The 54,495-nt window shown below is 64.1% G+C and carries 51 protein-coding genes and 1 pseudogene (1 of these 52 only partly in view); 34 read left to right on the plus strand and 18 right to left on the minus strand.

Annotated features, from left to right (window positions below):
• The 3 genes from VGR99_RS10980 to VGR99_RS10990 form a co-directional block, all read left to right on the plus strand.
• Nucleotides 1–774 carry the 3' portion of an NAD-dependent epimerase/dehydratase family protein gene (locus VGR99_RS10980; RefSeq protein ID WP_326898360.1) on the plus strand. 54 nt of this gene lie to the left of the window's left edge, so only the last 774 of its 828 coding nucleotides appear in the window; the start codon falls outside the window, past its left edge; the stop codon is at nucleotides 772–774.
• A gap of 84 nt (nucleotides 775–858) precedes the next feature.
• Nucleotides 859–1,869 carry a glycosyltransferase family 2 protein gene (locus VGR99_RS10985; protein WP_326898361.1) on the plus strand — a complete coding sequence of 337 codons (1,011 nt, stop codon included), beginning with the start codon at nucleotides 859–861 and terminating at the stop codon, nucleotides 1,867–1,869.
• A 49-nt stretch (nucleotides 1,870–1,918) separates the two neighbouring features.
• A complete protein-coding gene (locus VGR99_RS10990; protein WP_326898362.1) occupies nucleotides 1,919–2,797 on the plus strand; it encodes a glycosyltransferase family 2 protein in 879 nt (292 codons plus the stop codon).
• Between the two features lie 68 nt (nucleotides 2,798–2,865).
• Here VGR99_RS10990 and VGR99_RS10995 read toward each other — a convergent pair whose 3' ends face one another.
• Together VGR99_RS10995 and VGR99_RS11000 are read right to left on the minus strand one after the other, a co-directional pair.
• Nucleotides 2,866–3,738 carry a sulfotransferase gene (locus tag VGR99_RS10995; RefSeq protein ID WP_326898363.1) on the minus strand — a complete coding sequence of 291 codons (873 nt, stop codon included), beginning with the start codon at nucleotides 3,736–3,738 and terminating at the stop codon, nucleotides 2,866–2,868.
• Nucleotides 3,739–3,781: 43 nt separating this feature from the next.
• Nucleotides 3,782–5,110 carry an oligosaccharide flippase family protein gene (locus tag VGR99_RS11000; RefSeq protein WP_326898364.1) on the minus strand — a complete coding sequence of 443 codons (1,329 nt, stop codon included), beginning with the start codon at nucleotides 5,108–5,110 and terminating at the stop codon, nucleotides 3,782–3,784.
• 1,047 nt (nucleotides 5,111–6,157) lie between these two features.
• On the opposite strand from VGR99_RS11000, the gene VGR99_RS11005 reads away from it, so the two are divergent.
• The 10 genes from VGR99_RS11005 to VGR99_RS11050 all read left to right on the plus strand — a co-directional run bounded on the left by VGR99_RS11005 (nucleotide 6,158) and on the right by VGR99_RS11050 (nucleotide 15,744).
• Nucleotides 6,158–7,039 (plus strand): N-acetyl sugar amidotransferase, encoded by an 882-nt coding sequence (locus tag VGR99_RS11005; RefSeq protein WP_326898365.1) that lies wholly within the window; start codon nucleotides 6,158–6,160, stop codon nucleotides 7,037–7,039.
• Entirely contained in the window at nucleotides 7,036–7,650 is a 615-nt protein-coding gene (gene hisH, locus VGR99_RS11010; RefSeq protein WP_326898366.1) for an imidazole glycerol phosphate synthase subunit HisH, read from the plus strand. Before VGR99_RS11005 ends, hisH begins: the two co-directional genes overlap by 4 nt.
• A gap of 3 nt (nucleotides 7,651–7,653) precedes the next feature.
• Nucleotides 7,654–8,436 (plus strand): AglZ/HisF2 family acetamidino modification protein, encoded by a 783-nt coding sequence (locus VGR99_RS11015; RefSeq protein WP_326898367.1) that lies wholly within the window; start codon nucleotides 7,654–7,656, stop codon nucleotides 8,434–8,436.
• A gap of 25 nt (nucleotides 8,437–8,461) precedes the next feature.
• Nucleotides 8,462–9,340, plus strand: coding sequence for an SDR family oxidoreductase (locus VGR99_RS11020; RefSeq protein ID WP_326898368.1), 879 nt, complete (start codon nucleotides 8,462–8,464; stop codon nucleotides 9,338–9,340).
• Nucleotides 9,327–10,361, plus strand: a complete 1,035-nt coding sequence (locus tag VGR99_RS11025) for a polysaccharide biosynthesis protein (RefSeq protein ID WP_326898369.1) — start codon at nucleotides 9,327–9,329, stop codon at nucleotides 10,359–10,361. The genes VGR99_RS11020 and VGR99_RS11025 overlap by 14 nt, the downstream gene beginning before the upstream one ends.
• A gap of 109 nt (nucleotides 10,362–10,470) precedes the next feature.
• Nucleotides 10,471–11,739 (plus strand): class I SAM-dependent methyltransferase, encoded by a 1,269-nt coding sequence (locus VGR99_RS11030; protein WP_326898370.1) that lies wholly within the window; start codon nucleotides 10,471–10,473, stop codon nucleotides 11,737–11,739.
• A gap of 49 nt (nucleotides 11,740–11,788) precedes the next feature.
• Nucleotides 11,789–12,871, plus strand: a complete 1,083-nt coding sequence (gene wecB, locus VGR99_RS11035) for a non-hydrolyzing UDP-N-acetylglucosamine 2-epimerase (RefSeq protein ID WP_326898371.1) — start codon at nucleotides 11,789–11,791, stop codon at nucleotides 12,869–12,871.
• Nucleotides 12,872–12,924: 53 nt separating this feature from the next.
• The gene (locus VGR99_RS11040) at nucleotides 12,925–14,151 is read left to right on the plus strand and encodes a glycosyltransferase family 4 protein (protein ID WP_326898372.1); all 1,227 of its coding nucleotides are present in this window, start codon (nucleotides 12,925–12,927) and stop codon (nucleotides 14,149–14,151) included.
• A 37-nt stretch (nucleotides 14,152–14,188) separates the two neighbouring features.
• Nucleotides 14,189–15,187: an NAD-dependent epimerase/dehydratase family protein gene (locus VGR99_RS11045; protein WP_326898374.1), complete on the plus strand. Its 999-nt coding sequence runs from the start codon at nucleotides 14,189–14,191 to the stop codon at nucleotides 15,185–15,187.
• Complete coding sequence (locus tag VGR99_RS11050; protein ID WP_326898375.1) at nucleotides 15,184–15,744, plus strand: sugar transferase; 561 nt, start codon at nucleotides 15,184–15,186, stop codon at nucleotides 15,742–15,744. The genes VGR99_RS11045 and VGR99_RS11050 overlap by 4 nt, the downstream gene beginning before the upstream one ends.
• Nucleotides 15,745–15,787: 43 nt before the next feature.
• Here VGR99_RS11050 and VGR99_RS11055 read toward each other — a convergent pair whose 3' ends face one another.
• Nucleotides 15,788–16,789 carry an NAD(P)-dependent oxidoreductase gene (locus VGR99_RS11055; protein WP_326898377.1) on the minus strand — a complete coding sequence of 334 codons (1,002 nt, stop codon included), beginning with the start codon at nucleotides 16,787–16,789 and terminating at the stop codon, nucleotides 15,788–15,790.
• Nucleotides 16,690–16,962 carry a hypothetical protein gene (locus VGR99_RS11060; protein WP_326898378.1) on the minus strand — a complete coding sequence of 91 codons (273 nt, stop codon included), beginning with the start codon at nucleotides 16,960–16,962 and terminating at the stop codon, nucleotides 16,690–16,692. Before VGR99_RS11060 ends, VGR99_RS11055 begins: the two co-directional genes overlap by 100 nt.
• A gap of 529 nt (nucleotides 16,963–17,491) precedes the next feature.
• Between VGR99_RS11060 and VGR99_RS11065 the strand changes: the two genes are divergently transcribed.
• The 6 genes from VGR99_RS11065 to VGR99_RS11090 all read left to right on the plus strand — a co-directional run bounded on the left by VGR99_RS11065 (nucleotide 17,492) and on the right by VGR99_RS11090 (nucleotide 23,370).
• Complete coding sequence (locus tag VGR99_RS11065; RefSeq protein WP_326898379.1) at nucleotides 17,492–18,670, plus strand: ABC transporter substrate-binding protein; 1,179 nt, start codon at nucleotides 17,492–17,494, stop codon at nucleotides 18,668–18,670.
• Nucleotides 18,671–18,863: 193 nt separating this feature from the next.
• Nucleotides 18,864–19,733 (plus strand): branched-chain amino acid ABC transporter permease, encoded by an 870-nt coding sequence (locus VGR99_RS11070; RefSeq protein WP_326898380.1) that lies wholly within the window; start codon nucleotides 18,864–18,866, stop codon nucleotides 19,731–19,733.
• 8 nt (nucleotides 19,734–19,741) lie between these two features.
• Nucleotides 19,742–20,770 carry a branched-chain amino acid ABC transporter permease gene (locus tag VGR99_RS11075; protein ID WP_326898381.1) on the plus strand — a complete coding sequence of 343 codons (1,029 nt, stop codon included), beginning with the start codon at nucleotides 19,742–19,744 and terminating at the stop codon, nucleotides 20,768–20,770.
• Nucleotides 20,767–21,522 carry an ABC transporter ATP-binding protein gene (locus VGR99_RS11080; protein ID WP_326898382.1) on the plus strand — a complete coding sequence of 252 codons (756 nt, stop codon included), beginning with the start codon at nucleotides 20,767–20,769 and terminating at the stop codon, nucleotides 21,520–21,522. The genes VGR99_RS11075 and VGR99_RS11080 overlap by 4 nt, the downstream gene beginning before the upstream one ends.
• Nucleotides 21,515–22,231, plus strand: coding sequence for an ABC transporter ATP-binding protein (locus VGR99_RS11085; protein WP_326898383.1), 717 nt, complete (start codon nucleotides 21,515–21,517; stop codon nucleotides 22,229–22,231). Before VGR99_RS11080 ends, VGR99_RS11085 begins: the two co-directional genes overlap by 8 nt.
• 20 nt (nucleotides 22,232–22,251) lie before the next feature.
• Nucleotides 22,252–23,370, plus strand: coding sequence for a cobalamin-independent methionine synthase II family protein (locus tag VGR99_RS11090; protein WP_326898384.1), 1,119 nt, complete (start codon nucleotides 22,252–22,254; stop codon nucleotides 23,368–23,370).
• A 165-nt stretch (nucleotides 23,371–23,535) separates the two neighbouring features.
• Here the strand turns inward: VGR99_RS11090 and VGR99_RS11095 are convergent, their stop codons facing one another.
• Both VGR99_RS11095 and VGR99_RS11100 read right to left on the minus strand, forming a co-directional pair.
• Nucleotides 23,536–25,257, minus strand: coding sequence for a caspase family protein (locus tag VGR99_RS11095; protein WP_326898385.1), 1,722 nt, complete (start codon nucleotides 25,255–25,257; stop codon nucleotides 23,536–23,538).
• 92 nt (nucleotides 25,258–25,349) lie between these two features.
• Nucleotides 25,350–26,441, minus strand: a complete 1,092-nt coding sequence (locus VGR99_RS11100) for an aspartyl protease family protein (protein WP_326898386.1) — start codon at nucleotides 26,439–26,441, stop codon at nucleotides 25,350–25,352.
• A 140-nt stretch (nucleotides 26,442–26,581) separates the two neighbouring features.
• On the opposite strand from VGR99_RS11100, the gene VGR99_RS11105 reads away from it, so the two are divergent.
• The 4 genes from VGR99_RS11105 (at nucleotide 26,582) to VGR99_RS11120 (ending at nucleotide 32,362) form a co-directional block, all read left to right on the plus strand.
• Nucleotides 26,582–27,937, plus strand: coding sequence for a hypothetical protein (locus tag VGR99_RS11105; protein ID WP_326898387.1), 1,356 nt, complete (start codon nucleotides 26,582–26,584; stop codon nucleotides 27,935–27,937).
• 62 nt (nucleotides 27,938–27,999) lie between these two features.
• Complete coding sequence (metK, locus tag VGR99_RS11110; protein WP_326898388.1) at nucleotides 28,000–29,196, plus strand: methionine adenosyltransferase; 1,197 nt, start codon at nucleotides 28,000–28,002, stop codon at nucleotides 29,194–29,196.
• 123 nt (nucleotides 29,197–29,319) lie between these two features.
• Nucleotides 29,320–30,741, plus strand: coding sequence for an adenosylhomocysteinase (gene ahcY, locus VGR99_RS11115; protein WP_326898390.1), 1,422 nt, complete (start codon nucleotides 29,320–29,322; stop codon nucleotides 30,739–30,741).
• Nucleotides 30,742–30,901: 160 nt separating this feature from the next.
• A complete protein-coding gene (locus VGR99_RS11120) occupies nucleotides 30,902–32,362 on the plus strand; it encodes an NAD(P)/FAD-dependent oxidoreductase (RefSeq protein ID WP_326898391.1) in 1,461 nt (486 codons plus the stop codon).
• Between the two features lie 18 nt (nucleotides 32,363–32,380).
• Here the strand turns inward: VGR99_RS11120 and VGR99_RS11125 are convergent, their stop codons facing one another.
• The 3 genes from VGR99_RS11125 to VGR99_RS11135 are packed head-to-tail and all read right to left on the minus strand — an operon-like array spanning nucleotide 32,381 to nucleotide 34,604.
• On the minus strand, nucleotides 32,381–33,610 hold the full coding sequence (locus VGR99_RS11125; protein WP_326898392.1) for a YbfB/YjiJ family MFS transporter: 1,230 nt from the start codon (nucleotides 33,608–33,610) through the stop codon (nucleotides 32,381–32,383).
• Between the two features lie 31 nt (nucleotides 33,611–33,641).
• Nucleotides 33,642–33,878: a 4-oxalocrotonate tautomerase family protein gene (locus tag VGR99_RS11130; RefSeq protein ID WP_326898393.1), complete on the minus strand. Its 237-nt coding sequence runs from the start codon at nucleotides 33,876–33,878 to the stop codon at nucleotides 33,642–33,644.
• Between the two features lie 15 nt (nucleotides 33,879–33,893).
• Nucleotides 33,894–34,604 (minus strand): SDR family NAD(P)-dependent oxidoreductase, encoded by a 711-nt coding sequence (locus tag VGR99_RS11135; protein WP_326898394.1) that lies wholly within the window; start codon nucleotides 34,602–34,604, stop codon nucleotides 33,894–33,896.
• Nucleotides 34,605–34,814: 210 nt separating this feature from the next.
• Here VGR99_RS11135 and VGR99_RS11140 point away from each other — a divergent pair, with 210 nt between their 5' ends.
• The 3 genes from VGR99_RS11140 (at nucleotide 34,815) to VGR99_RS11150 (ending at nucleotide 37,376) form a co-directional block, all read left to right on the plus strand.
• Nucleotides 34,815–35,738, plus strand: a complete 924-nt coding sequence (locus tag VGR99_RS11140) for a LysR family transcriptional regulator (protein WP_326898395.1) — start codon at nucleotides 34,815–34,817, stop codon at nucleotides 35,736–35,738.
• A gap of 146 nt (nucleotides 35,739–35,884) precedes the next feature.
• Nucleotides 35,885–36,040, plus strand: coding sequence for a hypothetical protein (locus VGR99_RS11145; RefSeq protein ID WP_326898396.1), 156 nt, complete (start codon nucleotides 35,885–35,887; stop codon nucleotides 36,038–36,040).
• A 406-nt stretch (nucleotides 36,041–36,446) separates the two neighbouring features.
• A complete protein-coding gene (locus VGR99_RS11150) occupies nucleotides 36,447–37,376 on the plus strand; it encodes an aspartyl/asparaginyl beta-hydroxylase domain-containing protein (RefSeq protein ID WP_326898397.1) in 930 nt (309 codons plus the stop codon).
• Between the two features lie 150 nt (nucleotides 37,377–37,526).
• Here the strand turns inward: VGR99_RS11150 and VGR99_RS11155 are convergent, their stop codons facing one another.
• Together VGR99_RS11155 and VGR99_RS11160 are read right to left on the minus strand one after the other, a co-directional pair.
• Nucleotides 37,527–38,354: a molybdenum storage protein subunit alpha gene (locus VGR99_RS11155; protein WP_326898398.1), complete on the minus strand. Its 828-nt coding sequence runs from the start codon at nucleotides 38,352–38,354 to the stop codon at nucleotides 37,527–37,529.
• A gap of 12 nt (nucleotides 38,355–38,366) precedes the next feature.
• A complete protein-coding gene (locus tag VGR99_RS11160; RefSeq protein WP_326898399.1) occupies nucleotides 38,367–39,179 on the minus strand; it encodes a uridine kinase in 813 nt (270 codons plus the stop codon).
• A gap of 115 nt (nucleotides 39,180–39,294) precedes the next feature.
• Here VGR99_RS11160 and VGR99_RS11165 point away from each other — a divergent pair, with 115 nt between their 5' ends.
• Entirely contained in the window at nucleotides 39,295–39,753 is a 459-nt protein-coding gene (locus VGR99_RS11165; protein ID WP_326898400.1) for a YybH family protein, read from the plus strand.
• Nucleotides 39,754–39,819: 66 nt separating this feature from the next.
• Here the strand turns inward: VGR99_RS11165 and VGR99_RS11170 are convergent, their stop codons facing one another.
• From VGR99_RS11170 to galE, 3 genes are all read right to left on the minus strand, one after another.
• Nucleotides 39,820–40,521 (minus strand): fumarylacetoacetate hydrolase family protein, encoded by a 702-nt coding sequence (locus VGR99_RS11170; RefSeq protein WP_326898401.1) that lies wholly within the window; start codon nucleotides 40,519–40,521, stop codon nucleotides 39,820–39,822.
• A 38-nt stretch (nucleotides 40,522–40,559) separates the two neighbouring features.
• On the minus strand, nucleotides 40,560–42,362 hold the full coding sequence (locus VGR99_RS11175; RefSeq protein WP_326898402.1) for an ABC transporter ATP-binding protein: 1,803 nt from the start codon (nucleotides 42,360–42,362) through the stop codon (nucleotides 40,560–40,562).
• A 119-nt stretch (nucleotides 42,363–42,481) separates the two neighbouring features.
• Nucleotides 42,482–43,495, minus strand: coding sequence for a UDP-glucose 4-epimerase GalE (galE, locus tag VGR99_RS11180; protein ID WP_326898403.1), 1,014 nt, complete (start codon nucleotides 43,493–43,495; stop codon nucleotides 42,482–42,484).
• A 126-nt stretch (nucleotides 43,496–43,621) separates the two neighbouring features.
• On the opposite strand from galE, the gene VGR99_RS11185 reads away from it, so the two are divergent.
• Nucleotides 43,622–44,659, plus strand: a complete 1,038-nt coding sequence (locus VGR99_RS11185; protein ID WP_326898404.1) for a glycosyltransferase family 4 protein — start codon at nucleotides 43,622–43,624, stop codon at nucleotides 44,657–44,659.
• 253 nt (nucleotides 44,660–44,912) lie between these two features.
• Here the strand turns inward: VGR99_RS11185 and VGR99_RS11190 are convergent, their stop codons facing one another.
• Together VGR99_RS11190 and waaF are read right to left on the minus strand one after the other, a co-directional pair.
• Nucleotides 44,913–45,443: an HAD family hydrolase gene (locus VGR99_RS11190; RefSeq protein WP_326898405.1), complete on the minus strand. Its 531-nt coding sequence runs from the start codon at nucleotides 45,441–45,443 to the stop codon at nucleotides 44,913–44,915.
• Nucleotides 45,436–46,506 (minus strand): lipopolysaccharide heptosyltransferase II, encoded by a 1,071-nt coding sequence (gene waaF / locus VGR99_RS11195; RefSeq protein WP_326898406.1) that lies wholly within the window; start codon nucleotides 46,504–46,506, stop codon nucleotides 45,436–45,438. The genes VGR99_RS11190 and waaF overlap by 8 nt, the downstream gene beginning before the upstream one ends.
• A 161-nt stretch (nucleotides 46,507–46,667) precedes the next feature.
• Between waaF and rfaD the strand changes: the two genes are divergently transcribed.
• The 4 genes from rfaD (at nucleotide 46,668) to VGR99_RS11215 (ending at nucleotide 52,453) form a co-directional block, all read left to right on the plus strand.
• On the plus strand, nucleotides 46,668–47,648 hold the full coding sequence (gene rfaD, locus VGR99_RS11200) for an ADP-glyceromanno-heptose 6-epimerase (protein WP_326898407.1): 981 nt from the start codon (nucleotides 46,668–46,670) through the stop codon (nucleotides 47,646–47,648).
• A gap of 28 nt (nucleotides 47,649–47,676) precedes the next feature.
• Nucleotides 47,677–49,161 (plus strand): D-glycero-beta-D-manno-heptose-7-phosphate kinase, encoded by a 1,485-nt coding sequence (gene rfaE1 / locus VGR99_RS11205; protein ID WP_326898422.1) that lies wholly within the window; start codon nucleotides 47,677–47,679, stop codon nucleotides 49,159–49,161.
• Nucleotides 49,158–50,447 carry an O-antigen ligase family protein gene (locus VGR99_RS11210; RefSeq protein WP_326898408.1) on the plus strand — a complete coding sequence of 430 codons (1,290 nt, stop codon included), beginning with the start codon at nucleotides 49,158–49,160 and terminating at the stop codon, nucleotides 50,445–50,447. Before rfaE1 ends, VGR99_RS11210 begins: the two co-directional genes overlap by 4 nt.
• An 83-nt stretch (nucleotides 50,448–50,530) precedes the next feature.
• Nucleotides 50,531–52,453, plus strand: a complete 1,923-nt coding sequence (locus VGR99_RS11215) for an SDR family NAD(P)-dependent oxidoreductase (protein ID WP_326898409.1) — start codon at nucleotides 50,531–50,533, stop codon at nucleotides 52,451–52,453.
• On the opposite strand, the gene VGR99_RS11220 is transcribed toward VGR99_RS11215, so the two are convergent.
• Nucleotides 52,431–52,646, minus strand: a complete 216-nt coding sequence (locus VGR99_RS11220; RefSeq protein WP_326898410.1) for a hypothetical protein — start codon at nucleotides 52,644–52,646, stop codon at nucleotides 52,431–52,433. The genes VGR99_RS11215 and VGR99_RS11220 overlap by 23 nt on opposite strands.
• A 276-nt stretch (nucleotides 52,647–52,922) precedes the next feature.
• A complete protein-coding gene (locus tag VGR99_RS11225) occupies nucleotides 52,923–53,882 on the minus strand; it encodes a lysylphosphatidylglycerol synthase transmembrane domain-containing protein (RefSeq protein ID WP_326898411.1) in 960 nt (319 codons plus the stop codon).
• Nucleotides 53,883–54,090: 208 nt separating this feature from the next.
• Between VGR99_RS11225 and VGR99_RS11230 the strand changes: the two are divergent.
• Together VGR99_RS11230 and VGR99_RS11240 are read left to right on the plus strand one after the other, a co-directional pair.
• Nucleotides 54,091–54,204: pseudogene (locus tag VGR99_RS11230) on the plus strand (NAD-dependent epimerase/dehydratase family protein); the annotation flags it as partial.
• Nucleotides 54,205–54,342: 138 nt separating this feature from the next.
• The coding region (locus tag VGR99_RS11240) for a sugar phosphate nucleotidyltransferase (RefSeq protein ID WP_326898424.1) at nucleotides 54,343–54,495 on the plus strand (153 nt) is incomplete at its 3' end.

Genomic DNA, 54,495 nt, shown 5'->3' on the forward strand with positions numbered 1-54,495 from the left:
GAGCTTGCCCGTCACGATGTCGAAGTCGTCGCCAGCGGACGGCCCGGAGGCGCGTTGGCGGGATCGGGGACGGCAAAGCTTCGGTGGCTGCCGCTCGATCTTGCCGATCCGCCGGCTGATTGTTTTGCGGCGCTCGATCGCGCGGACGTGTGGCTGCATCTCGCCTGGGGCGGCTTGCCCAACTATCGCTCGCAATATCACGTCGAGACCGAGTTGCCCCGCCACGTTGCCCTGCTCGAGAACGCCGTCCGCAATGGCCTATCCACGCTCGTGGTTGCCGGCACCTGTCTCGAATATGGCTTGCAGTCGGGAGCGCTTGCGGCCGCAGCCGAGACACGCCCGACCACGCCTTACGGGGCGGCCAAGGACACTCTCCGCCGGCGATTGCAGGCCCTGCAAGCCGACTGCCCCTTCCGCCTGACCTGGGCCCGGCTGTTCTACATGTATGGTGACGACCAGCCTGCAACATCGCTGTGGCCGTCCCTGAAAGCCGCCGCCCTCGCGGGCCGGGCGGAGTTTCCGATGTCCGGCGGCGAGCAACTGCGCGACTATCTGCCCGTCGAGGAGGTCGCGCGCCGCCTGGTGGCGCTTGCGCTCGCGCCGGCCGAGCGTGGACCGGTGAACGTCTGCTCGGGCCAGCCGATTTCGGTCCGCGAGTTCGTCGAAACCAAAATAAGGCAAAACGGCTGGAGCATCAGGCCCCGATATGGCGAACTGCCCTATACGGACTACGAGCCCATGGCATTCTGGGGGGAGGCTCCGGCGTCCGTGTAAGTCGATCGGCTGGCATCGGGCTGGCATTCTCAGTCGATCATCTGCTATGGCCACCTGCGGTGTGGGCAGGGGTCGGAGCAAATCTTGATCAGGTTTAGCGTTATATTGCCTGTCCGGAACGGGTGGCCTTACGTCGAGGAGTGCGTCAACAGCATCCTTGCGCAGACCTATCCACATTTCGACCTGATCGCGCTCGACAATTGTAGCACGGACGCGACCGTCGAATGGCTCAGGAGCAGGAATGATCCGCGCATTCGCATCTGCACCTCGACGGTGTCGTTGTCGATCGTCGATAGCTGGGCCCGCGCCATGCATGTCGAACGGCACGAGTACATGACGCTGATCGGTCACGACGACAAATTCGATCCGGATTTTCTCGAGACGATCAAGAACCTGATCGAGCGTCATCCGGAGAGCTCGCTCTACCAGACGGGCGGCCGCTTGATCAATTCGCAGGGAAGGACGGTTCGTTCCTGCGTGCCTGTGCCTGAGATCGAGACTGCAGCTCAATACCTCAAGGCCCGCTTTACGTTCAATCGCGACAACTTTGGTACGGGCTTCGTCATGCGATCGGCAGACTATGATCGCGTCGGCGGAATACCGCCGTTCGAACGGTTGTCTTTCGCGGATGACGCGTTGTGGCTCGCGCTGGTCGGCTCCGGAAGCAAGGCATGCGATCCAGGCGAACACTTTTCGATACGGGTGCATGCCGGGAGCGAGTCGGCGTCGCTACCCTCGTTCTGGCGCCTGATCATTTCGGGCCTCGCCTCGCTGACGGAGTTTCTGAGCGGCTTCGTCCGGACCAATGCCGAGGCGCACGAGATCTATCGAGACTATGGTCCAGACTTCATGCTGACCTATCATCGCAACGCGATGATCATGGCGCTGGTCGAGGCCTCGGAGGCGGGCCAGCGTATTGATAGCACCACGATCGATCGCATCCGCGCCTCACTGATGAAGAGTGCACCCGATCAGGTCGGGAAGCTCTTCCGTTCCCCGAAGGTTGCCGTCATTGCCGCGCTGAATGCGTCGCCGCTGCGATCCGTGCTACCGGTGCTTTGGAGCCTGTATTCCCGCCTCAAGACTCGCTCTTGAGCTGGTGACCTGAGTGGCCGGAAAGCGCCTTCGAGACGATCCGCGAACCATGGCAAGCTGCTTCTGCATCATCGTGAGCTATCGACCGGACGTCACGCGGTTGGCCGAGCTGTGTAGGACTCTTGTTGCCGGGGGCGCCGCTGTCATCGTCGTTGACAATACCGAGCAGCCGTCATTCGAGCCGAGCCGCATGCCCGAGGGGTGCACACTGGTTCAGCTTGGCTACAACTCTGGCATCGCGCATGCCCAGAATGTGGGCGTGAGAGCCGCGCTCGAGGCGGGGGCTGAAATCCTTCTGTTCCTCGATCAGGACTCGAAGGTCGAGGCGGGATTTGCCGCATCGCTGATCAGTTCGCTCGACCCGTCGGTCGCCGAGGTCGTCTCGCCGCTTTGTGTGGACGAGGCCACCGGAATGCCCCTGGCGGCCGAGGATCTTGGCCGATTTGGATGGTCGAAGGGGGTCTATCAATCCGGGGCCGTGACGCGCTATCCCGTTGATATATCAATCTCTTCCGGGATGGCTGTGACGCGCCGGGCGGTCGAGAGCGTGGGGCCGTTCGATGAAGAATATTTCATCGATTTTGTCGACACCGATTGGTGCCTCCGCTGCCGGGAAAAGCGGATTCCGATCTACGTGGATCCCAGCGTGGTCATGAAGCACACCATCGGCAGCCGCCATTTCAATGTGGGCCCCCTTGGCATCGCGGTCCACGGGCCGCGGCGCTGCTACTATCAGATCAGGAATTGCTTTCTTCTCTTTCGGAAGCGTCACGTTCCGTTCTTGTACTCGCTCAAGCAATTGCTGGGGACGCTGGTGAGCCGGGCCATTCTGATGCTCTTCGTCGAGGGGCGCCTTGCCTATCTGAAGGCATACCTCTCCGGCATCAGGGACGGCCTCATGGGGCGCACCGGGGCCGGGCCAGCCTGATCGCGGGTTTGCCTGGATGCAAACCACGACCCGAAGCGCAACGACGATTTATCCCAATCCCATCGCGCCTAGATCGAGGCAGTCGAGGTGGAGTAGCCCCGGGCTGCCAACGCCTCGGCGTGAGCTTCCGCGAACCTCTTGAGCTCGGTATCCGATTCGTAGGCCTGAGCGCGGTCCGCCCGAATGCTCTTGACCGCCTCCTCGATCCGGGAGCTGGATGCATTCAACTCGCAGAACGCGGCGGCTTCAGTGAGCCACCTGACGGGATCGCTCAACACCTCTTCGTAGCGCAGCGTCAGCGTGCGTTCACGCGGAAGGGCCGCAATCGCAATGTCGGCTGCGGCTGTGTACTCCTGCCAGAGCGAGAACGCATTCTCGAGCGACAGGCAGCGGGGCGAACTCGCAAAGCCGGCGCGGCGCGGGCGGACGAAAAAGAGCGCTCGATAGCGTTCATAGTATTGTTGCGCATCCCCGAGGATTTTGATCTCCCGGGTGCGCAGCGATTGGGCGACGTCGACGCCGTTTCTCTCGATCGACACGACCTTCGCGTCTGGAAAGAGCTTCAGCCACATTCCGAGTGTGAACGTGGTGCGTGGATCCTTCCAGCCCCAAGGCTCGTCGAGGTTCGCTATCCCACCCGACAGCAATCGCCGCGCCCCTAGAAACTGAATGGCTCGCGGGCTTGCCAGCATGTTTCGAAGATAGGTCTCGGTCCATCTGACTGCCTCGTCGCTATGCCAGAAGAAGTCCTTGAAGGGACCCGGATTGTCCCAGCGTCCACCGCACTGAGTCAGCAGCCAATCGTTGAGTTCCTGGAAGAACAATGCCTCGTTGTTCTCGTCCTTCCTTGTGCCGAAGAACATGCCGAGTTCTTCCAGCAGGCGTCCAAGCATGCTGGTTCCAGAACGATGCATTCCGATGAAGATCACGGGGGTGCGCATATGTGTCTCTGCCGCCTTTGCCTGCCCTCTGCGACCGTCGGTGTCACGTCGGTGAAAAGAGTTTCAGATAGTCGACGGTGTTGATCCGAAGTTTTTGCCTGACGATCCACCAGGAAATGATCTTCATCACCGATACCGCGAAGGCGGTGCTCATCGCCGAGCCTAGCGAACCGAACAGTGGCACCATCAAGACATTGCCTACCAGATTCAGTGCTGCCGAGAACATCATGTTGTTGCGCAGCAGCTTCTCGTGGCCGGTCATAATCAACAGGGATGTGACCTGTCCGGTCGAAACGTGGATCAATTGGGAGAGAGCAAGCAGCCGGAGTGACCAAGCGCCACCGACGAACTGCTCGCCGAACAGGCCGAGAATCTGTGCAGGAAATGCGAGGAAGATCAGGATCAGGGGGGACGTAATGACCAGCGTCCAGAACGAGCTCCGGCGGGCGAGGGCGTCGAGCTCGGCATGGTTGCCGCTGGCATGAAGAGCTGCGAATTGTGGCGCGACGACGCTGCCGATCGCGATCAGCACGAATGAGGCGGTGGCTGATATGCGAAGCGCTATGCCATAGATGCCAACCTGGTCGGTCGTGGACAGCATGCCGAGTACGATCGTGTCGGTCCAGGCCATGACGAGATTGAGGCTCATGACGATCAGGATCGGCAGGCTGGTGCGCAGCAGGACCGCAGTCGAGAACTTTGCCTTTTGCCAGACGTTCTCGATACTCATCCTCCAGCGAAGGAAGGCCAAAACAACTGCAGCGAGGAATGCGCAGGTATAGGCAGCGAGAATGGAGTGAATCGTTGCGATGCCGTTCCAGGCAAGGAACAGCGACAGCAGTAGAATGATCGACTGTGGAAGCACGGTCTGGGTAAAAACGGCAGTCCCGGGTCGTCCGATGGCTTTGAAGGACTCGGTTTGTACCGCCAGCATCGTGACCGGGATCAGGGCCACCATCAAAACGGGCAGGAGCGCGACAAATTCGTCATGCTGGCTCGTTCCGATCGGCGCGTAACTCAGGATCAACCAGGCCGGCAGGATCATGACGGTCGCCGATGAAGCCGCGATTCCCACGCATCTGCGATATACTGTCGCAACAGTCGCGGGCTCGGCGGAGTTGTGCGCGATCGAGATGAACTTCAGCGCCGCATTTTCCAGCCCTAGCCGCGATACCGTCGAAAAAATCTCGATGCTTGTCACGCAGAGAAAATACAGGCCGAGATCCGAAGCCCCAACCAGCTTCGCGAGCAGGAAGCTTACCAGCAACGACAGCGCGGCGCCGGCGATCTGCATCGAAAGAGCGAGAACGGCTCCGATCGAGTAGCGGTTCGCATACTTAAGGAAGCGGGTCGACGGGGGGCGCGCGTTCATCTTTGGAGCATGTGTCAAAAACGGGTTCGATAGCCGGACTTTGCTCGGCCAACAATGGGCTTATCATCCACTGGTTGCCAGCGGTCGGGGCGCGGCGCAACCCCCGTTTCGGGGACCAGCTTTGGCACGATCGCAGGGCGGTCTGGGCTCGAAAGGGCACTCGGGCTGCCTGCGGCGCAATGGGCGGTCAGGGCCAAGGTCGATGCTCACTGGCAGATGCTTGTTGACCATATTGAGACGGATCGGGTAGAGCCGCCAAAGTGGGAGTTGGGGTGGGCCAAGGGGGTCGCGCCCTTTCCTGCGCATTTTTACGCGTCTAGGCTGTAATCGAGAAAAGTAGCCTGAATCCAGCGGGATATGGTTTTTCGCGCCGCCAGGATTTGGCTTGATCTAATGTTTATCGTTATTGGAGCAGGCTTGGGCCCGGCGAGGCGCAGGATTTTCAAGAACGTCGTTTTGCTCACCCTGCATCTGGGCGAGCGACTTCTACTCGCTTTTGTCACTTTTGGGCGTGGCGGTGACACTGTTCCATCGGTTGCTGCTTTCGACACCCGTGTCATTCCACAGGTTCTCGCGGGGGGCCGAGCGGCTCGACCGCCGAGGGGCCGCGCTGGCCAAGTCTGACCGCCAAGTCCCGGGCTTCCGGAGAAAAAATAGGGCGCGACTTTGTGTCAATAGGTGTTTATCTGCTACGCGAGACCGATTAAACGGGTCCCGTGCCCCATCCCAACCAAGGTCCAATCCGCGTTGTCGTCCAGGGCGTTGGCTTTGAAAGCGTGTCCGTGAAAATGAGCCCGAGGCCCTACCAGATCTGCGCAAACTGCGTCATGGACACCAGCGACTCGACGCTCCAGTTCGACGGACGTGGCTGGTGCCAGTACTGCTGCAACTTTCATGAGAATATCAAGCCGAACTGGCATCCGAATGAGCGTGGCACCCAGGAGATCATGCCGCTCATCGAGAAGATCAAGGAAGAGGGCAAGGGCCGCGACCACGACTGCATCATCGGGCATCAGTGGCGGCCTCGACAGCTCCTATGTCACCTACGTGGCCAAGGAAAAGTTCGGCCTGCGGCCTCTGATGTTTCATTGCGACACCGGTTGGAACTCCGATCTCGGCGTCAGCAATATCCAGAAGATCATTGAAGGCCTGAACCTCGACCTCGTGACCGAAGTGGTCAATTGGGAGGAGATGAAGGACCTGCAGCGCGCCTTCTTCCTGTCCCAGGTCGCCTTCCAGGACCAGCCGCAGGATCTGGCGCTGTTCTCGGCGATGTACAATTTCGCCGCCAAGAACGGCTTCAAATACGTCATCACGGGCGGCAACAACTCGACCGAGTGCGTGCGCGAATCGATCGAGTGGACCTATTTCTCGACCGACATGGTGCACGTGCACGACATCCACAAGAAGTTCGGCACGCGCCAGCTCAAGACGTTTCCGACCTGCGATATCCTGAAGTACCGGCTGTATTATCGCCTGGTGAAGGGCATGCGGGTCATCAAGCTGCTGGACAGCGTTCCCTTCATCAAGAAGGACGCGATCCGCGAACTGACCGAGAAATTCGGCTGGCAGCCCTATCCGCAGAAGCACTACGAGTCGCGCTTCACCCGCTTCTACGAGGCCTATTGGACCCCGCGGAAGTTCGGCTATGATAAGCGCCGCGCCTATTTCTCGAGCGAGATCCTGACCGGTCAGATGACGCGCGACGAAGCGCTCAAGCGCCTCGAAAAGCCTGAGCTCGACGAGGAGACGCTGCGCCACGAATTCGAGTACGTGGCGACCAAGCTCGGCTGGACCGTCGCCGAGTTCCAGGAAATCTTCGACGGCCCGAACAAGTCGTTCCACGACTACAAGAACAACCTGTTCATGATCACCCTCGGTGCCAAGATCTCGAACGTGCTCGGATTGGACAACCGGATATTCCGATGATCACCATCATCAATTACGGGCTCGGCAACGTTCAGGCCTTCGCCAATCTCTACAAGCGGATGAACGTCCCGGCGAAGATCGCGACCGGCGCCACCGATCTTGATGGTGCGACCAAACTGATCCTGCCGGGGGTCGGCGCCTTCGACCACGCCATCGAGTTGCTCGACGCCTCGGGCATGCGCGAGGTGGTCGACGATCTCGTGATGAACCGGAAGGTCCCTGTGCTCGGCGTCTGCGTCGGCATGCAGATTCTTGCCGGTTCGAGCGACGAAGGAAAGCTCGCCGGACTCGGCTGGATCGAGGGGCGGGTGCGGCGTTTCGACGAAAGCCGGCTGCCGCGTCCGGCGCGCCTGCCGCACATGGGCTGGAACGACGTGGTGCCGAAGAACGGCGTGCGGCTGTTCGAAGGTCTCGAGCAGGACTCCCGCTTCTATTTCCTGCATTCCTACTATTTCGATTGCGCCTCCAACGACAACGTCCTGGCCACGTCCGAATACGGCATGGCCTTCAATTGTGCCGTGGGCTCGAACAACATCTACGGCGTCCAGTTCCATCCCGAGAAGAGCCACAATTACGGCATGCGGCTCCTCAAGAACTTCGCCGAGCTTTGATCCGTGCTGCGCCCCCGCATCATCCCCTCGCTGCTCGTCCAGGACAAGGGCCTCGTCAAGACGGTCGGGTTCTCCAATCCGAAATATGTCGGCGATCCCATCAATGTCGTCCGTATCTTCAACGAGAAGCTGGTCGACGAGCTGGCGATCTATGACATCGATGCGACCGTGCGCGGCCATGAGCCCGACTATCGCATGCTCGAGAACCTCGCCGTCGAGTCGCGAATGCCGCTCTGCTACGGCGGTGGCGTGAAGACGGTGGAGCAGGTCAAGACCATCATCGGTCTCGGCATCGAGAAGGTCGCGATCAGCTCGGCTGCGGTCTCCAATCCGAACCTGATCGCCGACGCCGCCGAGGCGGTCGGCAGCCAGAGCGTCGTCGTCGTGCTCGACGTCAAGCCGCGTCCGCGCAGCAGCGTCTACGAGGTCTGGACGCATAACGGCAAGGTCAACACCAAGCGGACCATGCTCGAAGTCGCAGCCGAAGCCGAGAAGCTCGGGGCCGGAGAGATCGTGGTCAACGCGATCGAGAAGGACGGCCAGATGAAGGGCTACGATCTCGAGCTGGCGCGGCAGATCAATGCGGCCTCGAAGGTGCCGGTCACCATCCTGGGCGGCGCCGGCTCGCTCGCCCATATCGAGGAGCTGATCCGCAATTTCGGCGTCATCGGCATCGCGGCCGGCAGTCTCTTCGTCTTCAAGGGCGTCTACCGCGCGGTGCTGGTGAATTACCCCACCATCAAGGAACGCGACCAGTTGCTCCAGGGCCTGGTCCAGCTCGCATGATGTCCGGGCCTCGATGGAGCGTGCCGTGAAGGTGCTCGTGCTCGGAGCCACCGGTCTGCTGGGCAATGCGATGTTTCGCAGCCTGTCGAAGATGCCTGGCGCGCAGGTGACGGGGACGGTTCGGCAGGACGCGAGCCGCAAGCTGTTCGATCCCGCAGATGCGGGGCGTCTCGCCGTGGTGGGCAACGTTGAGGACCCAGGGCAGCAGGCGGAGCTGTTCGAGACGGTTCGCCCCGATGTCGTCGTCAACTGCATCGCGGTTGGCCGGCCTGCACCTGCCGATCCCATGCGGTCGGTTGCGGTCTACGCGGTGCTGCCGCAACGCCTGTCGTATCTGTGCAGGCGCGCCGGGGCCCGTTTCATCCAGATCAGCTCGGATGGCGTGTTCGCGGGCCACCGGGGCGCCTATACCGAGGCCGACGTGCCGGATGCCGATGACGTCTACGGGACATCGAAGTTCCTCGGCGAGGTCGATGCGCCGCATGCGGTTACCTTGCGGACGTCGATCATTGGCCACGAATTGCAGCCCGGAAGCGGATTGCTGGAATGGTTTCTGTCGCAGCAGGACGAATGCCGCGCCTTTACGCGGGCGATCTTCTCCGGCTTCCCGACCATCGTGCTGGCGGATATGATCCGGGACGTCGTGATCCCGCGGCCGGAGCTTTGCGGCATTTATCACGTTGCGACCCGGCCGATCTCGAAGTTCGATCTGCTATTGCTGGTTGCCGAGCGATACGGCAAAAGGATCAAATTGGTTGCGGACGACCGGCAGGCGCCGGATCGCTCGCTGGTTGCAGATCGTTTCGAGCGGGCGACCGGGTACAAGCCGCCGGAATGGCCGGCGCTGGTTGATGCAATGTACCGCGACAAATTCAGTTCGGTGGGACGCGATGTTCAAGGATAAGGTTGTAGTCATCACGGGCGGAACGGGATCGTTCGGCCAGCACATCCTCAGGGGCTTCCTGTCGACTGACGTTGCCGAGATACGCATCTTCAGTCGCGACGAGAAGAAGCAGGAGGAGATGCGCACGACGTTCAACAACGGCCGCCTGAAATTCTACATCGGCGACGTGCGCGCCTACGATTCCATTCATCAGGCGCTGAAGGGCGCGCATTACGTGTTTCACGCCGCGGCGCTGAAGCAGGTGCCGTCTTGCGAATTCTATCCGCTGGAGGCGGTCCGCACCAACGTTCTCGGCACCGAGAACGTCATGAGTGCGGCGATCGCCAACAATGTCGAGAAGGTCGTTGTGCTCTCGACCGACAAGGCGGTCTATCCGATCAACGCCATGGGACAGACCAAGGCGCTGATGGAGAAGGTGATGGTCGCGAAGGCACGCCAGCAGTCGCCGTCCGAGACGCTGTTGTGCGCGACCCGTTACGGCAACGTCATGGTGTCGCGCGGCTCGGTGATCCCGCTGTTCGTTCAGCAGATCAAGGCCGGCAAGCCGCTGACCGTGACCGATCCGAACATGACGCGCTTCCTGATGTCGCTCGATGATTCCGTCGAACTGGTCCTGCACGCCTATGAACACGGCCAGCAGGGCGACATCTTCGTGCAGAAGGCGCCCGCAGCCACGATCGCCGACCTCGTTCAGGCGCTCAAGGAGCTCTTCAACGCCGACAATCCGGTCCAGATCGTCGGCACGCGTCACGGTGAAAAACTGTACGAATCGCTCGTTTCGCGCGAGGAAATGGCCCGCGTCCAGGACATGGACCGCTACTACCGGATCCCGGCCGACAATCGCGATCTCAACTATGCGATGTATTTCACCGACGGCCAGCGGGAGATTTCGACCCTCGACGACTATACGTCTCATAATACCGAACGTTTGACAGTTGATGGCGTCAAGGCGCTGCTGCTCAAGCTGGATTTCATCCAGCGGCATCTGCGGGGCGCGGACGGCGAAATTGCAGAAATCTAGTTTTTCCCGGGTTATCGACCTGACGAAATGATTATGCTACCTCGCACCTCCGTTACCGACGGTTGTGCCAAGGTCACTGCCGGAGGCAGGGAACAGGGGACTTTTCGCGATGGAACCGGGTGATTCCGCCCAGCCTTGCTGCGCGTTCTGCGACAGCCGGCGGCTCGGACTGGTGATGGATTTCGGCAGGGTCGGCCTCGCGGGCGGCTTCCTGAAGCCTGAGCAGTTTGCGACCGAGCCCACCTTTCCGATGCGCCTGCATTTCTGCAAGGACTGCTACGCCGTGCAGGTCACCGACAAGGTGCCGGCCGATGTGATGTTCAAGGACTATTTCTACTTCTCGTCGTCGATCGGCACCCTGCGCGATCATTTCCGCGACTACGCGGGCGAGGTCACCAGGCGCTTTCTCGATCCGGCCAAGGCGACGGTTCTCGAGTTCGGCTGCAATGACGGCGTGCTGCTGCGTCCGCTCGCGGACCAGGGCATTCGCACCGTGATCGGCGTCGATCCGGCTTCCAACGTGGTCGCGACCATCAACGATCCGCGTATCAAGGTGGTCAACGACTACTTCACCGAGAGCGTGGCGCGCAGCGTCGCCGCCGAGCACGGCGGCGTCGATCTGATCATGGCCAACAACGTCTATGCGCACATTCCAGACATCCAGGGCACGACGCGCGCAGTTGCCGCGGCGCTCGGTCCGGACGGCGTGTTCGCCTTCGAGGTGCACTATCTCGGCAAGGTGATCGACGAGCTGCAATACGACATGGTCTATCACGAGCACCTCTACTACTACTCGCTGCTGTCGGTGATGAACCATCTCGCCCGCTACGACATGATGGTGTTCGACATCAAGCCGATCCCGATCCACGCCGGCTCGATCCGTTTCTACACCTGCAAGAAGGGCAGCAAGCACAGCGCCTCCGTTTCGCCCGCGGTCAAGGCGCTCGAGGCGGAGGAGCGCGCGCGCGGGTTCGATCGCTTCGAGACCTTCCAGGCGTTTTCAGCGACCGTCGCAGCTCATCGCGACGAGCTGATCGCGCTGCTGAACCGTCTGCGGGCCGAGGGCAAGCGCATCGCCGGCTACGGTGCGTCAGGTCGCGCCAACACCATGATCCAGTGGTGCGGCATCAGCCACGATCACCTCGACTACATGATCGACGATGCGCCGGCGAAGGCGGGGTTCTACACGCCGAAATCGCATTTCCAGATTCATCCGAGCTCGATTCTCGGCAGCGACAATCCGCCGGATTATCTCCTGGTGTTCGCCTGGAGTTTCTTCGACGAGATCAGGAAGAGAAACGCGGCCTATCTGGAGAAGGGCGGCCGGATGATCCTGCCGCTGCCCAAGGTCTCGATCTTCCCGCCGTCCGACGCCTAAGCTCCCGCTCTCACGCACCGGTTCAACGAAAGCCATACGGAACACGCAAATGAAGGTGATGTCGATTTTCGGTACGCGGCCGGAAATGATCAAGATGTGGTCGACGCTGAAGAAGCTCGACGACTACAATTTCGATCATGTGATGGTCCACACCGGCCAGAATTTCACGCCGGAGCTGCGCGAGTTCTTCTTCAAGGATCTCAAGCTCAGGAAGCCGGATTACGAGCTGGACATCGATACCTCGGGCTACGGCCCCGAAGTCGCGGACGTGATCAAGAAGTCCGACGCGCTGATGGAGAAGGTGAAGCCCGACGCCCTGCTGATCCTCGGTGACACCTATAGCGGCCTGAGCGTGCTGCCTGCGTCGCACCGCGGCATCAAGATCTTCCACATGGAGGCCGGCCTGCGTGCATGGGACCGCCGCATGCCCGAGCAGCGCAATCGCATCCTGATCGATCACATCAGCAACATCCTGCTGCCCTATAACCACTATCATCGCGAGAACCTGCTGCGCGAGGGCATCCACCCCTCGAAGATCATCGTGACCGGCAATACGACCTTCGAGGCGATGCGGGCCTTCATGCCGGAGATCGAGAAAAGCGACATTCTCAAGCGCCTCGGCCTCGAGCCGAAGGGCTACATCCTGGTGACGGCACACCGCAGCGAGAACGTCGACGATCCGCAGAATCTCGCCAACATCTTCAAGGCGCTCGGCGTCCTCAACCAGCGGCTCAAGCGCGAAATCATCTTCCCGATGCATCCGCGCACGACCAGCAAGCTGAAGAACATCGACGTGCCGCCGAACATCCGGATCATGGCACCGCTCGGCTTCTACGATTTCAACCAGCTGCTGAAGCAGTCCTACGTGGTGCTCTCCGATTCCGGCACTGCGGCCGAGGAGGGACTGTTCTACAAGGTGCCCAATGTCAGCCTGCGCATGGCGACGGAGCGCATGGAGACGCTCGAGAGCGGTGCCACGATCGTTTCGGGCATGGAGGCCGAGAACATCGTCGAGGCGGTGACGCTGGCGGTCAGCCTGCCCTGGAGCGCGCGCTACGAGTTCGAGGAGGATTATTCGCCCTCGTCCGTGGTGGTGAATGCGATCCGCACCAAGATCACGAACTTCTTCTGAGCCTCGCAGCGAGCGGCGGTGACCCGCCGCCGCTGATCCTGTGAAGCACTGACATGAACCGTGGCCTGCTGATTGCGCTGATCTCGACGGACTATCCGCCCCTGCGGACGTCCGCGGCGGTGCAGTTGCGGGATCTCTCACGGGAGTTTGCCGCGCAGGGGCATCGGCCGGTCGTCATCGTTCCGTCGCCGATGTCGGACAAGCCGTGGGTGGTGGAAGAGTTCGACGGGGTCGAGGTGTTGCGCGTGGCTGCGCCGCCGACGCGTTCGCCGTCGTTCGTCCGGCGCGCCATCGCCGAAATGTGGCTGCCGTTCGCCATGTATCTCAACATCCGACGCAGCCCGTTTGCCGCGGCGAACTGGGACCTTCTGGTGTGGTATTCACCGCCGATCTTCTTCGGCCCCCTGATTGCGAAATTGAAGCGCAAATCGAAGGGCAAGAACAAGCCGAGGACCTATCTCATCCTGCGCGACATCTTCCCGGAATGGGCGGTCGACCTCGGCCTGGTCCGGCGAGGCCCGGTCTACCTGGTCTTCAAGGCGATTGCTGCATTCCAGTACAGCGTCGCCCAGGTGATTGGCGTGCAGACCGAGTCCAATCTCCGCTACCTCGAGAAGTGGGATCGCGCCCCGCGCCGCATCGAGGTGCTGCGCAACTGGCTCGAGGTGACGCCCGACATCGGCAGCAGCATCGTGGTGAAGGATACGCCGCTCGCCGGCCGCAAGATCTTCGTCTACATCGGCAACATGGGCGTAGCCCAGGGCATGGATATCTTCATCGATCTGATCCACAGCCTGCGCGACCGCACGGATATCGGGTTCCTGTTCGTCGGGCGCGGTACCGAGTTCGCGCGCCTTGAGGCCGAGAAAGCTTCGCGCGATCTCAGCAATGCGCTGTTCTACGGCGAGATCGATTCGACCGAGATCCCGGGCCTTCTCGCGCAGTGCCATGTCGGCATGGTCGCACTGCATCCCGACCATAAAACGCACAATATTCCGGGCAAGTTCGTCTCTTACGTTCAATATGGAGTGCCGGTTCTGGCGCGGGTGAATCCGGGCACCGACCTGATGAGGCTGATCGAGTCCGAGCAGGTGGGGAAAGCGTATGCCGGGAACTCGGTTAACGAGTTGAAGGAACTTGCCGAACAACTTATGGATGACGACGAATTGCGACGTTCCATGTCGGAGCGCGGTCGGGTATTGGGCCGCTCGATGTTCTCGTCGTCTGCCGCAGTGCAGCAAATTGTGGCGTCTGCGGTTGTGCCGGCGCCGCAAGGGTGATGAGAATGTCTGGAATCATCGTCCGGGGGCGGTTCGCGTGCACCACCTAGTGGAACATTCTGGCCGCGCGGAAGCTTCTGTCTTTCCGGCCATTGGGGCGAGTGAGCGGATGTCGTTGCGGATATTGGTGACCGGCGCTTCCGGCTTCATAGGGTCTGCGCTGACCAATGCGCTCGCGAATGACGGCCACTTCGTCCGCGCGGCGTCCCGCAAGCCGACCTCGCTTGCCAATGCGCCCGGAAGCGAATGGGCGGAACTGTCCGATATCGAGCGCGAGGTGGATTGGGCGCCGCTTCTTGATGGCGTCGACACCGTTATTCACCTCGCGGCCATTGCTCATCGGACTCAGATCGACAGCGGCCAGTACACGAGGGCCAATCGCGAGGCGACGGCGCACCTGGTGAAGGCCTGTGCGCAGCGCGGGATCAAGCGCCTCATCTTCATGTCGTCGATTGGCGCGCAGGCGGGCTCCGCCGCCGACCATGTCGTCACCGAGAAGGACGAGCCGTGGCCCATGACGGCCTATGACCGGGCCAAGCTCGGTGCGGAAGAGGAAGTTCGTCACTCTGGCGTACCGTTCACCATTCTGCGGCCGGTCATCGTCTACGGCCCGGGGGCCAAGGCCAACATGGCCATGATGATGAAAATTGCGTCGCTGCCCGTGCCGCTCCCGTTTGGCGCCTTCCAGAATCGCCGTTCGCTGCTCTCGATCGACAATCTCGTGCAGGCGGTGATGTTCTGCCTCGGCAATCCGGACACGATCAATCGGACCTTCATCGTCTGTGATCCCGAACCGATCACGCTGGCGGACATGATCGGGACGTTACGCGAGGCGTCCGGGCGGCCGCGCAACCTCGTTCCAATCCCGCCGGCTGCCGTGCGAGCGCTGGTTCTTGCGACCGGCCGCCGCGGGCTCTGGGATCGCATCGGACGTGAGCTTGTCGCAAGTTCAGCCGATCTTCAGAGCGTCGGGTGGTCCCCCCGCGTGCAGACAAAGGATGGACTGCGCGCGATGATGCGAGCGTCTTCCAGATGAAGCGTCTGCTCGATGTGGCGGTCTGCGCAGCACTCCTGCTTCTGCTCTGGCCGATCTTCCTGATTGTCGCTGTTGCCATCCGGCTCGATAGCCGGGGAGACGCGATTTTCCGGCAGGTTCGCGTCGGCAGGAACGGACAGCCGTTTACCTGTTACAAATTCCGGACGATGGCCTCGGACACGGGCGATCTTCCGACCCATCAGGTCTCGGCGGCGAAGGTCACGCGGCTGGGCTATCACATGCGGCGTTTCAAGGTCGATGAGCTGCCGCAGGCTTTCAACGTATTGACCGGTGACATGAGTCTGGTCGGTCCGCGGCCGTGCCTGCCGTCGCAGGTCGAGCTTGTCGAGGCGCGGCGCAAGCTCGGCGTGTTCAGCGTGCGTCCCGGCATCACCGGGCTGGCCCAGGTTCGCGGCGTCGACATGTCGAACCCGGAGCGGCTCGCCGAACTCGATGCCCAATACGTAAAGTCCCAAAGCTTCATTGGCGATCTCGGGCTGATCTGGGCGACGTTGCGCGGGCAGGGCGTCGGCGTCGACCAGATCGTCAAGACCTGAGACGCAATCCCGCGCTCACGCCCGACGCCGCAATCGATCCGGCTTAATCGAAGACCGGACGGAAGAGCCGTGGATTCCAGCCGAAATCCTCAATCGCCGGCGTGGCATCGAAGGTCATGTCCTTCATCATGCGCAAGCCCATCGCGACGTTGGCCGTGGGATACAGCGGTTTTGCCATCGCAAAGATGACGCGCCACAGCCATGGGGAGACGGAAATGAGTCGGCGAGGGCGACCCATGCCGTCAAATACCCGGCCGATCATTTCGCTGTAGGGCAGCGTTTCCGCGCCCGGCAGCGAATAGAATTTGTTGCACGCAGCCGGACTCTCGGCCGCGGCGATCGCGCCGATCGCGAGATCCTCGGCGTGCACCGGCTGCCGAAGCCCCTTCGCGCCACCGACGATCGGCATGAAGCCGGCGCGCCGGATCAGCCGCGACAACGGCGTGATGTTGGTGTCGCGTCCTTCTGCGTAGATCAGGGTCGGTCGCAAGATGGTCCAGCCGACCTCGCGCTCTTCGCAAAGCCTGGCGATGATCTGCTCGGCTTCGGTCAGGTTTCGGATGGTCTCGCGCTCTTCTGCAACCTCAGTATCCTGCTTGGTGAGCACGCTGGTCGAGCTCAATGCCACGACACGTTTGACGGGAGATGCGAGGATGACGGGCAATGTCTTGGCGAGCAGAATTGCGTCGGCGGTACAGTACAGCGTCGTGACGTCGGGAAATCTCAGAGTGTCCGGCTGCGTCAGGTCGGCCTGAATCCATTCCACGCTGGCGGTCGTGCTACGGGGCGAGCGGGAGACTGCGAGAACACGCCCGTGCCGGTGGGCAAGATGATCGACGAGATAGCCGCCGACCAGCCCGCTGCCGCCGATCACGAGACATTCCGCCGGCTTGCCTGTGCTGCCGTCCAGCATGCTGCTCTTCCGCCCTCGACCGCCGTTTACAATCAACGCTGTGGCGCGGGGTCGAGCCTGCTCTGGCCAGTCTTGGTCTCGTCGCGTGGTGCTGCAGGCTGGAGCCGCTTTTGCTCCCGTTCCTTCATCCATGCGTCGTACTGCGCCGTGCCCGGCCGCGGCGGGGCGTCCGCCGGCAGGCCGCCCGCCCATTGCGGGACATAATCGCCCATTCCGGCCGACAGCCTCTCGTTGACCGTGCCGCAGCCCGACAGCCCCGCGGTAACCGCGAGGAGGAGCAGAAGGGACCGAAACCGCATGATCATTGTGTGGACGCGCCGGGCAGAAACAGGAGCTAGCTTGGGTGCCGGATGACCGGCGTTTAACAACAGTAGCCTTCAACAAGGTAAAATTGGCTTATTCGAGGTAGGTACGAAAATACCGGATTGCCATCGCTCACGATGTTCAAATTCTGCAAATGTAAGACGAAATCCTCCATCCCCTCGGCGCACCGCTTTTCTACACTGCCTGCTCGCGACAATCTGGCTTGGTCGGCACCGGGGGTTTTTCGTTGACAGGTCCATTTTATTTGTACATTCGTACAAATGAAGGCGGCCGGAAAGACGACGAAGATCGGGCGCTCGGGTTACCGCGATGTAACCGCGACGCCGCTCTTCATCTGCTAATCGGAACGCTCGGCTTGCGCCGAATGGCCGCCAAACGTCCGATTGACAATGACGGCGCGAAAGACGCCATGTGGCGCGCGACATCGTGCGTGCGTGAGCTAAGCTGAAGCAAGGACCGGGCACTCGGTCCGGCGCACAAGAGGTCAGGAATGAAGGGGAGGGACATCTGATGTTCGAACGCAAAATGTTTTCGCGCACCGCAGCAGTGGCCGCAATCGCAGGTCTCGCGGCGATCGTGCCGGCCAGGGCCGAAGACACCGTCAAGGTCGGCCTGATCCTGCCGATGACCGGCGGCCAGGCCTCGACCGGCAAGCAGATCGAGAACGCGATCAAGCTCTACATGCAGCAGAAGGGCGACACCGTCGCCGGCAAGAAGGTCGAGATCATCCTCAAGGATGACGCTGCGATTCCCGACAAGACCAAGACCGCCGCGCAGGAGCTGATCGTCAACGACAAGGTCAATTTCATCGCCGGTTTCGGCGTGACGCCGGCCGCGCTCGCGGCCGCGCCGCTCGCGACGCAGGCCAAGATCCCGGAAGTCGTCATGGCGGCCGGCACCTCCATCATCACCGAGCGCTCGCCCTATATCGTGCGCACCAGCTTCACCCTGGCGCAATCCTCGACCATCATCGCGGACTGGGCGGTGAAGAACGGCATCAAGAAGGTGGCGACGCTGACCTCGGACTACGCACCGGGCAATGACGCGCTGAATTTCTTCAAGCAGAACTTCACCGCGGGCGGCGGTGAAGTGGTCGAAGAGGTGAAGACCCCGCTCGCCAACCCCGACTTCGCGCCGTTCCTGCAGCGCATGAAGGACGCAAAGCCCGACGCGATCTTCGTGTTCGTGCCGGCCGGCCAGGGCGGCAACTTCATGAAGCAATATGCCGAGCGTGGCCTCGACAAGGCCGGCATCAAGGTGATCGGACCCGGCGACGTCACCGACGACGACCTGCTCAACAACATGGGCGACGCCGTCCTCGGCACGGTCACCGCGCATCTCTATTCGGCGGCGCATCCCTCGCAGATGAACAAGGACTTCGTCGCCGCCTACAAGAAGGCGTACGGCAACCGCCCGGGCTTCATGGCCGTGAGCGGCTATGACGGCATCCACCTGATCTACGAGGCGCTGAAGAAGACCAACGGCGACACCAACGGCGACAAGCTGATCGAGGCCATGAAGGGTCAGAAGTGGGAAAGCCCGCGCGGCCCGATCTCGATCGATCCCGAGACCCGCGACATCGTGCAGAACATCTACATCCGCAAGGTCGAGAAGGTCGACGGCGAGCTCTACAACGTCGAGTTCGCGACCTTCGAAGCCGTCAAGGATCTCGGCAAGACCAAAAAGTGACGCGCGAAAGCGCGTCATCCCGGAGCGCGCTTAGCGCGCATCCGGGATCGCGCCAGCCGCCCCAGCGTCATGCCCGGGCTTGTCCCGGGCATCCACGCAAGGCCCAGACAAGAACGTGGATGGCCGGGACATTTGTTTGAAGACGCACTTCGTGCTTTTGCCCGGCCATAACGGATAACTCCAAGCTGAGACGATGACCGCAATCCTCACCAACCTGTTCGATGGCGTTGCCTACGGCATGCTGCTGTTCGTGCTTGCCTGCGGGCTCGCGGTCACGCTCGGCCTGATGAATTTCGTCAACCTCGCGCATGGCGCCTTCGCGATGGCCGGCGGCTATGTCTGCATGGTGCTGGTCAACCGGATGGGCTGGCCGTTCTTCGCCGCGCTGCCGCTCGCCTTCGTCTCGTCGGCGGCGATCGGCATCTTGCTCGAGCGCACGCTCTACCGCCACCTCTATACACGCAGCCATCTCGACCAGGTGCTGTTCACCATCGGCCTGACCTTCATGTCGGTCGCAGCCGTGGACTACATCCAGGGCTCCTCGCGCGTCTTCATCAACCTGCCGACCGCGCTGCAGGGTCAGTTCGACGTGTTCGGCGTCGGCATCGGCCGCTACCGGCTGATGATCATCGTGATCTGCGGCCTGCTGACGATCGGCCTGCAGATGGTGCTGGCCAAGACGCGTTTCGGCAGCCGGCTGCGCGCCGCGGTCGATGATCCGCGCGCGGCGAGCGGCCTCGGCATCAACGTGCCGCAGGTGTTCGCCTTCACATTCGCATTCGGGTGCGGCCTCGCCGGTCTCGGCGGCGCACTGAGCGCCGAGATCCTCGGCCTCGATCCGTACTTTCCGCTGAAGTTCATGATCTACTTCCTGATCGTGGTCACCGTCGGCGGTTCGTCCTCGATTACCGGGCCGTTCCTGGCCTCGCTCCTGCTCGGCATCGGCGACGTCGCCGGCAAATATTACGTGCCGAAGATGGGACCCTTCGTGATCTACACCATGATGATTGTGATCCTGATCTGGCGCCCGAACGGTCTGTTCGGCCGCACGGCCGCGCGTTGAGTTCGCCGATGAGCGCTTCTTCCGACGTCGGTTATCACGCGCAGCGCCAGGCGCGCTGGCACTTTGGCGAGGCCGCCTTCTGGCTCGTCGTGCTGGCCTGCGGCTTCCTGTTCCCCACGCGCTATCTGATCATGACCGACATCCTGCGCCTGGCGCTGTTCACGATGTCGCTCGATCTGATCCTCGGCTATGCCGGCATCGTCTCGCTCGGCCACGCCGCCTTCTTCGGCGTCGGTGCCTATGCCGCCGGGCTGCTCGCGCTGCACGGCATCATCAACGAGCCGGTGCTGGCGCTGATCGTCGCGGGCATCGCTGCGATGGTGCTCGGCTTTGCCACCAGCTTCCTGGTGATCCGCGGCGTCGATCTCACCCGGTTGATGGTGACGCTCGGCATCGCGCTGCTGCTGGAGGCGCTCGCCGAGCGCTTCTCCAACATCACCGGCGGCACTGACGGTCTGCAGGGCATCGAGATGCAGCCGATCTTCGGCGAGATCCCGTTCGACATGTTCGGCAAAACCGGCTTCTTCTATTCGCTGGCCGTGCTGTTTCTGCTGTTCCTGTTCGCCCGCCGCGTCGTGCATTCGCCGTTCGGGCTGTCGCTGCGCGCGATCAAGAACAATCCGCTGCGCGCCGCAGCAATCGGCATCCCCGTCAATCGTCGCCTGATCGCAATCTACACGCTTGCGGCCTTCTATGCCGGCATCGCCGGCGCGCTGTTCACCCAGACCACCGCGATCGCCTCGCTCGATGTGTTCGCCTTCGAGCGCTCGGCCGATCTGATGCTGGTGCTCGTCATCGGCGGCACCGGCTATCTCTATGGCGGGTTGATCGGCGCGGTGGTGTTCCGCATGCTGCAGGAGTTTTTCTCCACCATCACCCCGCAATATTGGCAGTTCTGGATCGGCCTCGTGCTGGTCGTGATCGTGCTGGTCGGCCGCCAGCGACTGCATCGCTGGGTGCTCTATGTGCCCAACCTGATCATCAAGCAGGTCGCCGGACGCAAGGCCGTCGTCGCCGCGCCGGAGAGCGACGCATGACCATCGCCCTCGAAACCCGGAATCTCGAGAAGACCTTTGGCGGCCTGCGCGTCACGCGCGACCTTTCGCTCAGGATCGAGCAGGGTGCCCGCCACGCGCTGATCGGCCCGAACGGCGCCGGCAAGACCACGGTGATCAACCAGCTCACCGGCGTGCTCAAGCCGAACTCGGGCCGGATCCTGCTCGAAGGACAGGACATCACCGATCTGCCCGTGCACAAGCGCGTGCTGCGCGGCTTGTCGCGCACGTTCCAGATCAACCAGCTCTATCCTGATCTGACCCCGCTCGAGACCATCGGCCTTGCCGTCTCCGAGCGCCTCGGCCATGGCGGCGACTGGTGGCGGCGGATGGGTACGCGCGCCGACGTCAACGGCGAGATTGCCGATCTCCTGACGCGCTTCCATCTGCTTGACGTCATGAACGAGCAGACCGTGACCTTGCCTTACGGCAAGCAGCGCCTGCTCGAGATCGCGGTCGCGATCGCCGCCAAGCCGCGCGTGCTGCTGCTCGACGAGCCCGCCGCCGGCGTGCCCGAGAGCGAGCGTCACGACATTCTCGCCGTCGTCGGTGCGCTGCCGCGCGACGTCACGGTGCTGCTGATCGAGCATGACATGGACCTCGTGTTCTCTTTCGCCGACCGCATCTCGGTGCTGGTCTCCGGCGCGCTGCTCACCGAGGGGCCGCCCGAGCAGGTGGCGCGCGATCCGCAGGTGAAGGCCGTCTATCTCGGCGAGGAGGCGGTCAATGTCTGACCTGCTCGCGATCGATGCGTTACGTGCCGGCTATGGCGAGGCCGTGGTGCTGCCGAAGATGAGCTTGCGCCTCGCCGAAGGGCAGGTGCTGGCGCTGCTCGGCCGCAACGGCACCGGCAAGACCACGCTGATCAACTCCATCGTCGGCGTCACCCGCCGCTTCTCCGGCACCGTCGCGCTCGGCGGCACCGATGTCACCACGCTCCGGCCCGATCAGCGCGCCCGCGCCGGCATCGGCTGGGTGCCGCAGGAGCGCAACATCTTCCGCTCGCTCACGGTGGAGGAGAACATGACCGCGGTGGCCCAGCCCGGGCCCTGGACGGTCGAGAAGGTCTACGAGATGTTCCCGCGGCTGAAAGAGCGGCGGACCAATTTCGGCAACCAGCTCTCCGGCGGCGAGCAGCAGATGCTGGCGATCGGCCGCGCGCTGACCCTCAACCCGAAGGTTCTGCTGCTGGACGAGCCGACCGAGGGCCTGGCGCCCATCATCGTCGAGGAGCTGTTGAAGGCGATCGGGACCATCACCCGGGCAGGGGGCATCTGCTCGATCATCGTCGAGCAGAACGCCCAAAAGATTCTGGGGCTCGCCGACCGCGTTGTGATATTGGAGCGCGGGACGATCGTCCACGACGCCCCGAGCGCTGCGCTGAAGGCCGACCCCTCGGTCCTGGAGCGCCACCTCGGGGTCGCAGGGGCGGCGGCCCACTAGAAAATCCTCGGGAGTTGAGAATGCAGCGAACCAAAGCCCCCTTCCGTGCCGACGAGGTCGGCAGCCTCCTGCGCCCCGCCAAGATCAAGGAAGCCCGCGCGAAGCTCGAGAAGGGCGAGATCTCGGCCGACGATCTGCGCAAGATCGAGGACATGGAGATCGAGAAGGTCGTGCACAAGCAGGCCTCGGTCGGCCTGAAGCTCGCGACCGACGGCGAATTCCGCCGCTCCTGGTGGCATTTCGACTTCCTGGCCAAGCTCACCGGCTGCGAGCTGTTTCACCCCGACGCGGGCATCCAGTTTACCGGCGTGCAGACCCGTCACGACGCGGTCCGGGTTATCGACAAGCTCGACTTCCCCGATAACCATCCGATGCTGGACCACTTCCGCTTCCTGAAGAAGTACACCGACCAGGCCCACGTCACCGCCAAGATGACGATCCCGTCTCCGGCCGTGCTGCACTTCCGCGGCGGCCGCAAGTCGATCTCCAAGGACGTCTATCCCGATCTCGATGCCTTCTACGAGGATCTCGGCAAGACCTACCGCAAGGCCGTCAAGGCGTTCTACGACGCCGGCTGCCGCTACCTGCAGTTCGACGACACCGTGTGGGCCTATCTCTGCTCGCCGGACGAATTGCAGAAGGCGCGCGAGCGCGGCGACAATCCGGATGGCCTGCAGCAGATCTACGCCCGCATCATCAACTACGCGCTGGCCGAGAAGCCCGCCGACATGGTGGTGACCACGCATGTCTGCCGCGGCAATTTCCGCTCGACCTGGATTTCCTCGGGCGGCTACGAGCCGGTGGCCGAGACCATGCTCGCCGGCACCAATTACGACGGCTACTTCCTCGAATACGATAGCGACCGTGCCGGCGGTTTCGAGCCGCTGCGCTTCCTGCCCAAGGGCAACAAGGTCGTCGTGGTCGGCGTCATCACTTCGAAGTTCGGCGAGCTCGAGAAGAAGGACGACATCAAGCGTCGTCTCGAAGAAGCCGCCAAGTTCGCCCCGCTGGAGCAGCTCGCGCTGTCCCCGCAATGCGGCTTTGCTTCGACCGAAGAGGGCAACATCCTCTCCGAGGAAGAGCAGTGGGCCAAGCTCAGCCTCGCGGTCGAGATCGCGAAGGAAGTGTGGGGCAACTAAGCCTCGCGGCTAGCCTCGCTCGTGTCCCGGACGCGCTGCAACGCTCTTGCGTTGCGGCGCAGAGCCGGGACCCATGCTGCCACCTTGCTCTTCGGAGATATGGGCCCCGGCTCTGCAGCGCACCGCTGAAGAAGCGCTGCGCTGCGTCCGGGGCACGAGAGTATCTCACTTCTCCGCCAGATAGACCTCACCCAGCAGCGACGAGTTCGACCACGGCACCTGCTTGTTCTTCGTGGTCGAAACCACCTCGGCCCGCACCCGCGTGAGCATTTGCTGCACTTCCAGCCCCGGCGCGCCGAGATGACGGGAGAGGGCGGCGGAGAACGGCGAGTTGGCGCCTTCGCCGTCGAGCGCGACCTGGCCTGGCGCGGTGGCGAAGGCGATCAGCGTGCCCGCGCCCAATGTCGCGCCGGTGCCGAGGCTCGTTGGAGCTGCGAGGCCCGAGGCGCCATCGATGGCGCGACTGCTGCCGGCGCTCGCAACCTGCGGCGCCATCGGATTGTTGCGGCAGGCATCGAAGATCAGGATGTTGGTGCGGACCTGATCGTCTAGGCCGGCCATGATCGTGTCCATGTCGATCATCGCCTCGGTCATGCCGGTGCCCGGCTTGAGCTCGACATCAACAGGAATGAGATAGTTGCGGCCGTCGACCTGCACGCCGTGGCCGGCATAATAGACCACGGCAATCTGCGCCCGTGCGGCGTCACGCAAAAAGTCGCGCGTCATCTTTTGCATCGCGGCGCGGTCGAGGTCGACGCCCTCCGACACCGTGAAGCCGATGTCGCGCAGGCTTTTGGCGACCGCGCGCGCGTCGTTGGGCGGATTGGGCAGCGCCTTCACATGCGCATAGGCGCCGTTGCCGATGATCAGCGCCATCCGCGTGCCGCGAACCGCTGGAGCGGGCGAGGGCGCAGGGGCAGCGCCGGTCTGCTGCGGGGCAGGAGTTGCTGACGGAGGGGTTGTCGGTGACGGCGCATCGCGCGGGATCGGTGCGACTGCTTCCGTGACCAGCGCCAGCCGCACCTTTGCGGTCGCCTGGTTGGACTTGCTGCCGGCATCCGAGGCCACGATCGCGAGCGTCGCCATGTAGTCCTCGCGGGCGCGGGCGTAGTCGCCCTTCGCTTCATAGGCGAGCGCGCGATGGGTGTAGCCCGAGATCAGCACGCTGTTCGGCGGCGTCATGATGTTGACCGGCGGCTTCTCCTTGGCGAGCCGGATCGCTTCGCTGCCATCGGCGATGGCGCGATCGAGGTCGCCCCTGGCGCGCCAGATCGAGGTGCGGGTGATCAGGGGCTGCGGCAGCGTCGGGTCGAGCCGGATCGCCTGGTTGACGTCGGCGAGCGCGGCGTCGAGCTCGCCGAGTGCCTCCTTCGCGATGCCGCGGTTCTGGAACGAGAACGTCGATCGCGGATCGGCCTTGATGGCGGCATCGTAGTCGGCGATCGCCTTGGCGTAGTCGCGCTTGCCGCGCCAGGCATTGCCGCGATTGTGGAAGATGATGCCGCTGGGCGGACCGAGCTTCAGCGCATCGTCGAAATCGGCGATCGCGATGTCGTAGTCACCCTTGTCGAAATAGGCCGATCCCCTGAGGTTATAGACCGCCTGGCTCGGCTTGAGCCGGATCGCTTCGGTGGCGTCAGCGATGACCTTGGTGTAGTCGCCCTTCTTGTTCCAGCCGACGGCGCGCCAGAAATAAACGGTCGCGAGCTGTTCGCCCTTGAATACCTTCAGCGCAATGATCTTGCCGCAGGCGTCGACCATCTGGTCCGCCGGCGTGGTCTCGGTGGTACAGAGCGGTCCGAGCTGGTTGCGCGCCTGCGCGTGGGCCGGCGCGGACCCGAGCAGGGCAGCGAGCAAAAGAGCGGGGATCAGGAGCAGGCGGCGCAAGGAGACCTCGGCTGCAGGCGTTTGTGATGGGAATGTCTGCCCTTGGTCGCGCACGCGGCTTTTCGGGTTCACGCGACGATGGTCTGCCGCGGTTACCTCCTGGGCTGGCGGGTGCGGACCTCGACCGAACCACCCGCCATCTGGACCTCGAACCGTGACAGGAAGCTCATGCCGAGCAGGCCGTCGATGCCGGCGCCAAAGCCCTTCTCGTCGCCGTCCTGCACCGCGACGGGCACGTTCATCGCTTCGAGCTTGCCCAGTACGACCTTGTCGGCCCGGGAGAGCTTTGCCTTGGACTGGCCATTGGCGCTCATCAGCGTGATGTCGCTGGCGCCGCCGTCCGGGATCTTGGCCTTGCTGGCAAAAGCCGATTTCACCGACACATAGCTCGCGCCGGTATCGAGCACGAACAGCCCGCGCACGCCGTTGATCTCGGCTTTCACGGTGGCGACACCCTTTTGCCCGTGGATCGGAAAGTTCTCCGTGCGGGCCTCGGTCGACGAGACGCAATTGCCCTGCCGCTCGTAGTCGGCGATCATCTTCTGCGTCCTGCTGTTGTCGCGCGTCGCCGGATCCAGCGCGACCCAGCGGTTGATCGGCGCCGTCGCCTCGCAGAACTGCTTCAGCGCGGCATAAGCGTTCGCCATGCGCATGAAGATTCCGCCCGAGATCATTTTCTTGTCGCCGCTGAACAGCTCGATCGTGTCGGAGTAGTCGGCGAGGGCGCGGCGGTAGTCGCCGGCAGCGTCCAGAGCCAGGGCGCGGACATAATGTGCGCTCTGGTCGGACGGCGCGCGTTTGACGTACTCCTCGGCGGCTTCGACGGCCTTCGGATAGTCGGTGATGCTCATATAGATGACGGACGCCTTGTTCAGTGCGATCAGCGGCGCTCCGCAGGTCTGGACGAATTTGTAGAGCCCGTCGGCGGCTTGCCGCCGATAGCCGCGCCTCTCGAGCATCCCCGCCAACTCGTCGATGCTCCGCTGGTCGCATGGTTCGCGCTTGAGCTCTTCCAGCTTCAGCCAGATCAGACGTTCGCGCGCGACCGCGGCCGGCACTGCGCCGATGCGGGCATAGACGGCTTCGAACATCTGGTCCGGATTGTCGGTGGTGGGGTCGCCTGCGCGGGCGAGACTTGAGAACGCAACGAGCAGCAGGATCGCCAGGCATTTGCGCCGGAACATATGCACCCCAGAGTATCGCAACAGGCGCTCTCTATATCGGGAAGTGTGACCTGTGCAAATTGGGGCGCCAAGCTTTCCCCAGTGGGCAGATGATGTTAGAAGTCCTCCATCCCAATGGGTTGCCCACTGCCTTCCCACTCATGAAGAACGACGAAATCCTCAGCCAAATCACCGAGTTCTGCCGCAAGGCGGGCATGGCGGAATCGACCTTCGGTCGGCGCGCGGTGAACGATGGGAAGCTCGTGCAGCGATTGCGCGAGGGCAAGCGCATCACCATCGATACGCTGGATCGGATCCAGGCCTATATCGCCGCGTCGACGACCGGCGGCCTGCCGCCGCCGCGCGGCCTGCAGGTGCCGCCGGAAAAGCGCGATCCGCGCGGCAATTTCCGCTTCTTCGAGAACCGGCAGAAATACCTGCTGTTCGTCCATACCTGCAGCGAGAAGCGGGTGGTCGCGGACCGGGTCGCGCTGGAGCTTGCCGCCATCCATCCGCGCCCGCCGGCGCTGCGCATCTTCGACGCGGGCGTCGGCGACGGCACGGTGCTGGCGCGGGTGCTGCGCGCGACGCACCAGCGCTATCCGCACATGCCGTTCTATGTGGCCGGCAAGGAGCTCAGCCTCGAGGATCTGCGCCTGACGCTGGAGAAGGTCCCGGACCGGATTTTCGAGCATCCGGCCTCGGTCTTCGTCTTCACCAACATGTTCTACTCGGAGGCGCCCTGGCTGACGCCGGCCTCGCCTGCGGCGGCCGCCGCCACCGTCTGGCACGAGGTTCCGCTGCGGGGGGCGTCATCGGGCGAGTTCGAGGCCCAGATCGCGGAACTGCGGCCGTTCCTGGAGCAGAACTGGCGCGCGGCGATCAGCCCACGCACGGCCATGCCGCTGTACGAGCGGCCCGTCGTGCTGGTGCTCTACCGCGAGGATCACAGGTTCCTGCTGGATTCGACCATTCCGCGGCCGGGCCAGACCGAGGCCAATTTCGACCTCGTCATCGCATCCCAGCCATACCGTGCCCTGTCCTCGGTCAATTTCCGGGCCAAGCGGATCATCGCGCCCCTGGCCAAGGCCCTGCGGCCTGGCGGCCGCCTGATCGGAATCCACTCCCACGGGCAGGATCCGGGCATGGAAATGATCCAGGCGATCTGGCCTGGAGAAAACCCTTTCTCGGTCAGCCGTCATGAGCTATTGCGCGCGGTGAAGTACGAGCTCGGGTCGTTGGGCCGCGACTTAAATTTTAATGCTTATGCGGATAACCGCTCGATCTTCAGGTATGATATGGAAGCGCTGCCCAACGAGGTCACCGGCTCCATCGGAACCTCGACGGCCTTTGCAGCGTGGAATGCGGCGGTGTATGTCGCTCAGATCGAGGACGACCGGTTGGCAGATATGACTCAAAACGGCCGTACTCTGGACGCCGCCAGGGACGTGCTGCGGAAATATAACGGGCTTTGGTTTCTAGACGAATCCTACGTCATCTCGCGCCGGCGTGATTGACATAATCCAAGGTAAACAACGCAAACGAACCGCCGTCGAGTGGCGGAACAAGGGGTTACTTGATGCGCGCGTCCTATCTCTTCACCAGTGAGTCCGTGTCCGAAGGCCATCCGGACAAAGTCTGCGACCGGATCTCGGATGAAATCGTCGATCTGTTCTACCGCGAGGGGCCGAAAGCCGGCATTGACCCGTGGCAGATCCGCGCCGCCTGCGAAACGCTCGCGACCACCAACAAGGTCGTGATCGCCGGCGAGACCCGCGGTCCGAAGTCCGTCACCAACGAGCAGATCGAGGGCGTCGTGCGCGCCGCGATCAAGGACATCGGCTACGAGCAGGAAGGCTTCCACTGGCAGAAGGCCGATATCGAGATCCTGCTGCATCCGCAGTCGGCCGACATCGCCCAGGGCGTCGATGCGCTGCAGCCGGGCGAGGTCAAGGAAGAGGGTGCCGGCGACCAGGGCATCATGTTCGGTTACGCCACCAACGAGACGCCGGATCTGATGCCGGCGCCGATCTTCTACGCCCACAAGATCCTCCGCCTGATCTCCGAAGCCCGTCACTCCGGCAAGGAGAAGGTGCTCGGCCCGGACTCCAAGAGCCAGGTCACGGTGCAGTACGAGAACGGCAAGCCGGTCGCCGTGCGCGAGATCGTGGTGTCGCACCAGCATCTGGTCGAGGACATCTCGTCCAAGCAGATCCGCGACATCGTCGAGCCCTATGTGCGCGAGGCGCTGCCGAAGGACTGGATCACCCCGAAGACGATCTGGCACATCAACCCGACCGGCAAGTTCTTCATCGGCGGCCCCGATGGTGACTCCGGCCTGACCGGCCGCAAGATCATCGTCGACACCTATGGTGGCGCGGCTCCGCATGGCGGCGGCGCGTTCTCCGGCAAGGATCCGACCAAGGTCGACCGTTCGGCGGCTTACGCTGCGCGCTACGTCGCCAAGAACATCGTCGCGGCCGGTCTTGCCGACCGCTGCACGCTGCAGCTCGCCTACGCCATCGGCGTTGCGCGTCCGCTGTCGATCTACATCGACACCCACGGCACCGGCAAGGTGTCGGAGGACGAGCTCGAGAAGGCTGCTGCCAAGGCGATGGATCTGACCCCGCGCGGCATCCGCAGCCATCTCGACCTCAACCGCCCGATCTACGCGCGCACCTCGGCCTACGGCCATTTCGGCCGCACGCCCGACAACGAGGGCGGCTTCTCCTGGGAGAAGACCGATCTCGTCGAGCCGCTCAAGCGCGCGCTCTAGTTCTCTTGCGTCATTCCGGGGCGCCGCGAGAGCGGCGAACCCGGAATCTCGAACCTCCGGATTCCGGGTTCGCTCGTTTCACGAGCGCCCCGGAATGACGAGCCAAACAAACAGGAACCCCCTATGAACGCGAAGCCCGGCTTCACCGATTACATCGTCAAGGACATTTCGCTCGCCGATTTCGGCCGCAAGGAGCTCTCGCTCGCCGAGACCGAGATGCCCGGCCTGATGGCCACCCGCGAAGAGTACGGCCCGAAGCAGCCGCTCAAGGGCGCGCGCATCGCCGGCTCCCTGCACATGACGATCCAGACCGGCGTGCTGATCGAGACGCTGGCAGCCCTCGGCGCCGACATTCGCTGGGTCTCGTGCAACATTTACTCGACCCAGGACCATGCGGCTGCTGCGATCGCTGCCGCCGGCATTCCGGTGTTCGCGGTCAAGGGCGAGAGCCTGGCTGAGTATTGGGACTACACCGCCAAGCTGTTCGACTGGCACGGCGGCGGTCACCCGAACATGATCCTCGACGACGGCGGCGACGCCACCATGTACGTCCATCTCGGTCTGCGCGCCGAGAAGGGCGACACCGCCTTCCTCGACAAGCCCGGCTCCGAGGAAGAGGAAATCTTCTTCGCGCTTCTGAAGAAGCAGCTCAAGGAAAAGCCGAAGGGCTACTTCGCCGCGATCGCCGAGAGCATCAAGGGCGTTTCCGAAGAGACCACCACGGGCGTGCATCGTCTCTACGACATGCAGAAGGCCGGCACGCTGCTGTGGCCCGCGATCAACGTCAACGACAGCGTCACCAAGTCGAAGTTCGACAACCTCTATGGCTGCCGTGAATCGCTGGTGGACGGCATTCGCCGCGGCACCGACGTCATGCTGTCGGGCAAGGTCGCGATGGTCGCCGGCTTCGGCGACGTCGGCAAGGGCTCGGCGGCTTCGCTGCGCCAGGCCGGCTGCCGCGTGATGGTGTCGGAAGTCGATCCGATCTGCGCGCTGCAGGCGGCGATGGAAGGCTACGAGGTCGTGACCATGGAAGACGCCGCGCCCCGCGCCGACATCTTCGTCACCGCCACCGGCAACAAGGACATCATCACCATCGAGCACATGCGCGCGATGAAGGATCGCGCCATCGTCTGCAACATCGGTCACTTCGACAACGAGATCCAGATCGCGTCGCTGCGCAATCTGAAGTGGACCAACATCAAGCCGCAGGTCGACGAGATCGAGTTCCCCGACAAGCATCGCATCATCATGCTGTCTGAGGGGCGCCTCGTGAACCTCGGCAACGCGATGGGCCATCCGTCCTTCGTGATGTCGGCGTCCTTCACCAACCAGACGCTGGCGCAGATCGAGCTGTTCGCCAACAACAAGGACGGCAAGTACAAGAAGGAAGTCTACGTGCTGCCGAAGTCGCTCGACGAGAAGGTCGCGCGCCTCCACCTCGCCAAGATCGGCGTGAAGCTCACCGAGCTGCGCAAGGACCAGGCCGACTATATCGGCGTGAAGCAGGAAGGCCCGTACAAGTCGGACCACTACCGCTACTGAGCCGCACATTCGATCGATGATCGACGCAAAGCCCCGGAGCGATCCGGGGCTTTGTTGTTTCGGCACGTGGAATTCAACTCGCTTTGCAGTTGCGGCGCGGCTGATTGCCAATTGACGGCCGGCAATCGCGGGCGGAAAATCCTCCTCGGCGGAGGAAACCATGCAACAAGAACATTTCGACGTGCTGATCGTCGGTGCCGGTCTGTCCGGCATCGGCGCGGGCTATCATCTGCAGAGCAAGTGCCCCGGCAAGAGCTACGTCATCCTGGAGGGGCGCGACTGCATCGGCGGGACCTGGGACCTGTTTCGCTATCCCGGCATCCGCTCCGACAGCGACATGTTCACGCTCGGCTATTCCTTCAAGCCGTGGACCGATCCGAAGGCGATCGCGGACGGGCCGCAGATCCTGAACTATGTGCGCGAGACCGCAGCCGAGAACGGCATCGAGAAGCACATCCGTTTCCGCCATCGCGTCAAGCGCGCGGCGTGGTCGACGCCGGATGCGCGCTGGACCATCGAGGCCGAGCGCACCACGGGCGAGGGCGCAATCGAGATCGTGCGCTTCACCTGCAATTTCTTATTTCTGTGCTCGGGCTATTACAAATACGAGGCGGGCTATACGCCGGAATTTGCGGGCGTCGCGGATTTCGCCGGCCGCATCGTGCATCCGCAGAAATGGACCGAGGATATCGACTACGCGGGAAAACGCGTCGTCGTGATCGGCTCAGGCGCGACCGCGGTGACGCTGGTGCCGGAGCTCGCCAAGAAAGCGGCGCAGGTCACCATGCTGCAGCGCTCGCCGACCTACGTGGTGTCGCGCCCGGCGCAGGATCCCGTCGCCAACAAGCTCCGCCGTAACCTGCCGGCGAGGCTGGCCTATCACCTGATCCGCTGGCGCAACGTGATGTGGGGGATGTTCTTCTTCCAGCTCAGCCGGCGCCGCCCGGACAAGGTGAAGAACCTGATCCTCGGTGGCGTGCGCGTGGCGCTCGGGCCGGACTACGACGTCGCGACCCATTTCACCCCGCGCTACAACCCCTGGGACCAGCGGCTCTGCCTCGTGCCTGATGGCGACCTGTTCAAGGCGATCCGCGAAAAGCGCGCCGCCGTGGTCACCAACGAAATCGACACCTTTACCCGTGACGGCATCCGCCTGAAGGACGGCAGCGAGCTTGCCGCCGACATCATCGTCACCGCGACGGGTCTGGTGCTGCAGGTCGTCGGCGGCCTCGAGGTCAGTGTCGACGGCCGCACCGTCGATTTCGCCAACACGCTGACCTACAAAGGCATGATGTACGCGGACGTGCCGAACGTGGCCTCGGCCTTCGGCTACACCAACGCGTCGTGGACGCTGAAATGCGATCTCACCTGCGAATATGTCTGCCGGCTCATCAACTACATGGACCGGCACAATTTCCGCCAGTGCATGCCGCACAATGACGACCCCGAGATCACCGCGCAGCCCTCGCTCGCTTTCACCTCGGGCTATGTGCAGCGCTCGGTCGCAAAGATGCCGAAGCAGGGCTCGAAACGGCCGTGGCGGCTGTACCAGAACTACGCGCTCGACATCGTTTCCTTGCGCTTCGGCCGGATCGACGACGGCGTGATGCAGTATTCCTGATCACGCCGCCGCCAGCGGTCATGCCTTGCGCGTGGTCAGCGCCAGGCCAAGGTCGATCGCGAGCGCCAGCACCACGGCGCCGCCGCCCAGCGCGAACAGGACCAGATAGTCGCCGCCGGTCTGTGCGTAGATCCAGGAAAAGCCGTAAGCCGCGGCGGCCTGGAACAGTGCGAAGCTGGTGGTGGCGTGGCTCCATGTCGCGCGCTGCTGCTCGGTGGAGTGCGGCACGAGCTCATGGATGCGTCCGAGCACCAGCGGCACGATGCCGGGGGTGAAGCCGCCGACGACGACGCTCGACACGATCAACGACAGAGGGGCGGTGCTGACGGTTGGCAGCAGCACGGCAGCCGCCTCGATCAGGAACGCCGCGCGCAAGGCCGGGCCGAAGCCTGAGCGATCACCGAGATGGCCGGTGACGAGCGGGCCGACGATGGCGCCGAGGCCGTACAGCACCCAGTAGCGCGATCCCGCGGCGATGCCCTGGCCGAGGCCACGCGCCACGAAGTCGACGATGAAGACCATGTGCGGCACCAGCGCCACCGCGTTGAGGCCGTACTGGATCAGCAGCGCACGTGCGGCAGTCGGCGTCGAATGCGGCTTCGCATGATGCGCGGATGCGCTATCAGCCTTGGCTTCCGCGGGCCAGTTCCACCAGCTCGCGAGCGTCAGCATCGCCGAGAGCACGCCGAGGCCGTACCAGCTCTGCTGCAAGCCCTGTTGCAGCAATAGTGGCACCAGCGTGCCCGACGCGGCGACGCCGAGGCCGACGCCGGCAAAGATCACGCCGCCGACGATACCGCGCCGCGCCGCCGAGGTGTGCGGCAGAATGACGGACGCCGCCAGCACCATGATGATGCCGCCGGTGAGGCCGGAGAGGAAGCGCCACGCGAAGAACCAGGTGAACGACACCGGCGTCGAGCTGGCGAAGAAGGAAAGCGTGGCGAGCAGCATCATCGCCCGCAGCGCGCGAACGGCGCCGATGCGAGAGGCTACAACGCGTGCTGCGAGCGCGCCGGCGAGATAGCCGGCAAGGTTCGCGGCACCGAGATAGACGACGTCGGACGCGCTGAACCACTTTGCCGCGATCAGCGCGGGTATCAGCGGCGTGTAGGAGAACCGTGCGAGGCCGAGCCCGACCAGCGAGGCGGACAGGCCCGCCGCGGCATATCGCCAGGTCGTTTGCGATGTTGATCCCGGCTGCGGATGCAGCCGGGTCTCCAGATGTTGCTTCGTATTTGCGTTGGTCATGTCATCCTCCTGCGCGCAGCGAGCGCGCGGATCATCCTGTCCGGGCGGCGCGGCGGCGCCGGAATTCCTGCACGGGCAGGCCGCCCCAGCCCCAATTGTCGGTGTCGACTTCCTCGATCACGACGAAGGTCGACTCGAGCGGCTTGCCGAGCACGTCGCGCAGGAGCTCGCTCGATCCCCTGATCAGCGCTGCCTTCTCTTCCGCGGTGACCGACGCCGCTCCCGGCGTCGTTCCCTCGCGGGTCACTTGAATGGTGACGATCGGCATCGTGTTTCTCCGTGGTCAGTGGCCGGCGCTCTGGCCGCCGTCGACATGCAGGATCTCGCCGGTGACGAAGGAGGCGCCCTCGAGGTAGAGCACGGCATCGACGATGTCGGACATCTCGCCCATGTGGCCGACCGGGTGCAGCGCGCTGAGCTGGGCATGCGTTTCGACCGGATGCATCGGCGACTTGATGATGCCTGGCGACACCGCGTTCACGCGAATGCCGCGCTTGGCGTATTCGATCGCCAGCGACTTGGTCGCGGCGCTCAGTCCGCCCTTGCTGAGCGAGGCCAGCACCGAGGGCACGTTGGAATTGGCCTGATCGACCAGCGTGGTCGTGATCTGGACGACATGGCCCGAGCCCTGCTTCTCCATCTCGGCGATGGCGAGCTGCGTCATGTTGAAGAAGCCGGCGACGTTGGTGCCCATCACCGCCGCATAGTCATCGGCCGTGTACTGCGTGAACGGCTTTGCGACGAAAATGCCGGCATTGTTGACCAGCGTGTCGACGCGGCCGAAGCGGGCGACGGCCTGTGCGACGACCCGCTCGGCGGTGGCACGGTCTGCGATGTCGCCGGCAACCGCGAGGACGTCATCGTCGCCCGACGGCTTGATGGAGCGTGCCGTCGCGACGACGCGATAATTGCGATCGCGAAAACCCCGGACCAGGGCGGCACCGATACCCTGCGACGCACCGGTGATGATGGCGACCTTCTGCTCGATACCCATGACGGACTCCTGTGGTTTGTTTGAAGACCTGCGCCAGCACTGGCTGGCTCGCGGTCTGAAGTACGCCGCGGGGGCCCGGCTGCGAATACACGTTGTCCGGCAGACACTGTTACGCGGCGCGAACGAATGCCGCACAGCGTCCGCGGCGGTTGTCGCGGCGGGGGCAAACGCCTAGCCTGTCACCGCAATGTGATGGGGCGGCGGGAAGTCATGGATCGTCTCGATGCGATGAATGTGTTCGTCCTCGCGGTGGACGAGGGAAGCTTGGCGGCCGCAGGGCGCAAGCTCGGCCGCTCGCCGGCGGCGGTCAGCCGGGCCATTGCCTTCCTGGAGGAGCGGGTCGGTGCCGAGCTGCTGCACCGGACCACGCGCTCGATCAAGCTGAGCGAGGAGGGCGAGCGCTATGTCGCGGTTTGCCGCCGCGTGCTCACCGAGCTGGAGGAGGCCGACGACATCGCGGCCGGACCGCGCACCGCGCCGCGCGGCCTGCTCACGATCACTGCGCCGGTTGTCTCGGGCGAGATGGTGCTGCGGCCGATCCTCGATGCGTTTCTCGATGCCTATCCGACGGTGTCGGCCAAGCTGTTGCTGTTCGACCGCGCGGTCAATCTGATCGAGGAGGGCGTCGACATCGCGCTGCGCATCGGGCCGCTTGCGGATTCGGCGATGGTGGCGATGCGGGTCGGCGAGATCAGCCGCGTCGTGGTGGCGGCGCCGCGCTATCTGAAGCAGCATCCGCGCATCACCGAGCCCGGCGATCTCGCAAAGCACCAGGTCGTGGCGATGGCGCACCTGCCCAATTCCTGGACCTTTGCGCCGCAGGCCGGCTCGTCAGCCGCCCGCACCGTGCAGTTCACGCCGCGGCTCGTCGTCAACAGCACCTATGCGGCGGTGGCCTCCGCTGTCGCCGGGCGCGGCGTGGCACGGATGTATTCGTACCAGGTCGCCGAGCAGGTCGCGCGCGGCGAGCTCGAGATCGTGCTGGCGGAAGACGAGGATCCGGAGATGCCCGCGCATCTGATCTGCCCGCAGGGGCGGCTTTCGGTGCCCAAGGTGCGGGCATTCACCGACTTCGCCGTGCCCCGGCTGAAGAAGCAGTTCGCGCTGCTGAAGAAGAGCATCAGCGCGCGCTGAGCCGCTTCGCGCCTTCGCAATGCGTTGTTTTGCGTATACGGCGGCCCGGCTGAATCGGCGATGGTCCCAAAACGGTTAACGCCGATTTAACGGATGAGTCCTAGCCTGTCTCGGCCGGGGTTACTCGCAAGGCCGAGGTGAGCCCAATGGAAGCCCAGAAGATCGCGGTCGACGCCGTCGTGGCGTTGACCGATTGCGACCGCAACGCTGTCGTTGCCTTTATCCGCCAGCTCTATCTCGCCGGTGTCAAGGACCCCAAGCGCCTGACCTTCAAGGGCCTGCAGGCGCTGTCGCGGGCCTGACGCGCGCGCTTGGAATCGAATCCACATTGCTCCGACGGCCGGATCGCTGATCCGGATCGAGGTGACGCGGTCGCCCGCACCTCGCATGAGAACGGCCAGGGCCCGTAGGTCCAGAGCCCGGTCTTGTCGAGCCCGCTGGAGCCGACATGGTGGAGCCAGCGACCGCGACATCGCCAAGACCCAACTCCAGGTTCCCCAGTGGAACCAGGATGCTATGTGCTCGAAATCGGCTGCAACGCCGGGATTGACGCGGGCGCGTCTGCGATCTGTAATTGTGACAGGACTGCTCCGGTCATGCCGATCACGACCTGCGGAACAGCCTCAGGATGCACAGCCTTTGCCTTGCCGCTCGGGCCGGCTGGGAGTAGATGACGTCCCCGGCTGGGTCACTCGGGAACTTGGGGAAATGCTGAAACAGCTTTTTGCGCCGCAACTCGTCATTTTGTATGTACTTGCGGCTTCGACGATTTACGTTCATTTCCGCGGCAAGCAGCGGCTGCGCTTCGCCCGCCAGCTCGGCGATCACTCGACCTATCTCGCACCCTACAACGTGCTGATGTATGCCGGCTCCGCAGTGCCGAACAAGCCGGTGATCTCGGTCGAGCAGTTTCCGGAGCTGAAGCCGCTCAGCGAGAACTGGGAGACCATTCGCGACGAGGCCGTGCGGCTGTTCGACGAAGGCTTCATTCGCGCCGCTGCGAAGAACAACGACTGGGGTTTCTACTCGTTCTTCAAGAGCGGCTGGAAGCGCTTTTACCTGAAATGGTACGACGACTTCCTGCCGTCGGCGAACACGCTGTGCCCGAAGACGGTGGAGCTGCTCAAGTCGATCCCGAGCGTGCACGGCGCGATGTTCGCGATGCTGCCGCCGGGCGGCAAGCTCGGTGCGCACCGCGATCCGTTCGCGGGCTCGCTGCGCTATCACCTCGGCCTCGTCACGCCCAACTCGAACAAGTGCCGCATCCTGGTCGACGGTGTCGAATGCGTCTGGCGTGACGGCGAGGCCTTCATGTTCGACGAAACCTTCATCCACAGCGCCGAGAACCAGACCGACGTCAATCGCATCATCCTGTTCTGCGACGTCGAGCGCCCGATGAAGTACGGCTTCATGACCGCGATCAATCGCTGGGTCAGCCATCACATCGTCAAGGCGTCGGCGACCCAGAACGTCGACGGCGAGCAGGTCGGTGCGCTCAACAAGGTGTTCGGCAAGCTCTACGAGATCCATCTCGGCAGCCGCAAGGTCAAGGAGTGGAACCGCGACGTGTACTACATACTGAAGTACTCGCTGACGGCGCTGGTGCTTGGCCTCATCGTGTTTTCGGCGTTGAAGTGATGCAGGTGCGTAGGGCGGATCAGCGCAGCGTAATCCGCCGTCGAGTCCATCGGCAATCGACGTCGTGCGTTGCGTGCACCTATGGCGGATTACGCTTCGCTAATCCGCCCTACAAGAAAGCCTCGGAGTGATCTCCGGGGCTTTTTTACCTTACACCGGCTTGGCGCCTGTGTTGATGATCGTCCCCACGTGCTCCCCGCGCAGCGCCGCGCTGATCCGGCCGGGAACGAGGCCATTCACCACCTGCACGCGCGCGATGTGGCGTGCATTCGCCATCACCTCGAGCAGCGCGGGATCGAACGGCAGCGTGCCCTTCAGCTTCGCAAGGTCGGTAAAGCTGGTCTCTTTCAGCAGCTCCGCCTTCTTGCCGTCGGCGCCATTGGGGTCGGCGGTGCAGACGCCGTCGACGTCCTCCACGATCGTGAGGCCCGCCGCCCCGAGCGCATCGGCGAGCAGGAAGGCGCCGGTGTCGGCCCGGTGCGGCGGGATGCGCGAGGTCGGGAATTCATGATGGTGGTAGGGCGGAAACGCGCTGCCGACGACCGCGCGCGCGGCCTGGAGGTGGATCGCGAGCTGGCTTGCGATGGTGGGATGCTCGACATAGGAGACGCCTTCCGGCGCCAGCAGGCTTGCCAGGATGTGGCCGTTCTGGCCGGCCTCGCTGGCCGCAAGCGGCGCGAGCGAGCCGACGGGCAGCCCGAGGTCAAGGCCGACGCTGTAGAGATGCCGGGCGCGGATGCCCGCGCCGGTCAGGATGAGCAGCCGATGCTCGGGCAGCAGCGCGCGCAGCTCGTCCACGAGCGGGAGGATCGCCTCGTGACCCCTGTCCATGACGCGGCCACCGATCTTGATCACCTGCAGCCAGGGCAGCAGCTTGATCGGGCGGTTGCCGGCGACGGGGCGGGTGAGATCGCTGTCGAGCAGGGTCTGGCGCGCGAGCGGCGAGGCGACGTGCTTGATCTGGTTGGTGTCGGCCATGACGGTGCTCTCTCAGCTCGCGGTGATGATGGTGCCGACATGCTCGCCCGCGAGCGCGCGGGTGAGGTTGCCGGGGACGAGGCCGTTGATGATCTGCACCTCGCGGACGTGGCGCGAGGCGTTGAGCAGATCGAGCACCGGGAATTCCAGGATCGAATCCTGCAAGCCCTTGGCCTTCATCTCCGCCACCGAGATCTTCGGAATGAAGGTCGCGTTCTTCGACGTCTTCGGGTTGGCCGTGTAGAGGCCGTTCTCGTCCTTCACATAGATCATCGCCTTGCAGCCGAACTGCTCGGCGACGAGGAAACAGCCGGCGTCGGTGCGGTACGGCGGGATCACGCCTTCGGCCGCGGGCCGCATCCACAAACTATAGGGCGGCATGCCGCTGAAGATTACCGCGTTCACCTCGGCGAGGAACAGCGGCACCGAGGAGAGCCCGGCGCTGCTGACGGCGGAGATGCCGTGCTTGGCGAGCAACTGCCCGAGCATCGCGGCGTTCTGGTCGGCGACGGAGGCGCCGAGCTGTGACAGCACGCCGGCGGGCAGGCGAAGGCCGGCCGCGATCGAATACAGATGCCGCGCGCGGGTGCCGGCGCCGGTGCCGATCAGCAGCTTGTGCGCCTTGCGCGCGGCGACGATCTCCTCGACGATCGGATAGACGGCGGCACGGCCGCGATCGATCATGCTCTGGCCGCCGATCTTGATGACGGTCGCATCGGGCAGGATGCGGAAGTCCGAAGCCTTCTCCGCTGCGGCCACAAGCTGCGGGTCTGTGAGCGAGCGCTGCATCAGCAGCCCTTCGAGCTCCGTGATCGTGTTCGACATCCGAGACATCCTCTCGTGTTTTGATGCGGTCTCTGCGGCGGACCGAATCTTGCTGTACCCGTCGGTCCATGGCAACAAGGTCGTCGCGATTTAGCGACCAAATAAGGAGCAGGCAATGGCCCCGCTGCCACTTGCGAACACCGAGATCGTGCAGTTCTTCCGCGAGTGGCTCGATACCTTTGCCGGCTATGTCCGCGAGGTCGACTACGCCTCGGCGCGGCCGCTGTTTCACCCTGACGTGCTTGCCTTCGGCACGCACAACGACGTCATCCCCGGTCTGGATCAATGGGTCTCGACGCAATGGAATAACGTCTGGCCGAAGACGACCGACTTCCGCTTCGTGCTCGAGCAGACCTCGATCCTGGCATCGCCCGACGGCACGATGGCGACTGTCATCGCGCCGTGGACCAGCACGGGCTACAATCCCGACGGCGGTTCGTTTCCACGCCCGGGCCGTGCGACCATGATTTTTGCGAAGAGCGCCGATGGCTGGCTGTGCGTCCATTCGCACATGTCGCTCAATCGCGGTGTGCCGCAGGCGAGCCACGCCAACCGGCCGGTGAAGGCCTGGTAGAGCGATCGGAATAAAAAAGGCCCCGGACGATGTCCGGGGCCAATTTATTGCGAGACGTTGTGTAGCCTATTCCGGCTGGCCGATGCTCACCTTCAGCGTGCCGACGCCGTCGACGCCGCATTCGAGCTTGTCGCCGGGCTGGAGCTGCGACACGCCGGCGGGCGTGCCCGTCATGATGATGTCGCCGGCGGCGAGCTTCACCTGCTGGGAGAGCTGCCAGATCGTCTCCGGCACGTTCCAGATCATCTGCTCGAGGTCGCCGGTCTGGGCTTCCTTGCCGTTCACCGTCAGCCAGATCTTGCCCTTGGTGGGATGACCGATCTTCGAGGCCGGCTGCACCGCGGAGGCGGGGGCCGAACCGTCGAACGACTTGCCGATCTCCCACGGACGCTCCTTCTTGCGCGAGGCGATCTGGAGGTCGCGGCGGGTGAGGTCGATGCCGACGGCATAGCCGTAGACATGGTCGAGCGCCTTCTCGGCGGGAATGTTGAGCCCACCGCTCTTGAGCGCGACGATCAGCTCGACCTCGTGATGCAGGTCCTTGGTCAGCGGCGGATAGGGGATGGTGGCGCCATCGGGCACCAGCATGTCGGCATGCTTGGCGAAGAAGAACGGCGGGGCGCGCTCGTCATTGCCCATCTCGCGGATGTGCTCGAGATAGTTGCGGCCGACGCACCAGATGCGGCGCACGGGAAAGCGGCCGGTCTCGCCGACGACGGGAAGCGAAGCCTGGGGCGGAAGCGGAATGACGTAGGAGGCGGCGTTCATGGAGCGGTCTCTCGCTGCTCTTGGGTTGATAAGGAACTCTATGCGGTAGCGCTGATCGGCGCCAGAGCGCCGGCGTCGTGATGCTGCAGGCGGAAGAACGAGGCGTAACGCCCACCGCGGCGGAGCAGCTCGTCGTGGCGGCCCTGCTCGACGATCTCGCCGCCCTCGACCACCAGGATCGCGTCGGCGTGCATGATGGTGTGCAGGCGGTGCGCGATCACGATGGTGGTGCGGTTCCGGCAGAGATGCTCGATCGCCTCCTGCACCTGCCGCTCGGATTCGGAATCCAGCGCGGCGGTGGCCTCGTCCAAGAGGATGATCGGCGCGTTCTTGATCAGCGCGCGCGCCACTGCGATGCGCTGGCGCTGGCCGCCGGAGAGCTGCGTGCCGTGCTCGCCGACCGGCGTGTCGTAGCCGAGCGGGAAGCTCATGATGAAGTCGTGCGCGCAGGCCGCCTTCGCGGCGTCGATGATCTCGTCCTCGCTCGCGCCCGGCTTGCCGAAGGCGATGTTGCGGCGGATGGTGTCGCGGAACAGATAGACGTCCTGGCCGACATAGGCGGTCTGCGACCGCAGCGATTTGCGTGAGACCGCGCCGATCGACTGGCCGTCGATCACGATGTCGCCTTGCGTCACCTCGTAGAAGCGCAGCAGCAGCGCCAGCACGGTCGACTTGCCGCCGCCGGACGGGCCGACCAGCGCGGTGACCTTGCCCGGCTCCGCGACGAAGCTCATGCGGTTGAGGATGGTCTCGTTGGCGCGATAGCAGAAGCTAACGTCGCGCAACTCGATTCTAGCATCGGTGAGCTTCAGCGCCGGCTTGTCGTCGTCGGAATGCTCGCTCGCCGGGCTGTCGATGATCTCGAGCAGCATGCGCGCGCCGACGAGCTGGCTGTTGAGGTCGATGTTGAGCCGGGCAAGGCGCTTGGCCGGCTCGGTCGCCATCAGGAACGCGGTCATGAAGGAGAAGAACGCACCGGGCGTGGCGTTGAGCGCGACCACGGCATAGCCGCCGTACATCAGGCAGCCGGCGACGGCGAAGCCGCCGAGCATCTCCATCAGCGGGTTGGAGCGGTTGGCGACGCGGGCCATCTTGTTGGCGTTGCGCTCGACGATCGCGATGTTCTCGTCGATCCGGCTCTGCATGGTGTCTTCGAGCGTGAACGCCTTGACGGTGCGGATGCCCTGCAGCGATTCCTGCATCGTCTCCATGATGTCGGCGGTGCCGGTGAACTGGTTGTAGGCGAGGCCCTTGATCCGCTTGACCAGCTTGCGCAGCACCAGCATCGCCGGTGGCACCGCGACGAGGCCGATGAACGACATCAGCGGATCCTGCCACACCATCACGCCGATCATGGCGAGCAGCATCAGCAAGTCGCGCCCGATGGCGTTGACCAGCATGTTGAGCACGTCGGTGATGGATTTGGCGCCGGCCGTCAGCCGCGCCAGGAATTCGGACGAGTGCCGTTCGGAGAAGAAGCCGACGTTCTCGCGCATCAGCTTGGCGAACAGCTGGCGCTGGTTGGTGGCGAGGATCGCGTTGCTGATCTTGGTCAGGATCACCATGTGGCCGTAGGTCGCCACGCCCTTGATGAACAGCAGGACCACCGTGATGCCCGAGAACATCGCGATGCCCGGGATGTTCTTGTCGACATAGGCCTGGTTGATGACCTGGCCGAGCACGTAGGTCGCGCAGGCGGTCGAGCCCGCGGCGAGCGCCATCAGCGCGAAGGCGACGAGGTAGCGCCGCCAGTAGACGACGCCCTGTTCCATGACCAGGCGGCGAATGAGGGCCATTGCCGCATAGGGATCGTCGGTGATTTTCTTTGGAAACTGGGCCATCCGGTGTCCATTGACGGCTCAGGCTAAAAGCCTGCCCGCGCGTCAGGGATCGAAGGGCCTCTGTGCCCGCTAAAGCGGGGCTTTTCAAGCCCAATTAAGGGCTTGCGCTGGAAGGGAATCTAGGCCGAGGCGGCGTGGCGGAGCTCGCCGTGGCGGTCGCGGAACAGCTTGTCCTCCCAGGCCAGCGCATGGGCGGCGATGGTCTCGAGGTCCTCGTATTGCGGCTTCCAGTCGAGCAGGCTGCGGATCCGGCTGGTGTCGGCGACCATGGTCATGATGTCGCCGGGCCGGCGCGGGGCATACTGAACGGCGAAGCTGCGGCCCGAGACCCGGCGCACCGCGTCGATGGTCTCCAGCACCGAATAGCCGCGGCCATAGCCGCAATTCAGCGTCGTCGAGGCGCCGCCGTTGCGCAAATAGGCCAGCGCGGAGCGATGCGCCTGCGAGAGATCCGTGACGTGGATGAAGTCGCGGATGCAGCTACCGTCCTGGGTCGGATAGTCGGTGCCGAACACGTCGATCTTGGCGCGCTGGCCGGTTGCGGCTTCCACCGCGATCTTGAGCAGATGCGTGGCGCCGACGGTGGCAAGCCCGATACGCGCCTGCGGGTCGGCGCCGGCGACGTTGAAATAGCGCAGGGTCACGTACTGCATGCCGTAGGCGGCGGCGACGTCGTGCAGCATGATCTCGGTCATCAGCTTCGACGAGCCGTAGGGCGACAGCGGCCGCGTGGCTGCGTGCTCGGGCACCGGCACCTGGTCCGGATTGCCGTAGACGGCGGCGGTCGAGGAGAAGATGAAGCGGCCGATGCCGCGCTTCACCGCGACGTTGAGAAGGTTGCGCGCGGTGGTGAAATTGTTGCGGTAGTAGCCGAGCGGATCGCGCATCGAATCCGGCACGACGACGGAGCCCGCGAAATGGATGATGCTCTCGATATTGTGCTGGGCGATGACGCCCTCGAGCAGATTCTCGTCGCCGGCATCGCCGATGAACAGCGGCACGCCCTCGGGCAGATAGGCGGAGAAACCGGTCGAGAGATCGTCGATCACGACGACGTCCTCGCCGGCTTCCGCCAGCGCCAGGACCGTGTGACTTCCGATATAGCCGGCACCGCCGGTGACTAGCACAGTCATGATCTCACCCGTCTTCGATCAACGCGGGATGCTAGCGTCTGCGTGGTGAAGAGGGGGTATCGGCAGCCCTGAACTGGTCACTATGCTTAATGTTGCGTATAGGGGGCCTGCTGAATGGAGCATGACGTGGCCAATCCCCCCGGCGATCTCGAAGTGATCGTGCCAAATCTGCACAGGCGCTATTCCGGGGTCACCGCGACCAACCGGATGGTGGCGCCGCGGCTGGCGAGGCTGTATCGCGCCGCGTGGTTCGGCTCGGATGCGCCGGAGGGCATCGCACGGCTGAGCACGACTGATCTCCTGAAGCTGTGGCGCCGCAAGCAGCCCTTGATCTGGCACGCGCGCCGCAACAACGAGATGATCGCGGGCGTGCTGCTGCGTGCGCTAGGCTGGCCCTTGAAGCTCGTCTTCACCTCAGCGGCGCAGCGGCATCACAGCGGGATCACGCGCTGGCTGATCCGGCGAATGGACGCGATCATCGCGACATCCGATATCTCGGCCTCGTTCCTGAAGGTGAAGGCGACGGTGATCCCGCACGGCGTCGACACCGACGTCTATGCGCCGCCGATCGATCGCGCTGCTGCCTTGGCGGAAGCCGCGCTGCCGGGCCGTTACGCGATCGGCTGTTTCGGCCGCGTGCGCGCGCAGAAGGGCACCGACGTGTTCGTCGATGCGATGTGCCGGCTGCTGCCGCGCTATCCGGATTTCACGGCTGTCATCGTCGGGCAGGTCACGACGGAGCAAACGCCCTTTGCCAACGACCTGAAGAAACGCATCGAAGCCGCAAGCCTGCAATCGCGCATCGTCATCACCGGCGAACTGCCGATCGAAGCGGTGCAGCGCTGGTATCAGCGGCTGACGATCTACGCCTTCACCTCGCGCAACGAGGGCTTCGGCCTGACGCTGATCGAGGCGATGGCCGCCGGCAGCGCGCTCGTCGCCGCGCGCGCGGGTGCGGCCGAGCTCGTGGTCGATGATGGCGTGACCGGCGTGCTGGTCCCGACTGGGGATGCCGATGCGCTGGCTGCGGCGCTGGAGCCGCTGATGCGCGATGTGGCCGCCGCAACGGCGATGGGCGAGCGGGGGCGGGCGCGGGTGCTTGAGAAGTTCAGCCTCGATGCCGAGGCGGCGCGGATCGGCGAGGTCTATCGGCCGCTGCTCTGAGCGGACGCTTTTCACCGGCCCCGGACAAAAAATGCGAAAACAACCCCATGCACAGTAGCCGGGGTCAGCGAAATCAATGGCTTGGCGGGTGGCGTGATGCCATTGCGGATTTTACGAAGTCGGTTTGACTCGTCGGGCAAAACAGGGGTATATAGGCAGCATCGCAAATCGTGCGCGACGTCCGGGATCCGGTCGCGACCAAGCGCCCGCCGAAATTCAGTTTGAACTTTGACGCCGGCCGGATCGCAGCCGTTTACGATCGCCTGGTCTGGGCGATCACCTCGCTCACGAACGCATCGAGGTCGCCGCCCGGGAAGAGAAAACCCGGCAGTCCGAGCGCCTCGCCGGCCTCGAGATCCCTCGGCTGATCTCCGATCACGAAGCTGCCGTCGAGTTGCACGGGCCAGTGCTGGATGAGATCGCGCAACATGCCGGGCGCGGGCTTGCGCCAGTCATGTTCCCTGATGTAGCCGGCGACCGTTCCTTCCGGATGATACGGACAGAAGCGGACGTCATCGATCCGCGCGCCGTCGCGGGCGAGCTCGTCGCGCATCCAGCCGTGCAGATCGTTCACGTCATCCTCAGTGAAGAGGCCGCGCGCGACGCCGGATTGGTTGGTGAAGATGAACACGAAATAGCCGGCCTCGTTGAGGCGGCGAATGGCGCTGGCGACGTTGGGCATCCAGCGGATGCGGTCGCGCGTGCCGATATAGGCATCGTCATGGTTGATGACGCCGTCGCGATCGAGGAAGGCGGCGGGCTTCGGCGCGCGGCTGTCAGACATTTGCAAGTCCCTGCGTCCTCGCAAGCACGTCTCTTGCGATATCGACCACCTCCTGCGCGGCGATGTCCCGCATGCAGCGGTGGTCGTTCATCTTGCAGATCGTGCTCTGGCAGGGCTGGCAGGCGAGCACGCTCTTGCTCTGGACCACGGTCGCGGCAAGCCCATTGAGGGGCGCCCAGAGATAGGGGCTGGTCGGGCCGAAAATGCCCATGGTGGGCGTGTCCAGCGCCGCCGCGATGTGCATCAGGCCTGAATCGTTCGAGATCGCGACGCCGGCCGCAGCCATGGCGAGGACGCCGTTGCGCAGATCGTTGCCGGTCAGGTCCCGCACCCCCGGGCCGCCGGCCGCGACGATCTCCTGGGCGAGGCCTTTTTCGGCGGGGCCGCCGACCACCCAGACCTCCAGCCCGCGCTCGACCAGCAGGCGGGCTGCCTCGGGATAGTAGGTCCAGCGTTTCGACACGCCGACCGAGCCCGGCGCGAGCGCCACGGCGGCACCCGCGCTGAGGCCATTGGCCTGGCGCCAGCGGGCGATCTCCTCACCCGGGACCCGCAATTGCGGCACCGGCCATTCCGGCGGCAGGGGCGCGCCGTCGGGCTGGGCGAGGGCGGCGTTCTTGTCGATGAAGCGGGGCAGCTTCTTCTCGCCCCAGCGCCAGCGGTTGAGCAGGCCGAACCGGAACTCGCCGACGAAGCCGACCCGTTCCGGGATACCCGCCAGCGCGGGCGCAATGGCCGCCTTCCAGGTCCGCGGCAGCACCAGGGCCGTGCCGTAGTTCCGCTCGCGCAGGAGCCGCGCCAGGCCGAACTGGCGGCCCACGGCGAGGCGGCTGCGGGGCAGGTCCCAGACGATGCCCTGACGCACGCCGGGCATGTAATCGACCAGGGGCGCACACAGGGAGGTGGTCAGGAGATCGACCGGCCGATTCGGCCATCGCTCCTTCAGCACCCGCACGACGGTGTGGTTCCGGACGAAATCGCCGATCCACATATAGGGGACGATCAGGATCGGGCGTGTGTCGCTCCGATCCTCACTTCCGCCAAATTGCGAATCGATGTTCATTTGTTAATTATGCCAGGGGGCGCTCTGATGTGGCGGTTCGGTTAGCCGCTCCCGGCCGGCAGGTAAAGCCGGGGAAAGTGCCAGTCCCAAAATGCTTACACTTTGGCAGATGATGCGCTAGGGCAGGTATCGGGCCGCAAAAATCGGGCAGGGTGGTTGGAATGTTGCTGGTGACCGGCGGAGCCGGTTTTATCGGATCGAATGTCGTCGCCGCGCTGAACGATGCCGGCCGCAGCGACGTCGTGGTCTGCGATCTCCTCGGGTCCGACGGCAAGTGGCGGAACCTCGCCAAGCGACAGCTTGTGGATATCGTTCCCCCGGCCGAGTTGCCGGACTGGCTGAAGGGCCGCAAGCTCGACGCCGTGATCCATCTCGGCGCGATTTCCGAGACCACCGCGACCGACGGCGATCTCGTCATCGAGACCAATTTCCGCTTCTCGATGCGGCTGCTCGACTGGTGCACGGCGGGTGCGGTGCCGCTGATCTACGCGTCCTCGGCGGCGACCTATGGTGACGGAGCGGAAGGCTTTGACGACGATGCCTCGCTGCCGGCGCTGAAGAAACTCCGGCCGATGAATCTCTACGGCTGGAGCAAGCAGTTGTTCGATCTCGCGATCGCCGGGCGCGTTGCGAACGGCGATCCGCTCCCGCCGCAATGGGCGGGCCTGAAATTCTTCAACGTGTTCGGCCCCAACGAATATCACAAGGGCTCGATGATGAGCGTGCTGGCGCGCCGCTTCGACGACGTCAAGGCGGGCCGCGTCGTGCAACTGTTCAAGTCGCACCGCGACGGCATCGCCGACGGCGATCAGCGCCGTGATTTCATCTATGTCGACGATGTGGTGCGCGTGATCCTGTGGCTGCTGGCGACGCCGTCGGTGTCGGGGCTGTTCAATGTCGGCACCGGCAAGGCGCGCAGCTTCAGGGATCTGATGCTGGCGGCCTATGCCGCGCTCGGCGCCAAGCCCAACATCGAATATGTCGACATGCCCGAAAGCATCCGCGGTGCGTACCAGTACTTCACCGAGAGCAGGGTCGATCGACTCCACCGCGCCGGTTATAACGGCGGCTTCACGACACTCGAGGACGCGGTGAAGGCCTATGTCGGGGATTATCTCGACCGGCCCGACCGTTTCCGTTAAGGCCCCTGGGATCTGAGACCCAATGACCATGCCGACGCCCATTCTCGATTTCGATGCCCTCGCGCAAGCCATCTCCGGCCGCACCGTGCTCTGCATCGGCGACATCATGCTGGACGAGTTCGTCTATGGCGAGGTGTCGCGGATCTCGCCGGAAGCGCCGACGCCCGTCATCGCGGCCCAGCGCAGCGAGATCCATATCGGCGGCGCCGGCAACGTCGCGCGCAATATCGCTTCGCTCGGTGCGCGCTGCGTCTTCGTCGGCCTTATCGGCGAGGACGATTCCGGGGCGCGGCTCAAGGCCGCGCTGGCGGATCATGCCGGCATCGAGAGCGCGCTGGTGTGCGACCCGTCGCGGCCGACCACGCGAAAGGTCCGCTTCGTCTCCGAGCATTTCTCCACGCATATGCTGCGCGCGGATTGGGAGCAGGCGTTGCCTGCCTCCGATGAGGTCGAGACCAGGCTGATCGAGGCGATCGTGCCGCAGATCGCACGCGCCGACATCGTGCTGCTGTCCGACTACGCCAAGGGCGTGCTGACCGCGCGCGTGATCCGCCACACCATCGATGCCGCGCGAGCGGCCGGCAAGTCCGTGATCGTCGATCCCAAGAGCCTGAACTGGGCGATCTATCGCGGCGCCACGCTGCTCACGCCCAACCGCAAGGAGTTCTCGGAAGCCACGCGCAGCCGCGCCGACACCCCGCAGAGCATCGTCGATTCCTCGGAGGACGTGATGCGGCTCGCCGATTGCGAGGCGATCCTGGTCACGCAAGGCGAGCACGGCATGACGCTGGTGCCGCGCAAGGGCGAGGCCGTCCACGTTCCGGCTGTCCCGGTGAAGGTGCGCGACGTCTCCGGCGCCGGTGACACGGTGGCCGCCGCGCTCGCGGTCTCGATCGCGGCGGGCGCGGATTGGGATACGGCGCTGCGGATGGCGAGTGCGGCCGCCGCCGTCGCCGTCGGCAAGCAGGGCACCGCCACCGTGAGCGCGGATGAGCTGCGCCGGAAGATCCTGCCGCATGCCTATCTCGCGGCCGAGGAGAAGGTGGTGAGCGCGCCCGGCGCGCTCGAGGCCCAGGTCGCCGCATGGAAGGGGGAGGGGCTGCGCGTCGGCTTCACCAATGGCTGCTTCGACATCCTGCATCCCGGTCACGTCAAGGTGCTGACCGCGGCGCGCGCCGCCTGCGACCGCCTGATCGTCGGTCTCAACAGCGACGCCTCGGTGCGGCGGCTGAAGGGGGCGGATCGCCCGGTCCAGGACGAACGGGCCCGTGCCGAAGTGCTGGCCGCGCTCGAGGCCGTCGATCTCGTCGTCATCTTCGAGCAGGACACGCCGATCGACCTGATCACCCGCATCACGCCGAGCGTGCTGGTGAAGGGCGGCGACTACACCCGCGAGCAGGTTGTCGGCCACGAGGTGGTCGAGGCCGCCGGCGGGGTGGTCGTGCTGGTCGACATCCTCAAGGGGTTCAGCACGACGGCGCTGGTTCATCGCGCGCGCGGAGAGGCCAAGTGACGGAGCTCGCGCGGGAGTCGATGTGGGGGACGGTGCACCGGCGGCTGCGCAGTCCGGCAGCGTGGTCCGAGACGGTGGACCTGTTTGCCATCCTCACTGCGGCCTCGCTGCCCTGGTCGACCTCGCTCGCGGCGATCTTCAATGTCCTGATGCTGATCTGCATGGTGCCGTTTCTCGATCTCAGGGACTTCCTGCGGTCGCTGAAGCGGCCGATCTGCGTGGCGCCGATCGCGCTGTTCCTGCTCGCGCTCGTCGGCACCTTATGGTCGGATGCGCCCTGGGGCGCGCGGCTCTACGCCGTGAACCCGACCGCGAAGCTGCTCGTGCTTCCGATCCTGATCTATCATTTCGAACGCTCGGCGCGCGGGCACCTGGTGTTCATCGCATTTCTGGTGTCCTGCACGCTGCTGTCCGTGATGTCCTGGCTCGTCTTTTTCCATCCCACGCTCTCGCTGAAGCCGCCTGATGAACCCGCCTCGCGCGGCATCTTCGTGAAGAACTATATCGACCAGAGCCAGGAATTCACGCTGTGCGCGGTCGCGCTGGCGTTTCCGATCGTGAAGCTGCTGCAGGAGAAGAGGGTCTGGCTGGCCGCGCTGCTGGCGGCGATCTCGCTCAGCTTCTTCGTCAACATGGCCTTTGTGGTCATCTCGCGCACCGCGCTCGTGACAGCTCCGATCATGCTGGCGGTGTTCGGGCTGCTGCATCTGAAATGGCGCAGCGTCCTGCTCATCTTCGCAGCGCTCGCGGCCCTCGCCGTGGTGACCTGGCATACCTCGTCGAAGCTGCACACAACGATTGAAACGTTCTCCACGCAGTATCAGCTCTACAAGGAAAAGGGCGTCCCGACGTCGATCGGACTTCGGCTCGAGTTCTGGCGCAAATCGCTGGGCTTTTTCGCCGAGGGGCCAATCGTCGGTCATGGAACCGGCTCGACGCGCGGCTTGTTCGAGCAGGCCGCCACCGGCGGCCCCTACAAGGCCTCAAGTGAGGTCATCGGCAATCCCCATAACCAGACGCTGAACGTGGCCGTGCAATGGGGCGTCCTCGGCATCGTCATCCTGTATGCGATGTGGGGGCTGCATCTGCTCCTGTTCCGCGGCGATGAACTCGCCAACTGGATCGGCTTGCTGGTCGTTGTCCAGAACATATTCACATCGCTTTTCAACTCTCATATTTTCGACTTCCACGAGGGCTGGATGTACGTGCTTGGCGTCGGCGTTGCCGGCGGCATGGTGGTCAAGTCACGCCGGACCGGCGAGGGCGCGGGAGAAGCTCGCGGTTGAGCTTCGGAGCGCTGGCAAGTCCCGGCGAGATGCGCTATCAGCGCGGTCAGGTTGTATGCAGCACTGGGGATATTCAGCCGCAGATGACGCGTCTTTCGCATCTTACCTTGCGTAATTTCCTGATCGCGCTTCACGACGTGATGGCGACGGCCGCGGCCCTGTTCGTTGCGTTCTATCTGCGCTTCGAGGGGGGGCCGGACTTCTCCGCCCGCCTGCCGTTGCTGCTGCAGATCCTGCCCTATTTCCTCGCCTTCAGCGTGGTCGTCTTCTTCGTCTTCAACCTGACGACGACGAAGTGGCGCTTCATCTCGCTGCCCGATGCGCTGAACATCATCCGTGCCGCCACGGTGCTGGCGGTCGCCCTGCTCGTGCTCGACTACATCTTCGTCGCGCCGAACGTGCACGGGACCTTCTTTCTCGGCAAGGTCACCATCGTCCTCTACTGGTTCCTGGAAATCTCGGCGCTGAGCGCGCTGCGGCTGACCTACCGCTATTTCCGCTACACCCGCGTGATGCATCACGTCAGGACCGAAAATGCCGCGACGACGCTCCTGATCGGGCGCGCCGCCGATGCCGAGGTCGTCCTCCGCGGCGTCGAGAGCGGCGCCATCAAGCACGTGCGGCCGGTCGGGGTGTTGTCGCCGTCGCGGGCCGATCTCGGTCAGCTCATCCGCAACGTGCCGGTCGTCGGCGCGATCGACGACATCGAGGACATCTTCGCCAGCTTCGACAAGCGCAACAAGCCGATCGCCCGGGTGGTGATGACGCCGTCCGCCTTCGAGCCGGAAGCGCGTCCCGAGTCCGTGCTGATGCGGTCGCGACGGGCTGGCGTGATCGTCAGCCGCCTGCCATCGCTCGAGCAGGGGGACATGCCGCGGCTCACCTCGGTGGCGGTCGAGGACCTGCTGCTGCGCCCGAGCGAGACGATCGACTACGCGCGTCTCGAGGCCCTGATCAAGGGCAAGAGCGTGATCGTCACCGGCGGCGGCGGCTCGATCGGCTCGGAGATCTGCGAGCGCGTGATGGCGTTCGGCGCTGCGCGCCTGCTGATCGTCGAGAATTCGGAGCCGGCCCTTTATGCGGTCACCGAGGCGCTCGCCGCGCGCCATTCCGGCGCCGAGATCGAGGGCCGGATCGCCGATATCCGCGATCGCGAGCGCATCGCGCGGCTGATGGCGGAGTTCAAGCCGGACATCGTGTTCCATGCCGCCGCGCTCAAGCACGTTCCGATCCTCGAACGGGACTGGAGCGAGGGCGTCAAGACCAACATCTTCGGTTCGATCAACGTGGCCGATGCCGCGCTTGCCGCAGGCGCCGAGGCCATGGTGATGATCTCGACCGACAAGGCGATTGAGCCGGTCTCGATGCTCGGTCTCACCAAGCGTTTCGCCGAGATGTATTGCCAGGCGCTCGACCACGACCTCGTCGTGCAGGCCGGCGGCGGCAAGCCGCCCATGCGCTTCATCTCGGTCCGGTTCGGCAATGTGCTGGCGTCGAACGGGTCGGTCGTGCCGAAGTTCAAGGCCCAGATCGAGGCCGGCGGCCCGATCACCGTGACGCATCCCGACATGGTCCGGTATTTCATGACCATCCGCGAAGCCTGCGATCTCGTCATTACTGCCGCCACCCACGCGCTCGGCGCCAGGCGTTTCGACGTCTCGGTCTATGTGCTGAACATGGGCCAGCCGGTGAAGATCGTCGACCTGGCGGAACGGATGATCCGGCTCTCGGGCTTGCAGCCTGAACACGACATTGAGATCGTGTTCAGCGGCATGCGGCCGGGCGAGCGGCTGAACGAAATCCTGTTCGCCTCGGAGGAGCCGACTGTCGATATCGGAGTTGCAGGCGTGATGGCGGCGAAGCCGAACGAGCCGCCGATGCAGACGCTGCGCAAATGGATCTCCGCGCTCGAGCTCGCCATCGTGAACGACGATCGCGCCACGATCAGGACCATCCTGAAGGATGCCGTTCCGGAGTTTGGTGTCAGCGCGAGCGCTGCATCCTGAGCAACCCCGGCGCTCGGAGCTGAAGGATCCGCCGGGCGAAGCGCAGGAAGAATGCGGCGTCGATGGCCGGCGCGTTCAGATGCTGCTGGCGCGATCGAAGGTACTCCAGATTGGCGCGCAAGGTCACGCCCCAGCCTATGGTGCTGATGCCGCCCATCTGGAAATCGGCGATGACGCGCGCAACGTAGGCCACCCTGTAGTCGTTCAGCGCCAGCGTACGTAGCATGTAGTCGTAGATGCGGCGGGATCCAACCGAGCTGGAACGAGTAGCGGCCCCTTCTCGGGATGGGTCTGTCGGAGAAAGGATTCGATGGTGGCGCCGATTGTCGCCGCTGAATTGTAGCTGGCCGTGATGACGCTGATCTTCATGCCGGGTCCTCGGTGCGATGCCGGCGATTATAGGAAACAAGCCCGGGGGATGATATCCGCCGACTGGATGAGCGCAGGGCTTCGTGCTGCCCGTGAACCCTTATTCACGCACTCCGATCGGCGCCGAGCCCTGCGCGGCTTTCTCCGCGCTGAGGATCCAGACCAGGCCGCCGAATGCGCCGACGATGAAGTATACGGCGCCGAACAGCAGGGAGACGTTGACACCCTCGTTTGCCGCAAGGCCCGCGAAGCCGAAGGCGAGGCCCATCGTAGCCTCGCGCACGCCCCAGCCGGCGATCGAGATCGGCATCAGGGTGATCAGCATCACCGGCGGAATCAGCAGGAAGATCTGGCCGAAGCTGACCGGCGCTGCGATCGACTGCACCACGCACCAGGCGATGACGACGGCGAGCACGTGGACGAGCAGCGACAGCACCGCGATCGCAGGCCCGCGCGTGGGACTGAAGATCACGCGGTTGGCGATCACCGCGCAGGCGTGGATGTGGTGGGTGCCCCACCAGGTCTTCAGCCACGGCCATTTCAGCGCGCCGAAGACCAGGAAGCCGGCGCCGCCGGCGAGCGCGGCGAGGTCGACGAGCAGCAGCGCCGAGCGCCCGTGCGGATCGGTGATGAGCTCGTAGCTCCAGGGCAGGCTCGCGATGACGACGATCGCGAGTGCGATCAGGCCGATCGCGCGGTCGACGAAGATCGAGTAGGTGGCCGCACGCCATCCGGCGCCGGCGCGCGCGACCAGCCACAGCCGCACCGCATCGCCGCCGATCGCGGAGGGCAGCGTCTGGTTGAAGAAGGCGCCGATCACGTTGTAGCGCATGGCCCGGCCGAGCTCGAGCGGCGCGCCGCATGCGGCGCTGACCTCGCGCCAGCGCAGCACGCCGACGAAGATCTGCAGAAACGTCACCGCGATCGCCAAGCCGATCCAGAACAGGCTGGTCGCGTTGAAGCGCGAGAACAGCTCAGTCAGGTCGACCTTGCGCAGCGCCAGATAGAGCAGCGCTCCGGAAATCAGGATCTTGGCCGTCGACAGCAGGATTCGGCGCATCTCGTCCGCATCAGCAGGGTTTGCGAAGATTTGAGGCAACCCGACGCAGGGCGCCGAATTCGGCCGCTTTGGTATGGTTTTGGCGCTGATCTTGCAATAGCGGTGACGGCGGGCCGTCATGAAAGGTCGTTATGACGCTCGGCGAGGCTGTTGCGCCCCCGTGATACCGGCTAAAGAGGCGCCGCGGGCTGGGGGGCTTGGGAACAGGATGACGGATCAGGCGATTTTGGTCACGGGGGCCGCGGGCTTCATCGGCTTTCACGTCGCCCGGCAGCTTCTGGCCGAAGGCCGGCCGGTGGTCGGGCTCGACAATCTCAACAGCCGGGAGACGTTTTGGAAGCGTTCGCGGATGTCGAGGATCTGATGCGCGACACCGGCTTTGCACCGTCAACGCCGATTGCGCACGGAGTTCGTAATTTTGTCACCTGGTACCGGGACTAGTTCAAGGTTTGAAATGACGATGGACAAACGCATTATCCCCCTGATCATGTGCGGCGGCGCCGGCACGCGGCTGTGGCCGGCCTCGCGCGAGGTGCGCCCCAAGCAATTCCTGCCGCTGTTCGGCACCCGCTCGACCTTCCAGGACACGCTGCTGCGCGTCTCCGACGCTTCG

The sequence above is a fragment of the Bradyrhizobium sp. genome, from assembly GCF_035935975.1.
In the GTDB taxonomy this organism is placed as follows: Bacteria; Pseudomonadota; Alphaproteobacteria; order Rhizobiales; family Xanthobacteraceae; genus Bradyrhizobium.

What these genes read in the sequence shown, in the direction of transcription:
- VGR99_RS10990 (WP_326898362.1), top strand. Translation starts at nt 1,919, where the DNA reads ATGGCAAGCTGCTTCTGCATCATCGTGAGCTATCGACCGGACGTCACG.
- VGR99_RS10995 (WP_326898363.1), bottom strand. Translation starts at nt 3,738, where the DNA reads ATGCGCACCCCCGTGATCTTCATCGGAATGCATCGTTCTGGAACCAGC.
- VGR99_RS11000 (WP_326898364.1), bottom strand. Translation starts at nt 5,110, where the DNA reads ATGAACGCGCGCCCCCCGTCGACCCGCTTCCTTAAGTATGCGAACCGC.
- hisH (WP_326898366.1), top strand. Translation starts at nt 7,036, where the DNA reads ATGATCACCATCATCAATTACGGGCTCGGCAACGTTCAGGCCTTCGCC.
- VGR99_RS11025 (WP_326898369.1), top strand. Translation starts at nt 9,327, where the DNA reads ATGTTCAAGGATAAGGTTGTAGTCATCACGGGCGGAACGGGATCGTTC.
- VGR99_RS11030 (WP_326898370.1), top strand. Translation starts at nt 10,471, where the DNA reads ATGGAACCGGGTGATTCCGCCCAGCCTTGCTGCGCGTTCTGCGACAGC.
- wecB (WP_326898371.1), top strand. Translation starts at nt 11,789, where the DNA reads ATGAAGGTGATGTCGATTTTCGGTACGCGGCCGGAAATGATCAAGATG.
- VGR99_RS11040 (WP_326898372.1), top strand. Translation starts at nt 12,925, where the DNA reads ATGAACCGTGGCCTGCTGATTGCGCTGATCTCGACGGACTATCCGCCC.
- VGR99_RS11050 (WP_326898375.1), top strand. Translation starts at nt 15,184, where the DNA reads ATGAAGCGTCTGCTCGATGTGGCGGTCTGCGCAGCACTCCTGCTTCTG.
- VGR99_RS11055 (WP_326898377.1), bottom strand. Translation starts at nt 16,789, where the DNA reads ATGGATGAAGGAACGGGAGCAAAAGCGGCTCCAGCCTGCAGCACCACG.
- VGR99_RS11060 (WP_326898378.1), bottom strand. Translation starts at nt 16,962, where the DNA reads ATGATCATGCGGTTTCGGTCCCTTCTGCTCCTCCTCGCGGTTACCGCG.
- VGR99_RS11065 (WP_326898379.1), top strand. Translation starts at nt 17,492, where the DNA reads ATGTTCGAACGCAAAATGTTTTCGCGCACCGCAGCAGTGGCCGCAATC.
- VGR99_RS11070 (WP_326898380.1), top strand. Translation starts at nt 18,864, where the DNA reads ATGACCGCAATCCTCACCAACCTGTTCGATGGCGTTGCCTACGGCATG.
- VGR99_RS11075 (WP_326898381.1), top strand. Translation starts at nt 19,742, where the DNA reads ATGAGCGCTTCTTCCGACGTCGGTTATCACGCGCAGCGCCAGGCGCGC.
- VGR99_RS11080 (WP_326898382.1), top strand. Translation starts at nt 20,767, where the DNA reads ATGACCATCGCCCTCGAAACCCGGAATCTCGAGAAGACCTTTGGCGGC.
- VGR99_RS11085 (WP_326898383.1), top strand. Translation starts at nt 21,515, where the DNA reads ATGTCTGACCTGCTCGCGATCGATGCGTTACGTGCCGGCTATGGCGAG.
- VGR99_RS11090 (WP_326898384.1), top strand. Translation starts at nt 22,252, where the DNA reads ATGCAGCGAACCAAAGCCCCCTTCCGTGCCGACGAGGTCGGCAGCCTC.
- VGR99_RS11100 (WP_326898386.1), bottom strand. Translation starts at nt 26,441, where the DNA reads ATGTTCCGGCGCAAATGCCTGGCGATCCTGCTGCTCGTTGCGTTCTCA.
- VGR99_RS11105 (WP_326898387.1), top strand. Translation starts at nt 26,582, where the DNA reads ATGAAGAACGACGAAATCCTCAGCCAAATCACCGAGTTCTGCCGCAAG.
- metK (WP_326898388.1), top strand. Translation starts at nt 28,000, where the DNA reads ATGCGCGCGTCCTATCTCTTCACCAGTGAGTCCGTGTCCGAAGGCCAT.
- ahcY (WP_326898390.1), top strand. Translation starts at nt 29,320, where the DNA reads ATGAACGCGAAGCCCGGCTTCACCGATTACATCGTCAAGGACATTTCG.
- VGR99_RS11120 (WP_326898391.1), top strand. Translation starts at nt 30,902, where the DNA reads ATGCAACAAGAACATTTCGACGTGCTGATCGTCGGTGCCGGTCTGTCC.
- VGR99_RS11125 (WP_326898392.1), bottom strand. Translation starts at nt 33,610, where the DNA reads ATGACCAACGCAAATACGAAGCAACATCTGGAGACCCGGCTGCATCCG.
- VGR99_RS11130 (WP_326898393.1), bottom strand. Translation starts at nt 33,878, where the DNA reads ATGCCGATCGTCACCATTCAAGTGACCCGCGAGGGAACGACGCCGGGA.
- VGR99_RS11135 (WP_326898394.1), bottom strand. Translation starts at nt 34,604, where the DNA reads ATGGGTATCGAGCAGAAGGTCGCCATCATCACCGGTGCGTCGCAGGGT.
- VGR99_RS11140 (WP_326898395.1), top strand. Translation starts at nt 34,815, where the DNA reads ATGGATCGTCTCGATGCGATGAATGTGTTCGTCCTCGCGGTGGACGAG.
- VGR99_RS11145 (WP_326898396.1), top strand. Translation starts at nt 35,885, where the DNA reads ATGGAAGCCCAGAAGATCGCGGTCGACGCCGTCGTGGCGTTGACCGAT.
- VGR99_RS11150 (WP_326898397.1), top strand. Translation starts at nt 36,447, where the DNA reads ATGCTGAAACAGCTTTTTGCGCCGCAACTCGTCATTTTGTATGTACTT.
- VGR99_RS11155 (WP_326898398.1), bottom strand. Translation starts at nt 38,354, where the DNA reads ATGGCCGACACCAACCAGATCAAGCACGTCGCCTCGCCGCTCGCGCGC.
- VGR99_RS11160 (WP_326898399.1), bottom strand. Translation starts at nt 39,179, where the DNA reads ATGTCGAACACGATCACGGAGCTCGAAGGGCTGCTGATGCAGCGCTCG.
- VGR99_RS11165 (WP_326898400.1), top strand. Translation starts at nt 39,295, where the DNA reads ATGGCCCCGCTGCCACTTGCGAACACCGAGATCGTGCAGTTCTTCCGC.
- VGR99_RS11170 (WP_326898401.1), bottom strand. Translation starts at nt 40,521, where the DNA reads ATGAACGCCGCCTCCTACGTCATTCCGCTTCCGCCCCAGGCTTCGCTT.
- VGR99_RS11175 (WP_326898402.1), bottom strand. Translation starts at nt 42,362, where the DNA reads ATGGCCCAGTTTCCAAAGAAAATCACCGACGATCCCTATGCGGCAATG.
- galE (WP_326898403.1), bottom strand. Translation starts at nt 43,495, where the DNA reads ATGACTGTGCTAGTCACCGGCGGTGCCGGCTATATCGGAAGTCACACG.
- VGR99_RS11190 (WP_326898405.1), bottom strand. Translation starts at nt 45,443, where the DNA reads ATGTCTGACAGCCGCGCGCCGAAGCCCGCCGCCTTCCTCGATCGCGAC.
- waaF (WP_326898406.1), bottom strand. Translation starts at nt 46,506, where the DNA reads ATGAACATCGATTCGCAATTTGGCGGAAGTGAGGATCGGAGCGACACA.
- rfaD (WP_326898407.1), top strand. Translation starts at nt 46,668, where the DNA reads ATGTTGCTGGTGACCGGCGGAGCCGGTTTTATCGGATCGAATGTCGTC.
- rfaE1 (WP_326898422.1), top strand. Translation starts at nt 47,677, where the DNA reads ATGCCGACGCCCATTCTCGATTTCGATGCCCTCGCGCAAGCCATCTCC.
- VGR99_RS11215 (WP_326898409.1), top strand. Translation starts at nt 50,531, where the DNA reads ATGACGCGTCTTTCGCATCTTACCTTGCGTAATTTCCTGATCGCGCTT.
- VGR99_RS11225 (WP_326898411.1), bottom strand. Translation starts at nt 53,882, where the DNA reads ATGCGCCGAATCCTGCTGTCGACGGCCAAGATCCTGATTTCCGGAGCG.